Source organism: Streptomyces sp. NPDC091371 (assembly GCF_040684275.1).
Lineage (GTDB): Bacteria > Actinomycetota > Actinomycetes > Streptomycetales > Streptomycetaceae > Streptomyces.
Genome location: NZ_JBFBFP010000007.1, coordinates 147390 through 205060 on the forward strand (window position 1 = coordinate 147390; position 57671 = coordinate 205060).

The 57671-nt window shown below is 73.3% G+C and carries 45 protein-coding genes (1 of these 45 only partly in view); 27 read left to right on the forward strand and 18 right to left on the reverse strand.

Translation table 11 applies throughout. From position 1 onward, the window contains the following. Positions 1-213 precede the first annotated feature (213 nt). Both AB0O21_RS11355 and AB0O21_RS11360 read right to left on the reverse strand, forming a co-directional pair. Positions 214-1698: an adenylosuccinate lyase family protein gene (locus AB0O21_RS11355; protein ID WP_365169229.1), complete on the reverse strand. Its 1485-nt coding sequence runs from the start codon at positions 1696-1698 to the stop codon at positions 214-216. Beyond that, complete coding sequence (locus AB0O21_RS11360) at positions 1695-2915, reverse strand: Glu/Leu/Phe/Val dehydrogenase dimerization domain-containing protein (RefSeq protein WP_365169231.1); 1221 nt, start codon at positions 2913-2915, stop codon at positions 1695-1697. The genes AB0O21_RS11355 and AB0O21_RS11360 overlap by 4 nt, the downstream gene beginning before the upstream one ends. Positions 2916-3198: 283 nt before the next feature. On the opposite strand from AB0O21_RS11360, the gene proB reads away from it, so the two are divergent. The 5 genes from proB to AB0O21_RS11385 are packed head-to-tail and all read left to right on the forward strand — an operon-like array spanning position 3199 to position 12264. Next, positions 3199-4218: a glutamate 5-kinase gene (gene proB / locus AB0O21_RS11365; protein WP_365169465.1), complete on the forward strand. Its 1020-nt coding sequence runs from the start codon at positions 3199-3201 to the stop codon at positions 4216-4218. Continuing rightward, entirely contained in the window at positions 4208-5785 is a 1578-nt protein-coding gene (locus AB0O21_RS11370) for an AMP-binding protein (RefSeq protein WP_365169233.1), read from the forward strand. Before proB ends, AB0O21_RS11370 begins: the two co-directional genes overlap by 11 nt. Further along, the gene (locus AB0O21_RS11375; RefSeq protein WP_365169235.1) at positions 5782-10164 is read left to right on the forward strand and encodes an amino acid adenylation domain-containing protein; all 4383 of its coding nucleotides are present in this window, start codon (positions 5782-5784) and stop codon (positions 10162-10164) included. Before AB0O21_RS11370 ends, AB0O21_RS11375 begins: the two co-directional genes overlap by 4 nt. Positions 10165-10208: 44 nt before the next feature. Further along, entirely contained in the window at positions 10209-11885 is a 1677-nt protein-coding gene (gene ctaD, locus AB0O21_RS11380; protein WP_365169237.1) for a cytochrome c oxidase subunit I, read from the forward strand. Further along, entirely contained in the window at positions 11875-12264 is a 390-nt protein-coding gene (locus tag AB0O21_RS11385) for a cytochrome c oxidase subunit 4 (RefSeq protein WP_365169240.1), read from the forward strand. The genes ctaD and AB0O21_RS11385 overlap by 11 nt, the downstream gene beginning before the upstream one ends. Positions 12265-12279: 15 nt before the next feature. On the opposite strand, the gene AB0O21_RS11390 is transcribed toward AB0O21_RS11385, so the two are convergent. From AB0O21_RS11390 to AB0O21_RS11405, 4 genes are all read right to left on the reverse strand, one after another. Continuing rightward, positions 12280-13884, reverse strand: coding sequence for a ubiquinol-cytochrome c reductase cytochrome b subunit (locus AB0O21_RS11390; protein WP_365169467.1), 1605 nt, complete (start codon positions 13882-13884; stop codon positions 12280-12282). 165 nt (positions 13885-14049) lie between these two features. Further along, positions 14050-14478, reverse strand: a complete 429-nt coding sequence (locus AB0O21_RS11395) for a universal stress protein (protein WP_365169243.1) — start codon at positions 14476-14478, stop codon at positions 14050-14052. 9 nt (positions 14479-14487) lie between these two features. After that, entirely contained in the window at positions 14488-15999 is a 1512-nt protein-coding gene (locus AB0O21_RS11400) for an APC family permease (RefSeq protein WP_365169245.1), read from the reverse strand. A gap of 50 nt (positions 16000-16049) precedes the next feature. Then, complete coding sequence (locus tag AB0O21_RS11405) at positions 16050-16643, reverse strand: histidine phosphatase family protein (protein ID WP_365169248.1); 594 nt, start codon at positions 16641-16643, stop codon at positions 16050-16052. Between the two features lie 69 nt (positions 16644-16712). Between AB0O21_RS11405 and AB0O21_RS11410 the strand changes: the two genes are divergently transcribed. From AB0O21_RS11410 to AB0O21_RS11430, 5 genes are all read left to right on the forward strand, one after another. Then, the gene (locus AB0O21_RS11410) at positions 16713-17450 is read left to right on the forward strand and encodes a YoaK family protein (protein ID WP_365169251.1); all 738 of its coding nucleotides are present in this window, start codon (positions 16713-16715) and stop codon (positions 17448-17450) included. A 51-nt stretch (positions 17451-17501) separates the two neighbouring features. Further along, positions 17502-17981 carry an Lrp/AsnC family transcriptional regulator gene (locus AB0O21_RS11415; protein WP_365169254.1) on the forward strand — a complete coding sequence of 160 codons (480 nt, stop codon included), beginning with the start codon at positions 17502-17504 and terminating at the stop codon, positions 17979-17981. Positions 17982-18026: 45 nt separating this feature from the next. Continuing rightward, the gene (locus AB0O21_RS11420; RefSeq protein WP_365169257.1) at positions 18027-18704 is read left to right on the forward strand and encodes an HAD family phosphatase; all 678 of its coding nucleotides are present in this window, start codon (positions 18027-18029) and stop codon (positions 18702-18704) included. A gap of 85 nt (positions 18705-18789) precedes the next feature. After that, complete coding sequence (locus AB0O21_RS11425; RefSeq protein ID WP_365169260.1) at positions 18790-20160, forward strand: cytochrome P450; 1371 nt, start codon at positions 18790-18792, stop codon at positions 20158-20160. 43 nt (positions 20161-20203) lie between these two features. Continuing rightward, the gene (locus AB0O21_RS11430) at positions 20204-21298 is read left to right on the forward strand and encodes an FAD-dependent oxidoreductase (protein WP_365169263.1); all 1095 of its coding nucleotides are present in this window, start codon (positions 20204-20206) and stop codon (positions 21296-21298) included. A gap of 45 nt (positions 21299-21343) precedes the next feature. On the opposite strand, the gene mltG is transcribed toward AB0O21_RS11430, so the two are convergent. Together mltG and AB0O21_RS11440 are read right to left on the reverse strand one after the other, a co-directional pair. After that, positions 21344-22189: an endolytic transglycosylase MltG gene (gene mltG, locus AB0O21_RS11435; RefSeq protein WP_365169266.1), complete on the reverse strand. Its 846-nt coding sequence runs from the start codon at positions 22187-22189 to the stop codon at positions 21344-21346. 63 nt (positions 22190-22252) lie between these two features. Beyond that, the gene (locus AB0O21_RS11440; RefSeq protein ID WP_365169269.1) at positions 22253-24097 is read right to left on the reverse strand and encodes an ABC transporter ATP-binding protein; all 1845 of its coding nucleotides are present in this window, start codon (positions 24095-24097) and stop codon (positions 22253-22255) included. Positions 24098-24189: 92 nt separating this feature from the next. Between AB0O21_RS11440 and AB0O21_RS11445 the strand changes: the two genes are divergently transcribed. The 5 genes from AB0O21_RS11445 to helR all read left to right on the forward strand — a co-directional run bounded on the left by AB0O21_RS11445 (position 24190) and on the right by helR (position 33692). Continuing rightward, on the forward strand, positions 24190-24642 hold the full coding sequence (locus AB0O21_RS11445) for a MarR family transcriptional regulator (RefSeq protein WP_365169272.1): 453 nt from the start codon (positions 24190-24192) through the stop codon (positions 24640-24642). 19 nt (positions 24643-24661) lie between these two features. Further along, entirely contained in the window at positions 24662-27598 is a 2937-nt protein-coding gene (locus AB0O21_RS11450; protein WP_365169275.1) for an FAD-binding and (Fe-S)-binding domain-containing protein, read from the forward strand. A 160-nt stretch (positions 27599-27758) separates the two neighbouring features. Beyond that, positions 27759-29612: an ABC transporter ATP-binding protein gene (locus AB0O21_RS11455; protein ID WP_365169278.1), complete on the forward strand. Its 1854-nt coding sequence runs from the start codon at positions 27759-27761 to the stop codon at positions 29610-29612. Continuing rightward, the gene (locus AB0O21_RS11460; RefSeq protein ID WP_365169281.1) at positions 29609-31390 is read left to right on the forward strand and encodes an ABC transporter ATP-binding protein; all 1782 of its coding nucleotides are present in this window, start codon (positions 29609-29611) and stop codon (positions 31388-31390) included. Before AB0O21_RS11455 ends, AB0O21_RS11460 begins: the two co-directional genes overlap by 4 nt. Before the next feature lie 145 nt (positions 31391-31535). Beyond that, the gene (gene helR / locus AB0O21_RS11465) at positions 31536-33692 is read left to right on the forward strand and encodes an RNA polymerase recycling motor ATPase HelR (protein WP_365169284.1); all 2157 of its coding nucleotides are present in this window, start codon (positions 31536-31538) and stop codon (positions 33690-33692) included. Between the two features lie 30 nt (positions 33693-33722). Here the strand turns inward: helR and AB0O21_RS11470 are convergent, their stop codons facing one another. Further along, positions 33723-34511: a metal-dependent hydrolase gene (locus AB0O21_RS11470; protein WP_365169287.1), complete on the reverse strand. Its 789-nt coding sequence runs from the start codon at positions 34509-34511 to the stop codon at positions 33723-33725. Between the two features lie 146 nt (positions 34512-34657). On the opposite strand from AB0O21_RS11470, the gene AB0O21_RS11475 reads away from it, so the two are divergent. Genes AB0O21_RS11475 through AB0O21_RS11485 form a run of 3 tightly spaced genes read left to right on the forward strand, consistent with a single transcriptional unit; the run spans position 34658 to position 38530 of the window. Continuing rightward, the gene (locus AB0O21_RS11475) at positions 34658-37180 is read left to right on the forward strand and encodes a DUF3516 domain-containing protein (protein ID WP_365169290.1); all 2523 of its coding nucleotides are present in this window, start codon (positions 34658-34660) and stop codon (positions 37178-37180) included. 49 nt (positions 37181-37229) lie between these two features. Beyond that, complete coding sequence (locus AB0O21_RS11480; protein ID WP_365169293.1) at positions 37230-38120, forward strand: acyl-CoA thioesterase II; 891 nt, start codon at positions 37230-37232, stop codon at positions 38118-38120. A gap of 8 nt (positions 38121-38128) precedes the next feature. Next, positions 38129-38530, forward strand: coding sequence for a YchJ family metal-binding protein (locus tag AB0O21_RS11485; protein WP_365169296.1), 402 nt, complete (start codon positions 38129-38131; stop codon positions 38528-38530). On the opposite strand, the gene AB0O21_RS11490 is transcribed toward AB0O21_RS11485, so the two are convergent. After that, on the reverse strand, positions 38494-39321 hold the full coding sequence (locus tag AB0O21_RS11490; RefSeq protein ID WP_365169299.1) for a DUF6397 family protein: 828 nt from the start codon (positions 39319-39321) through the stop codon (positions 38494-38496). The two genes, AB0O21_RS11485 and AB0O21_RS11490, sit on opposite strands and share 37 nt — an antisense overlap. 92 nt (positions 39322-39413) lie before the next feature. Next, positions 39414-39812, reverse strand: coding sequence for a roadblock/LC7 domain-containing protein (locus AB0O21_RS11495; protein ID WP_365169302.1), 399 nt, complete (start codon positions 39810-39812; stop codon positions 39414-39416). A 106-nt stretch (positions 39813-39918) separates the two neighbouring features. On the opposite strand from AB0O21_RS11495, the gene AB0O21_RS11500 reads away from it, so the two are divergent. Further along, positions 39919-40347: a PPOX class F420-dependent oxidoreductase gene (locus tag AB0O21_RS11500; protein ID WP_365169305.1), complete on the forward strand. Its 429-nt coding sequence runs from the start codon at positions 39919-39921 to the stop codon at positions 40345-40347. A gap of 27 nt (positions 40348-40374) precedes the next feature. Here AB0O21_RS11500 and AB0O21_RS11505 read toward each other — a convergent pair whose 3' ends face one another. From AB0O21_RS11505 to AB0O21_RS11525, 5 genes are all read right to left on the reverse strand, one after another. Next, positions 40375-41034: an ATP/GTP-binding protein gene (locus tag AB0O21_RS11505; protein ID WP_365169308.1), complete on the reverse strand. Its 660-nt coding sequence runs from the start codon at positions 41032-41034 to the stop codon at positions 40375-40377. Next, positions 41034-41414 (reverse strand): DUF742 domain-containing protein, encoded by a 381-nt coding sequence (locus tag AB0O21_RS11510; RefSeq protein WP_365169311.1) that lies wholly within the window; start codon positions 41412-41414, stop codon positions 41034-41036. The genes AB0O21_RS11505 and AB0O21_RS11510 overlap by 1 nt, the downstream gene beginning before the upstream one ends. A gap of 17 nt (positions 41415-41431) precedes the next feature. Further along, positions 41432-41875: a roadblock/LC7 domain-containing protein gene (locus AB0O21_RS11515; RefSeq protein WP_365169314.1), complete on the reverse strand. Its 444-nt coding sequence runs from the start codon at positions 41873-41875 to the stop codon at positions 41432-41434. Beyond that, complete coding sequence (locus AB0O21_RS11520) at positions 41875-44517, reverse strand: ATP-binding protein (RefSeq protein WP_365169317.1); 2643 nt, start codon at positions 44515-44517, stop codon at positions 41875-41877. Before AB0O21_RS11520 ends, AB0O21_RS11515 begins: the two co-directional genes overlap by 1 nt. Before the next feature lie 71 nt (positions 44518-44588). Next, positions 44589-45368, reverse strand: coding sequence for an MHYT domain-containing protein (locus AB0O21_RS11525; protein WP_365169320.1), 780 nt, complete (start codon positions 45366-45368; stop codon positions 44589-44591). 170 nt (positions 45369-45538) lie between these two features. Between AB0O21_RS11525 and AB0O21_RS11530 the strand changes: the two genes are divergently transcribed. From AB0O21_RS11530 to AB0O21_RS11545, 4 genes are all read left to right on the forward strand, one after another. Next, positions 45539-46138 (forward strand): methyltransferase domain-containing protein, encoded by a 600-nt coding sequence (locus tag AB0O21_RS11530; RefSeq protein WP_365169323.1) that lies wholly within the window; start codon positions 45539-45541, stop codon positions 46136-46138. Between the two features lie 191 nt (positions 46139-46329). Continuing rightward, the gene (locus AB0O21_RS11535; protein ID WP_365169326.1) at positions 46330-47124 is read left to right on the forward strand and encodes a hypothetical protein; all 795 of its coding nucleotides are present in this window, start codon (positions 46330-46332) and stop codon (positions 47122-47124) included. A 14-nt stretch (positions 47125-47138) separates the two neighbouring features. After that, a complete protein-coding gene (locus AB0O21_RS11540; RefSeq protein WP_365169328.1) occupies positions 47139-47597 on the forward strand; it encodes an SAM-dependent methyltransferase in 459 nt (152 codons plus the stop codon). A gap of 119 nt (positions 47598-47716) precedes the next feature. Further along, positions 47717-48814 (forward strand): polyprenyl synthetase family protein, encoded by a 1098-nt coding sequence (locus tag AB0O21_RS11545; protein WP_365169331.1) that lies wholly within the window; start codon positions 47717-47719, stop codon positions 48812-48814. Positions 48815-48950: 136 nt separating this feature from the next. Here the strand turns inward: AB0O21_RS11545 and AB0O21_RS11550 are convergent, their stop codons facing one another. Further along, on the reverse strand, positions 48951-49133 hold the full coding sequence (locus tag AB0O21_RS11550) for a hypothetical protein (RefSeq protein WP_365169334.1): 183 nt from the start codon (positions 49131-49133) through the stop codon (positions 48951-48953). Positions 49134-49313: 180 nt separating this feature from the next. On the opposite strand from AB0O21_RS11550, the gene AB0O21_RS11555 reads away from it, so the two are divergent. The 4 genes from AB0O21_RS11555 to AB0O21_RS11570 all read left to right on the forward strand — a co-directional run bounded on the left by AB0O21_RS11555 (position 49314) and on the right by AB0O21_RS11570 (position 56552). After that, positions 49314-52244 (forward strand): DEAD/DEAH box helicase, encoded by a 2931-nt coding sequence (locus AB0O21_RS11555; protein ID WP_365169337.1) that lies wholly within the window; start codon positions 49314-49316, stop codon positions 52242-52244. Beyond that, positions 52241-53569 (forward strand): SWF or SNF family helicase, encoded by a 1329-nt coding sequence (locus tag AB0O21_RS11560; protein ID WP_365169340.1) that lies wholly within the window; start codon positions 52241-52243, stop codon positions 53567-53569. Before AB0O21_RS11555 ends, AB0O21_RS11560 begins: the two co-directional genes overlap by 4 nt. 82 nt (positions 53570-53651) lie before the next feature. After that, entirely contained in the window at positions 53652-54974 is a 1323-nt protein-coding gene (locus tag AB0O21_RS11565) for a GAF domain-containing protein (protein ID WP_365169343.1), read from the forward strand. A gap of 54 nt (positions 54975-55028) precedes the next feature. Further along, positions 55029-56552 (forward strand): aldehyde dehydrogenase family protein, encoded by a 1524-nt coding sequence (locus AB0O21_RS11570; protein ID WP_365169346.1) that lies wholly within the window; start codon positions 55029-55031, stop codon positions 56550-56552. 449 nt (positions 56553-57001) lie between these two features. On the opposite strand, the gene AB0O21_RS11575 is transcribed toward AB0O21_RS11570, so the two are convergent. After that, on the reverse strand, positions 57002-57671 hold the 3' portion of the coding sequence (locus AB0O21_RS11575; protein WP_365169349.1) for an NB-ARC domain-containing protein. It continues 3032 nt past the right edge of the window; only the last 670 of its 3702 coding nucleotides appear in the window; its start codon lies off the right edge, out of view; it ends in the stop codon at positions 57002-57004.

Below are 57671 nucleotides of genomic sequence, written 5' to 3' on the forward strand. Positions count from 1 at the left end.
GTGGCCAATGGCCGAAGGCCCGGTGTCGGAGGCCCGGTGCCGGAGGCCCGTGGCCGGGCAGTGCCTGACGAACCGTGCCCGGGGGCCTGGTCGCAGGGTGTCCCCTGGCCCGGAGGCCCGTTGCCGGTGGGCGGTGGGCGGTGGTGTGCCCTGGGGCGGAGGCCCATGGCCCCGTGCCCGGGGGCGGCGTGGTCCGGGGGCTGTGGGCGGGGGCTAGGCGACCGCGTCCGCCCGTTCGCGGAGCCAGGCGCGGGCCCGGTCGGTCACCCGGTGGGTCAGGCGGACGGACTCGCCCAGGTACTGCGCCGGATCGAAGAGCACGTCCAGCTCCGCCGCGGACAGCACCCGGCCCAGCTCCTCGTCGGCCTCGATCAGTTCGCGCAGCGAGCGCTGCTCGCTGATGCCCTGCTGGATCAGCTGGTAGATCCGCTCGTGGGCGCTCTGCTTGCCGACGTGCCCGGCGAAGGCGAGCATCAGGCTCTCGGTGGCGACCTGGTCGCGTACGGACAGCACGTTGGCCAGTGCCCGGTCGGACCGGACGGACAGTCCCTTGAGCACCCGGGTGGTGATCTCGCAGGCCGTCAGGGTGTAGTGGGAGACGTCCGGAACGCAGACCCACTCCATGCGCAGGGTCCGGCCGTCGCGTTCGTGGTCGCCGCCCATCGCGGTGAGCGCGGTGCCGACCTGGGCCGCGGCCAGCCGGGCCATGACCACGATCTGCTCGCAGCCCTCTGGGTTGCGCTTGTGCGGCATCGTGGAGCTGCCCACCTTGCCGAGGTACCAGGCCTCCTGCACCTCGCCGATCTCCGGCCGGCCGAGGGTGCGGATCTCGTCGGCGATCCGGCCCAGCGTGCCGGACACCATCGCGAGGGTGGAGACGTACTCGACCATCCGGTCGCGCGACGCGTGCCAGGCGGTGTCCGGCACGCTCAGGCCGAGCCGCTCGGCGAGCCGTTCCAGCAGCTCCGGGCCGCGGCCGTCGAAGCCCGCCATGGAGCCGGCGCCGCCGAACAGCTGGAGTGTCAGCACGCGCGGCCTCATGGCCTCGATGCGCTCGGCGTGGCGGAGCAGTTCGTCGATCCAGCCGGAGGCCTTCAGGCCGAAGCCGATCGGCAGGGCCGGCTGGGCGTGGGTACGGCCGAGCACCACCGTGGCGGCGTGCTCCTCGGAGATCTCCACCAGCCGTTCCACCAGCCCGGTGACCAGCTGCTGGAGGTTGTCCAGCACCCGCTTCATGGCCAGTACCTGACCGGTGTCCTGGATGTCCTGGGTGGTGGTCCCGAAGTGGATGAACTCGCCCGCCTCGGGGCCGCACACCGTCTGGAAGGCGCGCAGCACCCCGACCAGCGAGTGCGCGGTGCGGCGGATCTCGGCCCGGACGCCGTCCAGGTCGAGCAGGTCCACCCGGGCGCTGTCGGCGATGCGGTCGGCGGCCCACTGCGGGATCATGCCGAGTTCGGCCTGGGCGAGGGCGAGTTCGGCCTCGACGTCCAGCCAGCTCTGGAAGCGGCAGACGTCGCAGAAGATCTCCCGGCTGGTCTCGGTGGCGTAGATGTGGCCGTAGAAGCGGGAGTCGGTGATGTGGCCCCGCTCGTGGGCACAGGTCCGGCCGTCGGCTGTGGTGTGCATGGTTCCTGTCGTGTGCGGGGCGGGGTGGGTGGCCTGGGACGGGACCGCGGGCAGGGTCGGGGTGCTCAACGGTTCTCTCCGAAGGTGGCGCCGATGACGGTGCGGCGGGTGCGGGCGGCGTGGCGCAGTGCGCTCTGGGAGTAGGGCCCGGTGCCGTACGGGCGGTCGCCGCGCTTGTCGATGGCCACCGAGGCGAAGTCGAGGGCGGCCTGACGGGGCGTGGTGCGCAGGTTGCGCGCCCGGCTGAGGAGGTCGTCGAGCAGGTCGTCCATCATCGCGGCGACGCTGTCCAGGACCTGCTGGGGCGAGGGGGTGGCGGCCGGGCCGAACAGCGCGTCGATCGAGGCGGAGCCGCCGATCCCGCCGATGAAGTCCGGTACCACCAGCACCCCGTGGTCGGCGAGCTCCTGCTCGACGGGGGCGCTCAGCCCGTGGTTGGAGCCGACGACGACCACCGGGCACGGCAGCATCCGGGCCTGCTCCTCGCTGATGGCGTTCTCGCCGGCCGCCAGGATCAGGATGTCCGCCGGCAGGTCCAGCAGGCTCTCGCGGGGCAGCCGCAGCGCGCCGGGGGCGAGGGAGTCGACGGCGCTGGTCTGGTCGCTGTCCAGCATCCGGGCGATGTCGAGGCCGCGGGGGTCGACGACACAGGCGTGGGCGTCGGCGACCGCGGTGATGCGGACGCCGTGCTCCAGCAGCGAGTACGCGGCGGCCCGGCCCATGTTGCCGAAGCCCTGCAGGGAGCAGGTCAGGGCCGAGAGCTCGCGGCCCTGGCTGCGGGCGGTGGCGAGGGCGGCATGGGCCAGGGCGTGGCCGGCCCGGCGCTGCCCGAGGGTGAGCGCGCCGACCGGGGCGTCGAGGGCGCGCAGCCGGTCGAAGAAGTCCTGGTCGCCGATGCCCTGGGCCTTCTTCACCACGTACTTGATGGAGGGGATGCCCTCCAGGGCGGCCAGCTCCTCCAGCTCGTGCCAGCGGGTGCCCATGTCGCAGCCCATGCTGAAGCGCCCCGACAGCTCCTCGCGCAGGAAGTCCAGGAACCGGCGGACCGCGGCGGGCTTGCCCGGGGAGGCCGGGTCGTAGTCGATTCCGGCCTTCGCGCCGTCGACCCCGAGGCCGAGGACGCGCTGCTTGAGGGTCATCCGGGAGGCCAGGGAAGCGACGAGTTCCTCGGTGACGCCGGGCTGTACGCGGAATCCGCCGGCGGCGATGTCGGCGGTGTGGCCGTCGTAGACGAGCCAGCCGCTGAAGCCTTCGACGGGGTCGGTGTACTGAATGCTGGTGGACACGACTTACCTCTTTCCTCCGCACCGGATGTGGCGGCCGGTCGATCCGACGGAAGAAATCTCGCACCGGCAATTCGGCGGCGACAGATCCGGCCGGATCAGGAAGCTGCACCGGTCCCGGCAGTTTCCTGTCAGCCGCCGCCCGGACCTGGCTCCGGAGCGCTGGTAGAAAGAACCAGCCAGGCCGGTTCAGGCCAACTCCACTGAAAGAAACGCCTCTTGAGGGGGACCAGTCGTGCCAGTCGTGCAGACAGTCGTACGGACGCCGGAGCAGGAGACCGCGGACGTGGAGAGAGCGCGGACGCGCATCGTGGTCAAGGTGGGCTCGTCGTCCCTCACGAGCGCGGCCGGCGGCCTGGACGCCGAACGGCTGGACGCGCTGGTCGACGCGCTCGCCGCGGCCCGGGGCCGGGGCGAGCGGCTGGTGCTGGTGTCCTCCGGGGCCATCGCCGCGGGCCTGGCCCCGCTGGGCCTGACCGCCCGGCCGGCGGACCTCGCGCACCAGCAGGCCGCGGCCAGCGTCGGACAGGGCCTGCTGATCGCCCGTTACACCGCGTCCTTCGCCCGCTACGGCATCCGGGTCGGGCAGGTGCTGCTCACGAACGACGACGTCACGCGCGACGGGCAGTTCGGCAATGCCCGCCGCACCCTGGACGCGCTGCTGGCGATGGGGGTGCTGCCGGTCGTCAACGAGAACGACACCGTCGCCACGGAGGAGATCCGCTTCGGCGACAACGACCGGCTCGCCGGGCTGGTCGCCGGGCTGGTCCGGGCCGACCGGCTGGTGCTGCTGTCGGACGTGGACGGGGTCTACGACGCCGATCCGCGGCTGCCCGGCAGCCGGCGCATCGCCGAGGTGCGCTCGGGCGCCGAACTCGACGGCCTCGACCTCTCCTCCCCCGGTTCCGGGCTCGGCACGGGAGGCATGGCCAGCAAGCTCGCCGCCGCCCGGTCCGCCACGGAGGCCGGCATCACCGTCCTGCTGACGTCCGCTTCCCAGGCGGCCGAGGCGCTGGCCGGCCGGCCGTGCGGCACCCTCTTCCACGCACGCTCCGATTCGGGATGGGGCGTGGCCGACGGGCCCCTCGAGGGCCTCGTGGACATCGTCCGGGAGGTCACCGGACGGCCGGACATCACCCCCGACACGCAATTCCACGACATCGGCGGAACATCTCTCCAGGCCATGCGCATCTGCGCCCGCCTGCGCACCCTGACGGGAATTCCCTTTTACCCGCAGGACGTATTCGAAAGCCCTTCCCTGAGGGAATTCCTCGCCCCCGGCACGGAGATAAGCCATGCCGCCTGAGGCCACGCCGCACGAAAGCCCGCACGCCCGGACCGGCGGGAGCCGGCTCATCCACATGGCCGTCACCCGGCAGGCCCGGACCCGCCCCCGCGCCACCGCCCTCGTCGAGGGCTCCGCCCGGATCTCGTACCGGACCCTCGACCACGCGGCCGACACCTACGCGGCCGCCCTCCACGACCTCGGTGTCCGCCCCGGCGACCTGGTGCCCGTCGGCCTGCCGCGCGGTGCCCGGCTGATCGCGGTCCTGCTCGCGGTCCTCAAGTGCGGGGCCGGGTACGCCGTCCTCGACCCCGCCCAGCCGGCCTTCCGGCGCCGGGAGACCGTCAGCCGGCTCGGCTCCCCCGTGCTCGTCGCGGCCGCCGCGCGGTCGTCGGACGAGGAGCCGGCCGCGGGCCGGGGCACATGTGTCTGGACCCCGCCCGCCGAGAGCCTGGAGGAGGCCGCCGGCCGGCGAGGCAGGGCCGTCCACCACGAGGTCGACGCCACCTCCACGGCCGCGGTCTTCTTCACCTCCGGCACCAGCGGCCCGCCCAAGGCCGTGCTCTCCCCGCACGCCGCGACCACCCGGCTCTTCGCGGACCGGCCCGTCGCCGGACTCGGCCCCGGCCGCACCATGCTGCAAGCGGCTCCCGCGTCCTGGGACGCCTTCTCCCTGGAGGTGTGGGGCCCCCTCACCACCGGGGGCACCTGCGCCCTCGCCGCGACCGGCCAGCTGCTCCCCGACGACCTGCGCGGGCTGCGGGCGGAGGCCGGGGTGGACACCGTCTGGCTCACCTCGGCGGTCTTCAACCTGTTCGTGGACGAGGACATCGCGGCGTTCAGCGGTCTGCGGACCGTGCTGACCGGCGGCGAGACCCTCTCCCCGCCGCACGTCCGGTCCTTCCTGGCGCGGCACCCCGGCATCACCCTGGTCAACGGCTACGGCCCGGTCGAGAGCTGCGTCTTCGCCACCACGCACACCATCCGGCCCGAGGACTGCGACCTGCCGTCCGGCATCCCGATCGGCACGCCGGTGCCCGGCACGGACGTACACCTGGTGGGCGGCGAGATCTGGGTGACGGGCGAGGGCCTGGCCCGCGGCTACCTCTCCGACACGGCCGCCACCCGGGCCTCCTTCACGACGCTCACCCTCAACGGCCGGCCGCGGCGCGCCTACCGCACCGGCGACCGGGGCGAGTTCGACCGGCACGGCGTGCTGCGCTTCCTCGGCCGCGCCGACCGCCAGGTCAAGATCGCCGGCCACCGGCTGGAGCCCGCCGGCATCGAGTCGGTGGCCCGCACCGTGCCCGGCATCCGGCACTGCCACGTACTGCCGGTCCCCGCACGGGGGACGGCCCCGGACGCCGGCGGACCCGGTGCCGCCCCGGACCACCTGGCGCTGTTCTACACGTCCTGGTCGAACGACCTGACCGCCGCCGCCATCCGCCGCGCCCTCGCCGACCGGCTCCCCCGCTACAGCGTGCCCGCCGCCGTCTACCGGGTCCCCTATCTGCCCGTCACCGCCAACGGCAAGGTCGACCCCGCCGCCCTGCTGTCCACCCTCACCGCCGCACGGAGCACGTCATGACCACCGCCTCCTCGTCCGCCCCGTACCCCATGACGTACGAGCAGGAGTCGATCTGGCTCAACGACCAGCTCCACGACGGGGCCTCGCGCTACGTCGAGTCCTGGAACCACCGCCTCCGCGGCCCCCTCGACCACCGGGCCGTCGAGACCGCGCTCACCGGGATCGTCGAGCGGCACGCCACCCTCCGCTCCCGGCTCGCCCTGGAGGACGGGCGGGCCGTGCAGTACGAGGAGGCGCCCCGGCCGGTGAGCGTGGACAAGCGGACCGTGCTGCCGGGCGAGCTGGACCGGGCGCTGCGGGAGGCGGTCCGCGGCCCCCTCGACCTGACCCGGCCCCCGCTGCTGCGGGCCACGCTGCTGCACGTGGGCCCGCAGGACGCCGTCCTCGCCGTGGCCCTCCACCACGCCCTGGTCGACGGCTGGTGCTTCCGCCTGCTGGACCTGGAGTTCAGCGCCCGCTACCGGGCCGCGCTGGCCGGCGAGCAGCCCGAATTGCCGCCGCTGGAGAAGACCTTCGCCGACTACGCCCGGGAGCAGCGCTCCCGTCCCGCCGCGCACCACGGGGAACTGCTCGGCCACTGGCGGCGGGTGCTGGCCGGCGCGCCCGCGCAGTCCACCGTGCCCTCCGCGCGCCGCCGCCCGGACGTCCCCGACCACCGGGGCGGGCAGGTCCGCTTCCGGATCGGGTCCGACACCGGCCGCCGGATCCGCGAGCTGGCCCGCCTGCACCGCACCAGCACCTTCAGCGTCCTCGCCGCCTGCCTCACCGCGCTGGTGGCGCGCTCCAGCGACCAGGACGACGTCGTCATCGGCACCCCGGTCTCCCGCCGCGACGAGCCCGGCCTGGAACCGCTCCTCGCCTGCCTCACCGATGTCCTGCCGCTGCGTCAGACGGCCGATCCCTGTCGTTCGTTCAGCGAGCTCCTGCGCTCCACCAAGGCCGCCGTGTGGGAGGCCGTCGCCCATCGCGACATCCCGTTCGGGCACCTCGTCAAGGCCCTCGACACCGAGCGCAGCCCCGCCCGGTTCCCGTTCTTCCAGGTGGTCCTCACCGTCGACGACGCCGCCGCTCCCGGCCTCGACCTGCCGGGGATCACCTCCGAGCAGGTCCGTGTCGACCACGGCACCGCCAAGTTCGACCTCTTCTTCCACCTGGTGCCCGAGGACGGCGGCTACCTGGGCCTGCTGACCTTCACCGAGGCGCTGTACGACGCCGCGCACGCCCGGCGCATCGCCCAGTGGTTCACCACCCTCCTGGACAGCGCACTGGCCCGGCCGGATGCGGCCCTCGGAGAGCTCGCGATGCTCTCGGACGCCGAATACGCCAGAGTGGCCGAGGAGTTCCCCGAGGGACCGTCCGTCACGGCCGGACTATCGCTGGCGCACGAGGCGTTCAGCCTCCAGGCGCGGATCACCCCGGACCGGCCGGCCGTCGTCGACGGCTCCGTCGAGATCGGATACGCGGCCCTGGAGGCCGCCTCCGACCTGCTCGCCCGCAGGCTCACCGCCCTCGGCGCGGGCCCGGGCCGCCGCGTCGCGGTCCGGCTGGACCGGGGGCCCGACGTTCCGACGGCCGTGCTCGCGGTGCTCAAGAGCGGCGCGTGCTGCGTGCCGCTGGATCCCGCGCTGCCCGCCGAGCGGACCGGCCTGGTGCTCGGGGACAGCGGCGCCGGGATCCTGCTGACGCGTTCCGACACCACGGGGGCGCGCCCGGCGGCCGAGGGTCTGCGGGTGCTGCTCCTGGACGCCCCGAACGGCGGGCCCGAACCGGGGGCGACCGCACTGCCCGCCGCCGGCCCGGACGATCTCGCCTACGCCGTCTACACCTCCGGCTCCACCGGCGTTCCCAAGGGGGTCGCCATGCCGCACCGGAGCCTGGCCAACCTCGCGGACTGGCAGCGCCGGCGGTCCTCGCCGGCCCCCCGCACCCTCCAGTTCGCCCCCATCGGCTTCGACGTGTTCTTCCAGGAGCTGTTCGCGACTTGGGCCGGCGGCGGCACCCTGGTCCTCGCGGGTGACGAGGCGCGCAAGGACCCGGCCCTGCTGCTCGCCCTTGCCGAGGAGCAGCGCGTCGACCGGCTCTTCCTCCCGTTCGTCGCCCTCCAGCAGCTCGCCGACCACGCCGCGGCGGCCGGCCTCGGCTGCCCCGTCCCGGAGGTCGTCACCTCCGGCGAGCAGCTCCACGTCACCCCCGCCGTGCGGGCCTTCTTCGCCGGCACGGGGGCGTCGCTGGACAACCAGTACGGCCCCTCGGAGACGCATGTGGTCACCGCCCACCGGCTGGCCGGCGACCCCGCCGGCTGGCCCGCCCGGCCGCCCGTCGGCCGGCCCGTGCAGAACGCCCGCGTCGAGATCCTCGACCGGGCCGGCCGGCCCGTGCCGCAGGGCGCCCCGGGAGAGATCTGGGTCGGCGGCACCCCGGTGGCCGAGGGCTACCTGGGGCGCCCGGAGCAGACCGGGCTCCGTTTCCGGCCGGATCCCCGCGTCCCGGGCGGGCTGCGCTACCGGACGGGGGACCTGGCGCGGTTCGGCCCCGACGGGCTCATCGAGTTCCTCGGCCGGGACGACGACCAGATCAAGATCCGCGGTCACCGGGTGGAGCCGGGCGAGGTGGAGTCCGCGCTGCGCGCACTGCCCGGCGTGGCCCAGGGCGCGGTCACCGTCGTCCCCGGGCCCGCCGGGCCCCGGCTGCACGCCCACTTCGTACCGGGTCCCGGCCCGGCCGCCCCCACCCCGGGCGCGGTCCGCACCGCGCTCGCCGCCGTCCTGCCCGGCTACTGCGTGCCCTCCCGGGTCCTGGCCCACGGCGCCTTTCCCCGGACGGCGACCGGCAAGCTCGACCGGCCGGCCCTGGACCGCGCCCCTGCCCCCGCCCCCGCCCCGGCCCCCACCGGAGCGGCCGCCGCGGGCCCCGCCTCCGCCGCCGAGCCCATCGTCGCGCGGGCCTGGCAGGAGGTGCTCGGGCAGCCGCCCGCGGGCCCGGACGAGAACTTCTTCGACACCGGCGGGGACTCCCTGCTGGCCGTACGGCTCGTCCTCGCCCTGCGCGCCGCGACCGGCACGGCCCTGCCCGCCCACGCCGTCTTCGGCTCGCCCACCCCCGGCGCGCTCGCGGCCCGCCTCGACGGGGCCCAGGCGCCCGAGGAGGAGGCCCCCGGCCTGTCCGCCGACGCGGTGCTGCCCCCGGACGTCCGGCCCGCCGCCACCGTCGAGGCCTGGATCGCCGAGCCGCGGCACCTCCTCCTCACCGGAGCCACCGGCTTCCTCGGCGCCCACCTGCTGTACGAGCTGCTGACCCGGACCCCGGCCCGGGTGCACTGCCTGGTCCGCGCCGCCGACCCGGAAGCGGCCCGCGCCCGGGTCGTGGCCGCCCTGCGGGCCCGCCACCTGTGGCTGCCCGCCTTCGCCGACCGGGTCCACGCCGTCCCGGCCGATCTGGCCGCGCCGGGCCTGGGCCTGGCCCCGGGCGTCTTCGACGAGCTGGCCCGTACCGCCGACGCCGTCTACCACTGCGGGGCCGCAGTCAACCTCGCCCATTCCTACGCGCAGTTGAAGGCCGCGAACGTGGACGGCACGGCCGAGCTGCTCCGTCTCGCCGCCCGGCACCGGACCGTGGCCCTGCACCACGTGTCCACGGTCGGCGTCCTGGCCCCCGGGCCGGGCTGCGGCCCGGTGGTGCACCCCGGCGACCCGCTGCCCGGCCCCGGCCGGCTCCGGCACGGTTACGCGCAGAGCAAGTGGGCGGCCGAGAAGCTGGTCGCGCAGGCCGCCGAGCGGGGGCTGCCGGTGACCGTCCACCGCCCGACCCGGATCGCGGCGGACACGGCCACCGGCATCTGCCAGCCCTCCGACTACTTCTGGCTGCTCCTCAGGGCCTGCGTCGAGGCCGGGCTCGCCCCCACCGAGGACCCGGGCGGGGCGGTGTCCTTCGACCTGGTTCCCGTCGACCACGTCCGGTCCGCCGTGGTCGCCCTCACCCGCCGCCCGGACAGCGTCGGCCGCACCTTCCACATCGCCGCCGACGAGCGGCTGGACCTGGGGACCGCCGTCGGCTGGCTGCGCGGACTGGGCCACCGCATCACCGGCACCACCAGCGCCGCCTGGGCCGCCCACGTCGAGGCCCGCGGGCTGCCCACCGGCCTGGCCCTGCTGGCCACTGTCCGCGAGGGCGGCGCCGAGACCGCATTGCGCTACGACGTCACCCCGACCCGGGCCCTGCTGCCCGGCCACCTCCCGGCGGCGCTCACCGCCGACGGGTTCGCGGCGACCGTGGCCCACTTCACCGCGTCGGGCTACTTCCCCGCCCCCGCACATGGCACCCGGGGGTACCCGGCGGGGCTCGCGGCGCGCCGCCGGTCCGAGGGGGGCGGCAGCCTGTAGGGGAAGGGGGTGCAGGCGCGGCGGCGAGGCTCTCTGGAGGACGGATGACGTCGGTGGACCCTTCACCGCGAGCGGCACCACCCGACGACCGGACCGGGCAGCGGCGGACCGAGCGCCGTGCCGGCCAGGGCGCCACCGTCCTGCGGTGGCTGTCGACCACCGACCACAAGGTGATCGGCAACCTCTACCTGGTGACGGCCTTCTGCTTCTTCCTCTTCGCCGGCGCGCTGGCCATGGTCATGCGGGCGGAACTCGCCCGCCCCGGACTGCAGCTCGTCTCGAACCAGCAGTACAACGAGGCGTTCACCATCCACGCCACGATCATGATGCTGCTGTTCGCGACGCCGACCTTCACCGGTTTCGCCAATGCGATCATGCCGCTGCAGATCGGGGCGCCCGATGTCGCCTTCCCCCGGCTGAACGCCTTCACGTACTGGGTGTACCTGTTCGGGGGTCTGCTGGTCGTCTCCGGGTTCCTGACCGCCCACGGGGCGGCGGACTTCGGGTGGTTCGCGTACGCGCCGCTGAACGGCCTGCGCTACTCCCCCGGGACCGGCGCCGACCTGTGGGCCATGGGCCTGGCCGTGTCCGGGCTCAGCACGATCCTCGGCTCGGTCAACTTCATCACCACCATCGTCTGCATGCGCGCGCCGGGCATGACCCTGTTCCGCATGCCGATCTTCACGTGGAACGTCCTCTTCACCTCGATCCTGGCGCTGCTGGCCTTTCCGGTGCTCACCGCCGCGCTGCTGGTGCTGGAGGCGGACAGGAAGTTCGGTTCGCACGTCTTCGACCCGGCGAACGGGGGCGCGCTGCTGTGGCAGCACCTGTTCTGGTTCTTCGGGCATCCGGAGGTCTACATCGTGGCCCTGCCGTTCTTCGGCGTGGTGAGCGAGATCCTGCCGGTCTTCAGCCGGAAGCCCATGTTCGGCTACGTGTCCCTGATCGGTGCCACGATCGCGATCACCGGCCTGTCCGCGACCGTGTGGGCGCACCACATGTTCGCGACGGGTGCGGTGCTGCTGCCGTTCTTCTCCCTGCTGTCGTTCCTGATCGCCGTGCCGACGGGCGTGAAGTTCTTCAACTGGATCGGGACGATGTGGAAGGGGTCGCTCTCCTTCGAGACGCCGATGCTGTGGTGCATCGGCTTCCTCGTCACCTTCCTTCTGGGCGGCCTGACGGGCGTCCTGGTGGCCTCGCCGCCGCTCGACTTCCACCTGACGGACAGCTACTTCGTCGTCGCCCACCTGCATTACGTCCTGTTCGGCACCATCGTCTTCGCCACCTTCGGCGGGTTCTACTTCTGGTGGCCCAAGATCACCGGGCGGATGCTGGACGAACGGCTCGGCAGGATCCACTTCTGGACGGTGTTCGCCGGATTCCAGACCACCTTCCTGGTCCAGCACTGGCTGGGCGAGGCCGGCATGCCGCGCCGGTACGCGAACTACCTCGCGGGCGACGGCTTCACGCTCCTCAACACCGTCTCCACGCTCGGCTCGTTCCTGCTGGGCCTCTCCACGCTGCCCTTCCTCTACAACGTCTGGAAGACCCACCGCTACGGTGCGCGGGTCACCGTGGACGACCCCTGGGGCTGGGGCCGGTCCCTGGAGTGGGCGACGAGCTGCCCGCCGCCGAGGCACAACTTCCGTTCCCTGCCCCGGATCCGCTCGGAATCCCCCGCTTTCGACCTTCACCACCCGGAGGTGGCCGGTGAAAGGTGAGGCCTGGCTCTTCACCGGCACGGCACTGTTCTTCGGCGCGACCACCCTCCTCTACGGCTGGCTGTCCCGGGAGCCGGCGGGGACCGCGGCGCTCTGCGTGTCCTTCGTCATGTCGAGCCTCGTCGCCGCCTTCCTCTGGCGCCAGTACGGGCGGGGCGGCGAGCGGCCGGAGGACCGCGACGAGGCCGAGGTGCGCGATGCGGGCGGGCAGCGGCTGTACTTCCCCGCCCGCAGCTACTTTCCCGTACTGGCGGCCGCGGGGAGCGCGCTGATCGGGCTGGGCGTGGTCCAGGGGCTGTGGCTGTGCCTCATCGGCTTCGGCGTCCTGCTGCCCGGCATCCTGGGCTTCGCCTTCCAGAACCTCGGGCACCCGGAATAGCCCGCCCGGTACGGGTCAGCCGTCTTCGGAGTGCCGCTGCCGGTCCGGGCCCGCGATCGTCGCCGCGGTCTTGCGGCGCTGGGCGGCGGTCGCCGGGTAGGGGACCCGGTCCCGGTAGTACCAGGCGCTGAGGGCCGACCGGATACGGCCGAGCCGGCGTCCCCCGGCAGCGGGCCCGGCGCCTTCGGCGGGCTCCACCGGCCCGGGCCGCTCCCGGGCGAGCACGGCGTACCGCTCGGTGGGCGTGAGGGACCGGTGCTGCGGCCGGAAGCCGCCGTCGTCGTCCTGGAGTACGAGTCCGGACTCCTCACCGTCCGTCAGCAGCCGCTGCTCGCGCCACTGGAGGGCCAGGCACAGCCGTCTGGTCAGCCAGAAGACGGCCACCGGTACGACGAAGAACGCGATGCGCAGCGCCCAGGTCAGGCCGGCCACGGGCACGTCGAAGACGAAGGCCAGGATGTCCTGGGCGCCGGCCAGGAGGAGTACGGCGTAGCAGGAGACGGCCGCCGCGGCCAGGGCCGTGCGCACGGGCCGGTCACGCGGACGGTCGCAGAGGTGCCGTTCCCCCGTCGGGCCGGTGATCCAGCGTTCGAAGTAGGGGTAGGCGTACAGAGCCGTGAAGAGCAGGCCCGGCAGCAGTACGGCCGTCACGAGCGGGTTCCACGCGATGGTGTGCCCCCAGAGCCGGGTCTCCAGACCGGGCATCAGCCGGAGGGCGCCTTCGAGGAAGCCGACGTACCAGTCGGGCTGGGAGCCGATGGAGACGACGTCCGTGCGGTAGGGGCCGTAGTTCCAGATGGGGTTGATCTGCGCGAGGGCGCCGAGCCCGGCGAGCACCCCGAAGACGGCGAAGAACAGTCCGGCGGACTTGGCCGTGTACTGGGGGAAGAAGGGCAGGCCCACGACGTTGCGGCCGTTCCTGCCGGGGCCCGGCCACTGCGTGTGCTTCAGCGTGACGACGAGCAGGATGTGCAGGGTGATCAGGCCGGTCAGCAGGCCGGGGACCAGCAGGATGTGCACGGGGTAGAGCCGGGAGATGATGTCGTGCCCGGGGAACTCGCCGCCGAAGGCGAAGAAGCTCAGGTAGGTGCCGACGACCGGGACCGACAGCATGATCCCCTGGGCGATCCGCAGCCCGGTGCCGGACAGCAGGTCGTCGGGGAGCGAGTAGCCGGCGAATCCTTCCAGCAGCGCCAGCAGGAACAGGGTCACGCCCACGGTCCAGTTGAGCTCGCGGGGGCGGCGGAAGGCGCCGGTGAGGAACACCCGGAGCATGTGCACCCCGATGGCGGACACGAAGAGCAGGGCGGCCCAGTGGTGGATCTGGCGGATCAGCAGCCCGCCCCGGACGTCGAAGCTGATCCTCAGGGTGGAGAGGTAGGCCTGCGACATGGGCACGCCGTACAGCGGCTCGTAGGACCCCCGGTAGGGCGTCTCCCGCATGGACGGGTCGAAGAAGAACGTCAGGAACACGCCGGTCAGCAGCAGCACGACGAAGCTGTACAGCGCCAGCTCGCCCAGCAGGAACGACCAGTGGTCGGGGAAGACCTTGCGCACCCCCGTCCGCGCCACTTCCGACAGCGGCAGCCGTGCGTCGAGGGCTTCCGCCCCGCGCACCACCGTCCCGCGCGCCTTCCGCGCCTTCCGCGTCGAGTCCGGCACCGGCACGCACCTCCTGGCCGGGCCCTCGCTGCTGGTCGAGCAAGCCTCCCGGAATGCACGCAAAGCTACCTAAACTCACTCTGCGCCATCAATCCAGACACGACGATCGCCGCAACCGGGCCGTCAGCTCTCGGGGCTGTTCTCCGTGGGCACGCACAGGACCGGCACCGGTGACAGGTGCAGGAGCTTGTGCGGGGTGGAGCCGAGGAGGGCGCCGCGGATCGGGCTGTCGCCCCAGCTGCCGACGATGATGACGCGCGCGTGGTGGCGTTCGGCGGCGTCCAGCAGGGCCTGGGCCGGCTTCTCGTCGACCACCTCGACCGTGGAGGGGACCCCGGCCTCGTCGGCGGCCTCGACGGCGCGGGCGAGCGCGCTGCGGCCCGCCTGGCGGACGGCCTCCCGGTGGGCCCGGTACTCCTCGCCCGTCGACCCCGGGGCGGCCGCGCCGTAGACGAGCACGAGGGGCTCCCCGAAGGCGGTGGCGACCTCCAGCGCCACGCGCAGGGCCCGTTCCGCGCCGGGCGACTCGTCGTACCCCAGGACGACGGACATGTGCTCTCCTCAGTTCTTCCGGCCGTGGACGAGGTCCGGGTCGGCCACCCCGCGCCGCTCGCGCCAGAACCTGCCGTCGTGCAGCCGCCAGTAGCACATGACGAGCACGCCGACGACGGCGATGCCGATCCCGATGACGAGGGGCGGGCCGAGGCCGAACCAGGAGACCCCGCTGGCGGAGTTCTCCGGGTTCGACATGTCGTTGACCGACTCCACGAGCAGCCAGATCAGCAGGCCCGCGCCGATCACCGGGCCCGCGCCGATGAGCAGGAAGTTGCGCGGGGACTCCAGCAGGTGGCGGCGGTAGTAGATGGCGCAGGCCAGGCCGGTGAGCGCGTAGTAGAAGGCGATGAGCAGGGAGAGCGCGGTCAGCGAGTCCAGGAGGGCGTTCTCGCTGATCTGGTTGACCACGAGGTACCAGCCGATGGCGATGGCGGCCACCCACCAGGTGCTGACGCTCGGGGTCCGGAAACGCGGGTGGATGTGCGCGAGATGGTGCGGCAGCGCGTGCCGGCGGGCCATGGACAGGGCGGTGCGGGAGGCGGGGATGATCGTGGTCTGGGTGGAGGCCAGCGCGGAGGTGCAGACGGCGGCGAGCACCACCCAGTCCCAGCCGCCCATGACCTCGTGGGCGAGTACGGCGAACACGGCCTCCTCCTCGACCGCGTTCTCGGCGAGGAAGGCGGTGCCGGCGTAGGCGACGACGGCGAAGCCCACGGACAGGTACGTCACCAGCAGGATGACGGTCGACCAGATGCCGGCCTTGCCGGGGGCGGTGGCGGAGTTCTCGACCTCCTCGGTGAGGTTGACCGCCGACTCCCACCCCCAGTAGATGAAGACGCCCAGCAGCAGGCCGGCGGTGAGGGCGGCGCCGCCCGCGCCGAAGGGGTTGAGCCATTCGATGGACGGTTCGATCGAGTCGAGGGTGCTGGTGTCCGAGTAGACCCGGTAGATGGCCACGACCGCGAACACCAGGAGGAAGAAGACCTGGGCGAGGATGAGGACGTCCTGCAGGTGGGCGGACAGCTCGGTGCCGATGACACAGATGAGGGTCATCACCAGGATCACGGCGACGGCCAGCCCCTGCCGGATGGCCTCGTTGTCGGCCCAGCTGTCCAGGCCGACGGTGAGCAGACCGAACCGGACGGCCACGTCGGCCAGCGAGCCGATGACGAGCACGCCGGTCATCGCGATGGCCCAGCCGCCGAACCAGCCCGCCCAGGGGCCCATGGCCCGCGTGACCCACGAGAAGGTCGTGCCGCAGTCCTGGTCGACCTTGTTGAGGTAGTAGAAGGCTGCGGCGATCAGCAGCATCGGCACGAAGGACGCCAGCATCACGCCCGGCGCGTAGACCCCGACCAGGGCGACGATCGGCCCGAGGACCGCGGCCAGCGAGTAGGCGGGCGAGGTGGAGTTCAGGCCGATGACGAGCGCGTCGAGGAAGCCGATCGCGTTCGCCTTGAGCCCCGGTTCGGGGTTGCCGTTCCCCGCACCGCCACCGCCCGCACCGTCGTGGACCATGTACGCATCGTCACGCACCCGGCGGGGCCGCGCGAGGCGGGCGCCGCCGGTCAGGGGCGGGTGTTCCAGCCGGCGATCACCGGGAGGCCGTGTTCCGTGGAGAGCACGCTGACGGTGCCGGTGCGCAGCAGGAACAGCCGCCCTTCGGCGGGGTCCAGGCCCAGGTAGCGGGCGGTGAGCACGCGCAGGAAGTGCCCGTGGGCGACGACCACCACGTTGCCCTCGTCCGCGCCGAGGACGGGGGCGACGCGGGCCAGGACCCGGTCGGCGCGGGCGCCCACCTGGGTGGCGTTCTCCCCGGGGTGCGCGGCGTCGCCGGGCGGGACGCCGTGGGTCCACAGGGACCAGTCCGGGGTGGTCCGCCGGATCTCCGCGGTGGTGACGCCCTCGTAGCCCCCGTAGTCCCATTCGTGCAGGTCGGGATAGGGGATCCCGCCGGTGAGGCCGGCGAGCTCGGCCGTGGCGACGGCCCGGCGCAGCGGGCTGGTCAGCACGAGGGCGGGGTGGCTGACCCGGAAGAAGGGGGCCAGCGAGATGGCCTCCTCTACGCCGCGCGCGGTCAGCGGGACGTCGGTGAGTCCGGTGTGCCGCCCGTCGGCGCTCCAGGCCGTCTCTCCGTGCCTCACCAGCAACAGGTCGCTCATTCTCAGGACCCTATGCCGCGCGGCATGTCGGCGCGGTGGGGCCGGGCGGGCGTGTCACTGTCGGGCGTCATGGACGATGGCCTGGGGACCGGTCGGGCGGCGGGTGCGAAGGGTGCCGTGCGGCATCGGCTGCCCGCGCTGATGATCGTACTGACGGTGGCGACCGGGCTGGTGGAGGCGGTGAGCTTCCTCGCGCTCGGGCCGGTGTTCACGGCGATGCAGACCGGCAACGTGCTCTTCCTGGGCTTCGGGGCCGCGCGGATGGGCGGTCTGCCCGCGCTGCCGGCGGCGGTCTCGCTGGCGGCGTTCTCCGTGGGCGCGGTCTGCGGGGCCCGGCTGGAGTCCGCGTCGGAGGGCCGCGGGTGGCGGTGGTTCGTCATCGGCCTCTTCGTGGAGGCCGGGCTGATCCTGGTGGCCGCGGGCGTCGGATGGGGTCTGGCGCCGCGCTACGGTGCCCCGACCGCCCGGCACATGTGGGTGACGGCGGTCCTGGCCCTGGCGATGGGGATGCGCAACGCCACCATCCTGCGGGCGAACGTGCCGGGCGTGCCGACGACGCTGGTCACCCGGTCCATGACGGCCTTCCTCGGCGGTTCCGCCATGGGGCGGGGGAACGCCTTCCGGTTCGGGACGCCGGGCTGGGTGCTGCGCGGCCTGTCGGTGCCGGCGATGTTCGCCGGCGGGCTTTTCGGGGCGCTGATGGTGCGGGCCGGGTGGTCGGTGGGCTGGCTGCTGCTGCCCGTCTCGGTGATCGTGCTCGTGGCGGGCGCGGCCCAGCTGGGGCAGCCCCGGCTTTCGACCGGGTAGTGCGGCGGCCGGTGCAATCCGGTTGAACTGGGCCATTGGTACAGTCACGGCATGGCGGTGGACGAGCTCGACACCAGAATCCTGCGCCTGCTGATCGAGCAGCCGCGCACCAGCGTCCGTGAGTACGCCCGGATCCTCGGTGTCGCGCGCGGCACCCTCCAGGCCCGGCTGGACCGGCTGGAGCGCACCGGGGTGATCACGGGGACGGGTCCGGTGCTCTCCCCCGCCGCGCTGGGGCATCCGGTGCTGGCCTTCGTGCACATCGAGGTCACGCAGGGGCACCTGGACGAGGTCGGCGACGCGCTCGCGGCCGTGCCCGAGATCATCGAGGCCTTCTCGATCACCGGCGGCGGGGACCTGCTGACCCGGGTGGCGGCCCGGGACAACGCGCACCTGGAGGACGTGATCCAGCGGCTGATCCGGCTCCCCGGCGTGGTCCGCACCCGTACCGAGGTGGCCCTGCGCGAACGGGTCCCGCACCGGCTGCTGCCGCTGGTGGAGTCGGTGGGACGGGATGCCCGCAAAACCTGACAGGATGGGCGGGACAGGACACAACCGGCAGGACGGGCACAGCGGATGATTTCCGTCATATTCGATCTCGACGGCACCCTCGTGGACAGCGAGCCGAACTACTACGAGTCCGGGCGGCGCACCCTGGAGCGGCACGGGGTCCCCGATTTCACGTGGGAGGAGCACTCCCGCTTCATCGGCATCGGCACCCTGGAGACGCTGGAGATCCTCAAGGAGCACTACGGGATCCCGGCTCCGGTCGAGCAGCTGCTCGCCGAACAGAACGCCGCCTACCTGGAGCTGGCCCGCACCGAGACCGAGACCTACCCGGAGATGCGCAAGTTCGTGGAGCGGCTGCGCTCCGAGGGCGTGCCGATGGCGGTGGCCTCCGGTTCCTCCCGCGAGGCGATCGACGCCGTACTGGCGGGCACCGGGCTGGACGCGCTGCTGACCACGGTGGTCTCCGCCGAGGAGGTCGCGCACGGCAAGCCCGCCCCGGACGTGTTCCTGGAGGCGGCCCGGCGGCTGGGCGCGGAGCCCGCCGACTGCGTCGTCGTCGAGGACGCGGCGCCCGGGGCGCTGGCCGCCCGCGCCGCCGGCATGGGCTGCGTCGCGATCCCCTACGTGGCGGCGACCGCGGACGACCCGGCCTTCGCGGACGCCGGCCTCCTCTTCCCGGGCGGGCAGGGCGAGTTCAGTGCGGACGCGGCGCACGACTGGCTGACGGCGCTGCGGGCGGCCTGATCCCCGGACGGCCCGCCCGGACGGCCCGCCCTGACGACGCGTCCCCACTCTGGCGCTCTGCCCGGGCGCCTGCCACCATGCCCGCGTGACCTCGACCCGGACCCCAGGCACGCAGTCTCCCGGCACCTGCGGCGGCGGGCCGCGCGGCTGGCCCCTGCTCGGGAACCTGCCGGCCTTCGCCCGCGATCCGCTGGCCTTCTTCGAGTCCCTGCGCGACGAGCACGGGGACTGGGTTCCCTGGGCGCTCGGCCCGCAGCGCAACGTGCTGGTCTCCCGGCCGGAGCACGCCGACGAACTGCTCGGCGCCGTCGAATCCACCTTCGAGCCGATGGAACTGGGCTGGGCCTTCCAGCAGTTGCTCGGCAACGGGGTGGTCGTCGCCCGCGGGGACGACTGGCGGCGCAAGCGCGCCCTGGTCCAGCCCGCGGTACGGCCGCGCCAAGTGCGCTCGTACGCCGCCACGATGGTGGAGTGCGCGGACGCGCTGGCCACGGCCTGGCAGGAGGGCGACGTCGTCGACGTGCACCGGGAGATGGCCGGGCTCACCCAACGGATCGCGGTGCGCACCTTGTTCGGGAGCGATGCCGCGGGCCGGGAGGCGCCCATCAGCGCGGCCATGGCCACGGCGCAGCGGGAGCTGGGGGCCGAGTTCCGGGGGGTGACGCTGTTCCTGCCGCCCTGGGTGCGCACGCCCGGCCGGCGCCGGATGCGGCAGGCGGTGGCGGTCCTCGACCGGGAGATCGAGCACGTCATCCGGGAACACGAGGCGGCAGCGGGCGAGGGCGCGGAGCGGGACGACCTGCTGAGCCGGCTGCTCGCCGCCCGCGACGAACACGGCGCCCCGCTGTCCCGCAAGGAGCTGCGGGACGAGTCGATCACCCTCTACATCGGCGGCCACGAGACCACCTCGACCACGCTGACCTGGGCCTGGCAGCTGCTGTCGGGGGCGCCCGGGGCGCGGGCCCGGCTGACGGAGGAGCTGGACCGGGTCCTCGGCGGGCGGCTGCCCACGTACGAGGACTACGCGCGGCTCCCGTGGACCCAGCAGGTGGTCAAGGAGTCGCTGCGGATCTATCCGCCGATCTGGCTGATCTCGGCGGTGGCCACCGAGGGCGCGAGCATCGGCGGGCGGCCGGTGCCGACGGGGACCGCGGTGTGGACGAGCCCCTGGTCGGTGCACCGCGATCCGCGCTGGTTCCCGGATCCGGAGGCCTTCCGCCCGGAGCGGTGGGACGCGGACGCCCCGCACCCCGTTCCGGAGCACGCCTGGTTCCCCTTCGGCGGCGGCCCCCGGGCCTGCCTGGGGGCCAGGTTCGCGCTGGTGGAGGCCGCGCTCGTGCTGGCCGTACTGGCGCAGCGGTTCCACCTGGACAGCGGCACCGGGCGGGCCGGGGTGTTCCCCGGTCTCACGCTCCAGCCGAAGACCCCGGTGCTGGCGACCCTGGTGGCGCCCTGACGGGTGCGGGAAGATCCCGCGACCACCACGAGTTAGTAGAACCGTGAACGAAATCTCGCGGGACGTGGACGTGGACGTGGTCGTCATCGGCGCCGGACAGGCGGGCCTGTCCAGCGCCTACCACCTCGCCCGGACGGGGATCGAGCACGTGGTCCTGGACCACGCGCCCCGCCCGGGCGGGGCCTGGCAGTTCCGCTGGCCCTCCCTCACCTACGGCCGGGTCCACGGGATGCACGCCCTGCCCGGCATGGAGCTGACCGGTGCGGACGCGCTACGGCCCTCGTCGGAGGTGATCGGGGAGTACTTCGCCGCCTACGAGGACCGCTTCGGCCTGCGCGTACGGCGTCCCGTGGACGTCTCGGCGGTACGGGACGGGGGCGACGGGCGGCTGCGGGTGGAGTCCTCGGACGGCAACTGGTCGGCCCGGGCCCTGATCAACGCCACGGGAACCTGGGACCGGCCCTTCTGGCCGCGCTACCCGGGCCAGGAGACCTTCCGCGGCCGCCGGCTGCACACCGCGAACTACCCGGGACCGGGTGAGTTCGCCGGGGCGCGGGTGATCGTCGTGGGCGGCGGCACCTCCGCGGTGCAGCACCTGCTGGAGATCTCCGAGGTGGCGGCGGAGACCACCTGGGTGACCCGGCGGCCCCCGGTCTTCCGGGACGGGACGTTCGGCGAGGCGGAGGGCCGGGCGGCCGTGGCCCTGGTCGACGAGCGGGTCCGGCAGGGGCTGCCGCCGCAGAGCGTGGTCAGCGTGACGGGACTCCCGCTGACCGAGGCCGTCCGGGCCGGGCTGGCGTCCGGGGTGCTGGAGCGGCGGCCCGTGTTCGAACGCGTCACCGCCACGGGAGCCGCCTGGGCGGACGGGAGCCGGGTGGACGCGGACGTCATCCTGTGGGCCACCGGGTTCCGCGCGGCCGTCGACCACCTGGCGCCGCTGCGCCTGCGCGAGCCGGGCGGCGGCATCCGCGTCGAGGGGACCAGGGCGGTCCGCGACGAGCGGGTCCACCTGGTGGGCTACGGCCCCTCGGCTTCCACCATAGGCGCCAACCGCGCGGGCGGCGCCGCGGTCCGCGAGATCCGCCGCCTCCTGGCCCGCGAGCGGGTGGGCGCGCCGCGGGCGGCCTTGTCCGCGTAGACGGCCCGGGCGCTCCGGGTAGGCCGCCCCTCGGACGGCCGCCCCTCATTTCCCGGCTGCGGGGCCCGCGTTCGCGCGGACGCGGTTGAACTCCGCGACGTGCTTCTTGTGCTCCTCGTACGTCGCCGAGAAGCGGGTGTCCCCCGGCTTCACGGTGACGAAGAACAGCCAGTCGCCGGGTGTCGGGGCGACCGCGGCGGCCATGGCCTCCAGCCCGGGGCTGTCGATCGGGGTGGGCGGCAGTCCCTGGCGTTCGTAGGTGTTGAAGGGGCTGTCGATGCGGGTCTCGCTCAGCTTGGTGTCCACCGTGCTGCGGTTCAGCGCGTAGTTGATGGTGGAGTCCATCTGGAGCGGCATCGACTTCGCCAGCCGGTTGTGCACCACCCGGGCGACCTTGCCCATGTCGCCCCGGCCATCGGCTTCCGCCTCGATGATGCTGGCCAGGGTGGCCGTCTGGTACGGGGTCATGCCGTGGGCCTTGCCGCCGTCGGCGACGGCCCGGGTGGCGAGCTTCTCGTTCGCCGTGCGCACCATGTGCGCGAGGAGGGTGGCCGGGGTGCTCTTCGAGGTCACCGGATAGGTGGCCGGGAAGAGGTAGCCCTCCGGATTGCCCTTGGCCTCCGCCGGCAGGGGCAGGCCGGCCGTGGCCACCGCCGCCTTCGTGGAGCCCGCCGGGAGCCTCAGCTCGCGGTCGACGGCGGCGTAGACCTGCGGGGCCCGCCAGCCCTCGGGGATCACCAGCCGGCGCGGCGTCTCCGGCGCCGGTTCGCCCCGGAACACCGGGATCAGGACCACCGCCCCGACGGCGAGCAGTGCGGTGAGGAAGAGCGCCAGCCGGCCCCGGCGAGTGAGCCGGGAACGACGCTGTGGCGGCAGGTACTCATGACGCATGCGGGAACGCTAACGCGCGAAGCATGACATTCCCGGCATCAAGCCGGTGCGCCGGTCATACCATCACACATTCACCGGAGCCAGCTGCGTCGTGTGCGTGGCGTCCCGGTCCCGGCGGACCAGGGCCGCGTACCGGCCGTCCGCCTTGAGTAGTTCCTCGTGCGTGCCGCGCTCGGTGATCCGGCCCTTGTCCAGGACCACGATCTGGTCGGCGTCGCGCACGGTGGAGAGCCGGTGGGCGATGGTGATGGTGGTGCGGCCCGCGGACAGGTTGTCGATGGCCTGCTGGACGGCATGCTCCGTGCGGGTGTCCAGGGCGCTGGTCGCCTCGTCGAGGATCAGCACCGGCGGGTCCCGCAGGATGGTGCGGGCGATGGCGAGGCGCTGCTTCTCGCCGCCGGAGAACCGGTAGCCGCGCTCGCCGACCAGGGTCTCGTACCCGTCGGGCAGGGAGGAGATGTGGTCGTGGATCTGGGCCGCCCGGGCCGCCTCCTCGATCTCCTCGTCCGTGGCGTCCGGCTTCGCGAAGCGCAGGTTGTCCGCGACCGAGGCGTGGAAGAGGTACGTCTCCTGGGAGACCACGCCGATGGAACGGGCCAGCGAGTCGAAGTCGAGGTCGCGCACGTCCACCCCGTCGAGGGCGACCCGGCCGCCCGTGACGTCGTACAGCCGTGGCACGAGGTAGCTGAGCGTGCTCTTGCCGGAGCCGGTCGGGCCGACCACGGCCAGGGAGCCGCCGGCCGGGACCGTGATGTCGATGCCGGACAGGGTCGGCCCGCTCTTGGCGTCGTACTCGAAGTCCACGCCCTCCAGGGTGATCTCGCCCTTGGCCCGGTCGATGCGCACCGCGCCCTCGCGCTCGGTGATGTCCACCGGCAGGTCGAGGTACTCGAAGATGCGGGCGAACAGGGCGAGCGAGGTCTGTATCTGCACCCCGGTCGACAGGAGGCTCACGGCGGGCCGGAAGAGACCCTGCTGGAGGGTCACGAAGGCGACCAGGGTGCCGACGGAGAGCGCGGGGGCTCCTGTTTGGAGGGCGATGCCGGCGGCCCAGTAGATGAGCGCGGGCATGGCCGCCATCACGATGCCGATGGTCGACATGCGCCAGCGCCCGGCCATGCTGGAGCGCACTTCGAGGTCGACGAGCTTCTCGGACTCCTCGGCGAAGGCCGCCGTGAGGGACTCGGAGCGGCCCATGGTGCGGCCGAGCAGGATGCCGCTCACCGACAGCGACTCGGTGACGGTCGCGGCCATGGCGGCCATCTGCCGCTGGCGCTGCGTGGTGATCCTCTTGCGCTCGCGGCCGACGCGGCGGCTGATCCACACGAAGACGGGGAGCAGCAGCAGCGAGACGAGGGTGAGCCGCCAGTCGAGGGCGAGCATGGCGACGACGGTGGCGACGACGGCCGTCAGGTTCGAGACGAGCGAGGTCGCCGTGGAGGTGACGGTGGCCTGCATGCCGCCGATGTCATTGGCGATGCGGGACTGCACCTCGCCGGTGCGCGTCCGGGTGAAGAAGGCCAGCGGCATCCGCTGGAGCTGCTCGTAGACGGCGGTGCGCAGGTCGTGCATGACCCGCTGGCCGACGGTGGTGGAGATCAGGGTCTGGAGCACGCCGAAGACGCTGGTGACGACGGCGGTCAGGATCATGCCGAGCGCGAGCAGGCTGAGCAGCCCGGTGCGGCCCTGCGGGATCGCGACGTCGAGGATCGCCTTCAGCATGAACGGCGAGGCGACGCCGACCAGCGAGGAGGCGCCGACGAGCAGGCCGACGACGGCGAGCCGGCCGCGGTAGGGCCGGAAGAGGGACACGATGCGGCGCAGCTCCCGCGGCTGCTGCGCGGGGGCGGGTCGGCTCGGATCGAGGGGATCGTTCGATGGAGTCCACTTCGGTTCGTCGTGCGGCATGGGCACCCTCCCGGGGGTCGGCTTCTTTCATTGGAGCATAGGTCATTGTTACCTATACTCACAATGAACGGGGTCCTGATATTGTTCCCGGCATGAGCTCCGCCTCCGACACCGACCGCCTCCTCGCCGAGCAGCTCCTGCGCCTGACGCGCAGGCTCCACCGGATCCAGAAGCGACACATGGAACCGCTCGGGATCACTCCCGCCCAGAGTCGGCTGCTGCGCCTCGTCTCGCACTACGAGGGCGAGCAGCCGCCCCGCATGGCGGACCTCGCCGCCCGCCTCGAGGTGGTCCCCCGCGCGGTCACCACGCTCGTGGACGGCCTGGAGGCGGCCGAGTGCGTACGGCGCGCGCCCGACCCCGCGAACCGCCGCGTCGTCCGGATCGAGCTCACCGAGACCGGCCGCGCCACGCTGCGCCGTCTGCGCAACGCGCGAACCGACGCGGCAGAGGAGATCCTTGCTCCACTGACCGCCGACCAGCGCGAGGTCCTCGGCGGTCTGCTCGACGCGCTGTCGGACGCCCCGGCGGAGCGCCACTGCTGAGCCAGGCGAGGGGTCGCACATGCCGCTGCTGGAACCGAACCCGGGGACCATGCGCCCCCGCAGCATCAGCGGCCCCGCCCACGACCGGCTCCCCGAGCACCGGGCGGGCGGCACCCCGGAGCCGCTGCGGACCGAGCTGATCGAGCTGCTGGGCGCCGAGAAGGTGCTGTGGAAGGTCTCCGACCTGGTCCGCTACGCCTCCGACGCCTCCCCCTACCGGTTCGTGCCCCAGGTCGTGGTGATCGCCGAGGACATCGACGACGTCTCCGCCGTGCTCTCGTACGCCCACGGCCGGCAGCGCGAGGTGGTCTTCCGGGCCGCCGGGACCTCGCTCAACGGCCAGGCCCAGGGCGAGGACATCCTCGTGGACGTACGCCGCCACTGGGCCGGGATCGAGGTGCTCGACGGCGGCCGGCGGGCCCGGATCCAGCCCGGCACCACTGTCATGCGGGCCAACGCCGCCCTCGCCCGGCACGGCCGGATCCTCGGCCCCGACCCGGCCAGCGCCATCGCCTGCACCCTCGGCGGGGTCGTCGCGAACAACGCGTCCGGCATGACGGCGGGCACCACGAGGAACTCGTACCGCACGCTCTCCTCCCTGACCCTCGTCCTGCCCGGCGGCACCGTCGTGGACACGGCCGACCCGCTGGCCGACGAGGAACTGGCGCGCGCCGAACCGGCCCTGTGCCACGGGCTGCTGGAGATCAAGAAGGAGATCGAGGCCGACGCCGCCCTCGTCGCCCGGATCCGCGCCAAGTACGAGATCAAGAACACCACCGGCTACCGCCTCGACGCCTACCTCGACGGCAACACCCCCGTGGAGATCCTGCGCGGTCTGATGGTCGGGTCGGAGGGCACCCTGGGCTTCATCTCCGAGGTCGTCTTCGACACCCTGCCGCTCGACCGCGAACTCTGCTCCGGCCTGCTCTTCTTCCCCTCCCTGCCCGCCGCGGCCGCGGCCGTGCCGCTCTTCAACGAGGCCGGCGCCATCGCCGTCGAGCTGATGGACGGCAACACCCTGCGCGCCTCGGTCAGCGTCGACGGCGTACCCGCCGACTGGGCCGGACTGCCCAAGGACACGACCGCCCTGCTCGTGGAGTTCCGCGCCCCGGACGAGGAAGCCCGGGCGGCCTGCGAACGGCGAGCGGCCGAGGTCCTGGAGGGGCTCGACCTGGTGGCGCCGGTGCCCTCCGTCACCAACGCCTTCACCCGGGACGCGCACACCGTCAACGGCTACTGGAAGGCCCGCAAGGCCTTCGTCACCGCCGTCGGCGGGGCCCGCCCCTCCGGCACCACCCTGATCACCGAGGACTTCGCGGTGCCGCCCTCCCGGCTGGCCGAGGCCTGCGAGGCACTGCTCGCGCTCCAGGCGGAGCACGGCTTCGACGCGGCCGTCGCCGGTCACGCCGCCCACGGCAACCTGCACTTCCTGCTCGCCTTCGACGCCTCCGAGCCCGCCGACGTCGAGCGGTACGCGGCCTTCATGGACGCCTTCTGCCGGCTCACGGTGGAGCGGTTCGACGGATCCCTGAAGGCCGAGCACTCCACCGGACGCAACATGGCGCCCTTCCTGGAGCTGGAATGGGGACCCCGCGCCACCGAGCTGATGTGGCGCACCAAGCGGGTCGTCGACCCGGACGGGGTGCTCGCCCCGCGCATCCTCCTCGACCGCGACCCGGACGCCCATCTGCGGGGACTGAAGACGATCCCGCGGGTGGAGGCGGTGGCCGACCCGTGCATCGAGTGCGGGTTCTGCGAACCGACCTGCCCCAGCGAGGACCTGACGACCACCCCGCGCCAGCGGATCGTGCTGCGCCGCGAGATGACGCGCCAGCAGCCCGGCTCCCCCGTGCTGGAGGGACTGCTGGACTCCTACGGCTACGACGCGGTGGACACCTGCGCGGGCGACTCCACCTGCAAGCTCGCCTGCCCGGTCGGCATCGACACCGGCGCCCTGATGAAGGACTTCCGCCACCGCCGGCACAGCCCGCGCGAGGAGGCGGCCGCCGCGCTCGCCGCGCGCCGGTTCAAGGCCGTCGAGGCCGCCGCCCGGGTGGCGGTGGCCGCCGCCGACAAGCTCCCCGACCGGGTCGGGGACGGGCTGCTCGCAGGCGTGACGGCGGCCGCGCGCAAGGTCGTACGCCCGGACCTGGTCCCGCAGTGGCTGCCGCAGATCCCCGGGGCCGCCGCCCGCAAGCTGCCCCCGACCCGGCGGGTGGGCGCCCACGCGGTGTACTACCCGGCCTGCGTGAACCGGATCTTCGGCGGACCGGAGGGCCGGCCCGGCCCCTCCCTGCCGCAGGCCCTCGTGGCCGTCTCCGAGCGGGCCGGGAAGCCGGTGTGGATCCCCCGCGACGTCAACGGCACCTGCTGCGCGACCATCTGGCACTCCAAGGGGTACGAGTCCGGCAACCGGGTGATGGCCAACCGGATCGTCGAGGCCGCCTGGGGCTGGACGGCCGGGGGCCGGCTGCCGCTGGTCGTCGACGCCTCCTCCTGCACCCTGGGTATCGCGCACGAGGTGGTCCCCTACCTGACGGACGACAACCGGGAACTGCACGAGCGGCTGCGGATCGTCGACTCGATCGTGTGGGCGGCCGACGAGCTGCTGCCGCGCCTGGAGATCCGGCGCACGGTGGGCTCGGCGGTGCTCCACCCCACCTGCTCGATGCGGCACCTGGGCGACGAGGCGCAGCTGCGGGCGGTGGCCGAGGCGTGCGCGGACGAGGTGGTGGTCCCGGACGACGCGGGCTGCTGCGCCTTCGCGGGCGACCGGGGCATGCTGCACCCCGAGCTGACGGCCTCGGCCACGGCCCGGGAGGCGGCGGAGGTCACGGCCCGGGACTTCGACGCGCACCTGTCGGCGAACCGGATGTGCGAGGTGGGCATGGACCGGGCGACCGGCCGCGGCTACTACTCGGCCCTGCTCGAACTGGAGCGCGCCACCCGCCCGTGAGCGCCGGTGTGCGCGCCCCCTCCGACCAGCCGATACGCAGTCCCCCAGCTCCGCAAACCTCATCGCGGAAGGCCGCCGCCCACGGAAAATCGATTGCCCGGCCCGGATCCGGAAGGCGAACCTTGCACGGTTTGAGCCACTCGACCAGTCATGGGGCGTCATGCAGATCAGCGATCTTCCGTATCCGGATCCCGGGGTACCCGACGCTCGCTCCGGTCCCCGTTTCCTGCTGTGGCTGGGGCGCGGACAGCTCGGCGGCCAGCTCAAGAGCCTGGCCTGGGGAATGCTGCACTTCTCCGGCATTGCCGGGCTGCCGTACGCGGTGGGCCTGGGCGTCGACGCCGTCGTCGCGCGCGACTCCGGCCGGCTGCTGCTCGTCGGCGCGCTGCTCGTCCTGATCGGCATCGCCATCGCCCTGGGCGACGCCATGCTCCACCGCACCGCCGTCACCAACTGGATCACCGCCGCCGCCCGCGTGCAGCAGCTCCTCGCGCGCAAGACCGCCGAACTCGGCTCCGCCCTGACCCGGCGGGTCGCGGCGGGCGAGGTGGTCGCGGTGTCCACCGGCGACGTGGAGAAGATCGGCTGGTTCGTCGAGGCGGTCTCCCGCTTCCTCGCCGCCGTCTTCGCGATCGTCCTCGTCTGCGTCGGCCTGCTGTTCTACGCACCCGAGCTGGGCCTGGTCGTCGCGATCGGGGTACCCCTGATCGCCCTGGCCGCGCTCCCGTTGCTGCCGCGCGCCACCCAACGCGCGGACATCCAGCGGGAGAAGGCGGGCAAGGCCACCGAGCTGGCCTCCGACACCGTCGCCGGCCTGCGCGTCCTGCGCGGCATCGGCGGCGAGGAGCTCTTCCTCGGCCGCTACCGCGAGGCCTCGCAGGAGGTCCGCAAGGCCGCCGTGCGCAGCGCCCGCATGTGGGCGCTGATCTCCGCGATCCAGGTGCTGCTGCCGGGCGCGCTGCTGATCACGGTGGTCTGGTACGGCGCCGCGCTCGTCCTGGACGGGCGCATCGCGGTCGGTGAACTCGTCGCGGCGTTCAGCGCGGTGGCGACCATGCTGTACCCGCTGCGCCACTTCGAGGAGATCGCCATGGCGTACTCCTTCTCGCGTCCCTCAGCCAAGCGGGCCGCCCGGGTGCTGTCGCTGACCCGGCACGAGGCCGCCGAGCTCTCCACGGGCGCCGACGCGCCGGAGCCGCCAGAGCCGCCGGCTCCGGGCGGGGACCTGTACGACCCGCGGACCGGGCTGCTGGCCCCCGCGGGCCGGGTCACCGCCGTGGTCTGCGGGGACCCGGACCTGGCGGGCCGGCTCGCGGAACGCCTCGGCGGCCATCCCGCGGACGCGGAGTCGGCCGCCGACACCGACGCCGGGCCCTCGGTGCTGCTGGGCGGGGTCGCGCTGGACGAGCTCGCGCTGGACGACGCGCGCCGGCTGGTCCTCGTACAGGACAAGGATCCGGTGCTGCTGTCCGGGACCCTGCGGGACCTGTTCGACGTACCGGCCTCCGGGGCGGTGGACTCCGCTGACGCGCTGGCCGCCGCACAGTGCGCGGACGTCCTGGACGCGCTGCTGCAGTCCGCACCGGACGGGACCCGGGACCCGATGGACGCGCGGATCACCGAGCGCGGCCGGTCGCTGTCCGGCGGGCAGCGCCAGCGGCTCGCGCTGGCCCGGTCCCTGGTCACCGACCCTGAGGTGCTGGTCCTGGACGAGCCGACCTCGGCGGTCGACTCGCACACCGAGGCACGGATCGCGGACGGGATCGCCGCCCTGCGCGCCGGCCGGACCACGGTGGTGCTGGCGTCGTCCCCGCTGCTGCTGGACCGCGCCGACCGGGTGGTGCTGATCGACGGGGGCTCGGTGGCCGCGGTCGGTACCCATCGCGAACTGCTGGCCGCCGAACCGCTCTACCGGGCCGTCGTCACGCGCGAGACGGACGAGGAGCAGCGGCTCGCCGCGCTCCGGCTGACGGATCTGGAAGACCAACTCACAGAGATCGAGGAATCCGCATGATCGGCGTGGCGCCGCCGGGGTACGACCCGGCGGCCCCCGAGACGGCCGCGACCCTGCCCGTGGGCACGTCGGCGACCGTACGGGGCTATGTACGCGGCCTGTTCCGGCGCCACCGGCGTGCCTTCCTGGTGCTGGTGGGCGTCAACGCGGTCGCGGTGATCGCCTCCATGGTCGGCCCGTACCTGCTGGGCCGGGTCGTGGACGACCTCGCGGCGGGGGCGCGCGAGCTCCATCTGGGGCGCGTGGCACTGCTGTTCGCGCTGGCGCTCGCCGTCCAGACGTTCTTCGTCCGGCAGGTCCGGCTGCGCGGGGCGATGCTCGGCGAGGAGATGCTGGCCGATCTGCGCGAGGACTTCCTGGTGCGGTCGGTGGGCCTGCCGCCCGGCGTGCTGGAGCGGGCCGGTACCGGTGACCTGCTGTCGCGGATCACCACCGACATCGACCGGCTGGCCAACGCCATGCGCGAGGCCGTGCCCCAACTGGCCATCGGCGTGGTGTGGGTGTCGCTGCTGTTCGGCGCGCTCGCGGTGACCGCGCCGCCGCTGGCTCTGGCCGCGCTGCTGGCGGTGCCGGTGCTGGTGATCGGCTGCCGCTGGTACTTCCGGCGGGCACCTTCGGCGTACCGCTCGGAGGCGGCCGGGTACGCGGCGGTCGCGGCGGCGCTGACCGAGACGGTGGACGCGGGCCGCACGGTCGAGGCGCACCGCCTCGGTCCGGACCGGATCGCGCTGTCCGAGCGGCGGATCGCGCAGTGGGTCGCGTGGGAGCGGTACACGCTGTTCCTGCGGACGGTCCTCTTCCCCGTCATCAACGTCGCGTTCGTGACGATCCTCGGCTCGGTGCTGCTGATCGGCGGCTACTGCGTGCTGCGGGGCTGGATGTCGGTGGGCCAGCTGACCACGGGCGCGCTCCTGGCCCAGATGATGGTCGACCCGATCGGTCTGATCCTGCGCTGGTACGACGAACTACAGGTCGCCCAGGTCTCGCTGGGCCGCCTGGTGGGCGTGCGGGAGATCGCGCCGGACGCGGGAGACGCCGGGGTCTCGCCCGAGGGCCGGGACGTACGGGCGGACGAGGTCCGCTTCGGCTACCGGGAGGGCGTGGACGTCCTGCACCAGGTGTCGATGGCCGTGCCGCCGGGCACCCGGATGGCGCTCGTCGGCCCCTCGGGCGCGGGCAAGTCCACCCTGGGCCGGCTGCTCGCGGGCATCTACGCCCCCCGCACCGGCGAGGTCACGCTCGGCGGGGCGCGGCTGGCGCGGATGCCCGCGGAGCGGGTGCGCGAGCACGTGGCGCTGGTCAACCAGGAGCACCACGTGTTCGTCGGCTCGCTGCGGGACAACCTCCGCCTCGCGCGGACGGGCGCCGGGGACGCCGAATTGTGGGAGGCGCTGGGCGCGGTGGACGCGGAGGGCTGGGCGCGGGCCCTGGAGGCCGGCCTGGACACCGAAGTGGGCTCCGGCGGCACGGCGCTGACTCCGGCCCAGGCGCAGCAGGTCGCGCTGGCCCGGCTGGTGCTGGCGGACCCGCACACGCTGGTGCTGGACGAGGCGACCTCGCTGCTGGATCCGCGCGCGGCACGGCACTTGGAGCGTTCGCTGGCCCGGGTGCTGGACGGCCGTACGGTCATCGCCATCGCCCACCGGCTGCACACCGCGCACGACGCGGACGTGATCGCGGTGGTCGAGGGCGGGCGGATCAGTGAACTCGGCTCGCACGACGAGCTGGTCGCGGCCGACGGCGCGTACGCGGCGCTGTGGCGGTCCTGGCACGGGTGAGTGCGATCAGGGAGGCGGGCAAGGGGGAAAACCACTCCTTGCCACTCTCAACTTATAGCGCAGTGGGGGGCTTGCGGCAAGGCCCCGGTCCTGACGCAGAATCATCGGCCTAGGCCAGATTCTGCTGAACGAGGAGCCCCGCTAAGTGCACGCATCCACCCGTACCACCAGCGCCTTCGACCTTCCCGATCACCTCTCGCCCAAGGCCGACCCGACGCTGATCGAAGGGGACGAGCAGCATTTCGCGGCCATCGCCGAGAGCCTGGAGCAGTCCATCGCCGAGGTGTCCGACCGCCTCGACGCCGCGCGTCTGGCGCCCGGCGGCATCGGCCGGGAGGCGATGGACCGCGACACGGAGATCCACCGGCTCACCGGCCGGCTGCGCGCCCTGCGCCGCTTCGGCCTCGACCTCTGCCTCGGGCGCATCGTCGGCGCGGACAGCCCCGAGCCCGTGTACATCGGACGGCTCGGCCTGACCGACAGCACGGGGCGGCGGCTGCTGATCGACTGGCGCTCGCCCGCGGCGGAGCCGTTCTTCGCGGCGACCCACGCCAACCCGACGGGCCTGGCGAGCCGCCGCAGGTACCGCTGGACCCGCGGCCGGATCACCGACTACTGGGACGAGGTGTTCGACGCCGACGGGCTCGAGGGGCACGCCGCGCTCGACGACCAGTCCGCCTTCATCGCCAGCCTCGGCGGCAACCGCTCGTCCCGGATGCGCGACGTCCTCGGCACCATCCAGGCCGACCAGGACGCCATCATCCGGGCCGGATCCCGCGGCGCCCTCGTCGTCGACGGCGGCCCCGGTACCGGCAAGACCGTCGTCGCGCTGCACCGCACCGCCCACCTCCTCTACTCCGACCCCCGCCTCGGTCACCGTCTCGGCGGCGTGCTGTTCGTCGGTCCGCACCGGCCCTACCTGGACTACGTCGCCGACGTCCTGCCGAGCCTCGGCGAGGAGGGCGTGCAGACCTGCACCGTGCGGGACCTCGTCGACGAGGGAGCCCGGGCAGCGGTGGAGGCCGACCCGGAGGTGGCCCTCCTGAAGTCGTCCGCGGCCATGGTGCGGGCGATCGAGCCGGCCGTCGCCCTCTACGAGGAGCCGCCGGCCAAGGGGATGACGGTGGAGACCCACTGGGCCGACATCTGGCTGAGCCCCGACGACTGGGCCGCGGCGTTCGAGGCTCCGGAACCGGGTACCCCGCACAACGAGGCACGGGACGCGATCTGGGAGGAGCTCGTCACGATCCTGCTGGACAAGCACGACGGCGACGACGTCTCGCCCCAGCTGTTCCGCCGGTCCCTACGGCAGAACCGGGAGCTGGTCACGGCCCTGAACAACGCGTGGCCGATGCTCGAGGCGACCGATCTCGTCGGGGACCTGTGGTCCGTGCCCGCCTACCTGCGCAAGTGCGCTCCCTGGCTCGGCCCCGACGAGGTCGAGAAGCTGCAGCGCGCGGACGCCCAGGCCTGGACGGTGTCCGACCTGCCGCTCCTGGACGCGGCACGGCAGCGGCTCGGCGACCCGGAGTCCTCGAAGCGCAAGCGTCGCCACGAGGCCGCAGTCGCCGCCGAACGGGCGCGGATGGCCGATGTCATCGACCGCGTCCTCGAAGCGGACGCCGACGGTGAGGGCGCGGTGACGATGCTGCGCGGGAAGGACCTGCAGGACAGCCTGATCGACGAGACCGCGCTTCCCGGCGCCGACCGGGACCTGCTCGCCGGCCCGTTCGCGCACATCGTCGTGGACGAGGCGCAGGAACTGACCGACGCGGAGTGGCAGATGCTGCTGCTGCGCTGCCCGTCCCGGAGCTTCACCATCGTCGGGGACCGCGCGCAGGCCCGGCACGGGTTCACGGAGTCCTGGCAGGAGCGGCTGGAGCGGATCGGGCTGGACCGCGTCGAGCTGGCTTCCCTGAGCATCAACTACCGGACGCCTGAGGAGGTCATGGCGGAAGCCGAGCCGGTGATCCGCGCCGCGCTCCCGGACGCCAACGTGCCGGCCTCCGTCCGTAGCAGCGGCGTCCCCGTCGTCCGCGGATCCGTCGCGGAACTGGACTCGGTCCTCGACGCCTGGCTCGCCGCGCACGCCGACGGGATCGCCTGCGTCATCGGAGATCTCTCGTTCCGGGAGACGTCCCGCGTCCGGTCGCTCACCCCGACGCTGTCGAAGGGCCTCGAATTCGACCTGGTCGTGCTCGTCGACCCGGAGGCGTTCGGCGAGGGCGTCGCGGGCGCGGTCGACCGCTATGTCGCGATGACCCGTGCGACCCGGCAGCTCGTCATCCTCACGAGCTCCTGACGAGCTCCTGGCGCCGCCTTCGCCCCCGGGCTAGATGAATCCGAGGGCGGAGGCTCCGCCGAAGCCGCCGAGCAGGACGAAGACCGGCATCAGGACCTTGAGCTCCACCCAGCTGCCGGCCCGGAAGCGCATCGCCTTCGGCGGGCCGAGCGGGTACCAGCGCTTGCCCGCGATGGGGAGGGGCCACAGGACCGGGCAGCCGGAGACGGTCAGGGCGTCGCCGATGTCGTGGACGAGGGCTCCGAGCACGATCGGCAGGCCGAGCCACAGGTACTCCTGGCCCGTTCCGAACAGCCAGTCCGCTCCGTTGCCGGGCTGGTCGAGGACCCCGGCGAGGATCCACGCGCTGGTGGCGCCGAGCAGCCAGACCAGGACGTCGCTGGACATCCGGGCGGCCCGCCAGAGCAGGCCTTCGACGGCCAGGACCAGGTGGACGAAGAGCAGTGCGAGCACGCCCCAGCGGTCGGCGGTGACGGCCAGCACGGAGGCGCCGCCGCCGATGAGGACGGCCCACAGCCAGGTGTGCGTCAAGGTGCGGTGGCCGCCGGTGCGGCGGGCGTCCTTCTTGGAGCGGGTGGCCTTGTAGACCGCGTAGGAGATCTTGTCGACCACCTCGCACAGGCCTCGGGACAGCGGGCCGAAGGCGCGCGAGATCGTCGCCGACTTGTGGTCGAGGTCGGGGGCGAGTGCCGCTCCCGCGCAGATCAGTGCGCCGACGACGAGGACCGGCCAGGGCATGGGGTGCCCGGCTGCCGCGGTCGCGGCGCCCACCCCCAGCCAGGCCGCTGCCCCGGACAGTGAGTGCGCCGGACCCATCATGGTCGTTTCCCCGCCCCGGTGGTGTGCTGTTCGGGCCCCCTCGACTGGTTCGTTCGGGCCGCATCGACGGCACAGCGTACCGCCGGTGATCTTCATTCCGTCCGCCGGTTCCCTCATCCGGGGGGAAGCCAGGCAAGATGGGGGGTGTGACCCTCATTGATCAGCTCCCGCCGAACGCCGACCCCGACGCCCTCTTCGAGGCTTTCTCCTCGTGGGCCGAGGACCAGGGCATCACCCTGTACCCGGCTCAGGAGGAGGCGCTGATCGAGGTCGTCTCCGGGGCGAACGTGATCCTTTCCACCCCGACCGGCTCCGGCAAGAGCCTCGTCGCCGCCGGCGCGCACTTCACCGCCCTCGCCCAGGACAAGGTGACCTTCTACACCGCTCCGATCAAGGCGCTGGTGTCGGAGAAGTTCTTCGACCTGTGCAAGCTCTTCGGCACCGAGAACGTCGGCATGCTGACCGGTGACGCCTCGGTGAACGCGGACGCGCCGGTGATCTGCTGCACCGCAGAGGTGCTGGCCTCGATCGCCCTGCGCGACGGCAAGTACGCCGACATCGGCCAGGTCGTGATGGACGAGTTCCACTTCTACGCCGAGGCGGACCGCGGCTGGGCCTGGCAGATCCCGCTGCTGGAGCTGCCGCAGGCGCAGTTCATCCTGATGTCGGCGACGCTCGGCGACGTGAAGCGGTTCGAGGAGGACCTGACCCGGCGCACCGGCCGGCCCACCACCGTGGTCCGCTCCGCGACCCGGCCCGTCCCGCTGTCGTACGACTACGTCACCACGCCGATCACCGACACGATCACCGAGCTGCTGGAGACCCGGCAGTCCCCCGTCTACATCGTGCACTTCACCCAGGCGCAGGCGGTCGAGCGGGCGCAGTCGCTCATGAGCATCAACATGTGCACCCGCGAGGAGAAGGACAAGATCCAGGATCTGATCGGCAACTTCCGCTTCACCACGAAGTTCGGCCAGAACCTCTCCCGCTACGTCCGACACGGGATCGGCGTGCACCACGCAGGCATGCTGCCCAAGTACCGGCGCCTGGTGGAGAAGCTGGCCCAGGCCGGTCTGCTGAAGGTCATCTGCGGTACCGACACCCTCGGCGTCGGCGTCAACGTCCCGATCCGCACGGTGCTGTTCACCGCGCTCACCAAGTACGACGGCAACCGGGTCCGCACGCTGCGCGCCCGCGAGTTCCACCAGATCGCCGGCCGCGCCGGCCGGGCCGGCTTCGACACGGCGGGCTATGTGGTCGCCCAGGCGCCCGAGCACGTCATCGAGAACGAGAAGGCCCTCGCGAAGGCGGGCGACGACCCGAAGAAGCGCCGCAAGGTGGTTCGCAAGAAGGCCCCCGAGGGCTTCGTCGCCTGGTCGGACACCACCTTCGAGAAGCTGATCGCGGCCGACCCGGAGCCGCTGACCTCGCGCTTCAAGGTCACCAACATCATGCTCCTGTCGGTCATCGCCCGGCCTGGCGACGCCTTCAAGGCGATGCGCCACCTCCTGGAGGACAACCACGAGCCGCGCAAGGCCCAGCTGCGGCACATCCGCCGGGCCATCGCGATCTACCGCTCGCTGCTGGACGGCGGCGTGGTCGAGAAGCTCGACACCCCGGACGCGGAGGGCCGCACGATCCGGCTCACCGTCGACCTCCAGCAGGACTTCGCGCTCACCCAGCCGCTGTCCACCTTCGCGCTCGCCTCCTTCGACCTGCTGGATCCGGAGTCCCCCTCCTACGCGTTGGACATGGTGTCCGTGGTGGAGTCCACGCTGGACGACCCGCGCCAGATCCTGGCCGCGCAGCAGAACAAGGAGCGCGGCATGGCGGTCGGCCAGATGAAGGCCGACGGGATCGAGTACGAGGAGCGGATGGAGCGTCTCCAGGACGTCACCTATCCCAAGCCCCTCGAAGAACTCCTCTTCCACGCCCACGACGTGTACGCCAAGAGCCACCCGTGGGTGCGCGACCACCCGGTCTCCCCGAAGTCGATCATCCGCGACATGTACGAACGCGCGATGACCTTCACGGAGTTCACCTCCTACTACGAGCTGGCCCGCACCGAGGGCATCGTGCTGCGCTACCTCGCGAGCGCGTTCAAGGCGCTGGACCACACCATCCCGGACCACCTCAAGTCCGAGGACCTGCAGGACCTGATCGAGTGGCTCGGCGAGCTGGTCCGCCAGGTCGACTCCAGCCTGCTGGACGAGTGGGAGCAGCTGGCGAACCCGGAGGTGGAGACGGCGGAGCAGGCCCAGGAGAAGGCCGACCAGGTCAAGCCGGTCACCGCCAACGCACGCGCCTTCCGCGTCCTGGTCCGCAACGCCATGTTCCGCCGGGTGGAGCTGGCCGCCCTGGACCACGTCAACGTGCTGGGCGAACTGGACGCCGAGTCGGGCTGGGACGCCGACGCGTGGGGCGAGGCCATGGACGGCTACTGGGACGAGTACGACGACCTGGGCACCGGCCCCGACGCGCGCGGCCCGAAGCTGCTGCAGATCGAGGAGGACCCGGCGCACGGCCTGTGGCGCGTCCGGCAGACCTTCGCCGACCCCAACGGGGACCATGGCTGGGGCATCAGTGCCGAGGTCGACCTCGCGGCTTCCGACGAGGAGGGCCGGGCCGTCATCCGGGTCACCTCGGTGGGCGAGCTCGGCTCGCTCTGACCGGCACCCGCCTCCCGCCGTCCCGCCCGCCGACCGTGGAGATCCTCTGATGACGAACCCCGCCGAGAGACTGGTCGACCTGCTCGATCTGGAGCAGATCGAGGTCAACATCTTCCGAGGTGTCAGCCCGCAGGAGTCGCTCCAGCGCGTCTTCGGCGGGCAGGTCGCCGGCCAGGCGCTGGTGGCCGCCGGCCGCACCGTCGAGAGCGACCGGCCGGTCCACTCGCTGCACGCGTACTTCCTGCGCCCCGGCATCCCCGGGGTGCCGATCGTGTACCAGGTGGAGCGGGTGCGCGACGGGCGGTCCTTCACCACGCGCCGGGTCACCGCGGTCCAGCAGGGCAAGACGATCTTCAATCTCACCGCCTCCTTCCATCACCCGGAGGAGGGCAGCATCGAGCACCAGCTGCCTCCTCACCATTACCCGCATCCGGACACGCTCCCGAAGGTCGCGGACGAGATCCGCGAGCACCTCGGGGCGCTGCCGGAGGCGCTGGAGCGGATGGCCCGCCGCCAGCCCTTCGACATCCGGTACGTGAACCGGCTCCGCTGGACCCCCGAGGAGCTCAAGGGCGCCGATCCCCGCAGCGCGGTGTGGATGCGCGCGGTCGGCCCGCTGGGCGACGACCCGCTCGTGCACACCTGCGCCCTCACCTACGCCAGCGACATGACCCTCCTCGATGCCGTGCGCATCCCGGTGGAACCGCTGTGGGGGATGCGCGGGTTCGACATGGCGAGCCTGGACCACGCCATGTGGTTCCACCGCCCGTTCCGGACGGACGAGTGGTTCCTGTACGACCAGGAGTCACCCATCGCGCACGGCGGCCGGGGCCTGGCCCGTGGCCGCATCTACGACCTGGAGGGCAGGCTGCTGGTCTCCGTGGTCCAGGAAGGCCTCTTCCGCCCCTACCACTCCATGAATCCCTCCCCGAAGAACTGAGCACGCCCATGCCCACCCCGGCCCTCCCCTGCCCCTGCGGGCTGCCCGCCGCCTACCCGGAGTGCTGCGGCCGCTTCCACTCCGGTGCACAGCAGGCACCCACCGCGGAGCGGCTGATGCGCTCCCGCTTCAGCGCCTTCGCGGTCGGCGACACCGCCTACCTGATGCGCTCCTGGCACAGCTCGACCCGCCCGTCCGACCTCGACCTGGATCCCGGGCAGCGCTGGGAGCGCCTGGAGATCCTCGCGACCGAGCGCGGCGGGATGTTCGAGACGGAGGGCTCGGTGGAGTTCCGGGCCCACTACCGCGAGGGCCGGCACGCCGGATCGCTGCACGAGCACAGCGCGTTCACCCGCGAGGAGGGGGCCTGGGTCTACGTCGGCCCCCTCTCCCCCGTCGAGTTCGACTGACCGCGCGCTCCGGTGAGGGCGAAGTCCAGGCTGGTGCGGTACCAGTGGATCTCCTCCGGGACGTCGGCCTCGAGCAGCCGCCGTGCCACCGCCGCGGCCGCCGGGACCTGCGGGTGCCCGTACGGCGGTGGCGGGGCGAGGGCGGCGAGGACGACGCGCTCCGCCCGGTCGGGCACCGCCTCCCGCAGGTCGCCCTCCGGGAGCACGGAGGCCAGCACCGCGGCGCGCTCCCACGGGTCGGCGGTCCGTCTCAGCAGCAGCCCGACGTGCCGCCCCCGCCACCTGCGGGGACGCAGATCCGCCTTGGCCTCCATGAGCTCCCGGTCCCCCGGTGGCGCGGCCCCGCACAGCGCGGCGGGCTCCCTGGCCGCGAACTCCCGTAGCTCCGCGGCCAGATAGAGCCACACCACGGCCCGGTAGCGGTTGATCCGGTAGCCGACCGGGGTGAGGTGCCCGCAGCGGGCGAGCCGGGTGAACCGGCTCGGGCCCACTCCCAGCGCCCGCGCCGCGGCCGCCGCTCCGCCCACGGTCTCGACCCGCTCGCGCAGCGCCTCGGGCCAGGCGGCGCCCGGCCGTGACTCCGCCGACCGGACCCGGTCCAGCTCGGCCCGCGCGTAGCGCGCGGCCCCGCCCCGCGTCGCGGGCGGCCCGGCGCGCACGATCCCCAATTGGACGGCCCTGGCGAACTCGCTCCGGCTCAGCCCCAGTTCACCGGCGGCCCGCGCACTCCCCACGAGTACGTCCGCATCCACCCGCACGGTCTGCGGTCGCACGGTCTCCATCTGCATCATCACGGTCTCCCCCACACATCGCGATTACTCTGTGTGAAGACCGTAACTCAGCGCTACGACACCCCGCCGGGCCTGTGGACAACTCGGCGGCCTCAGCCGCCGGTCATGCGCCGTTCGGCGACTCCCAGGTGCTCCCCCACCCGGTTGACCAGCAGTGTCATCTCGTACGCGACCTGCCCGATGTCGGCCTCCGCGGCGCTCAGCACGCACAGGCAGCTGCCCGCGCCGGCCGCCATGACGAAGAGGACCCCCTCGTCGTACTCGACCATCGTCTGGCGGACCTCACCGGCCCGGAAGTGCCGCCCGGACCCCTTCGCCAGGCTCTGCAGCCCGGCGGCGACGGCCGCCAGGTGTTCCCCGTCCTCCCGCGCCAGCCCCGCGCTCGCACCCGTCACCAGGCCGTCGTTGGACAGCACCACCGCATGCCGCACCTGCTGGACCCGACGCGTCAGGTCGTCCAACAGCCAATCGAGCTGCTTGTCCAGTGCCATTCCCAGCCCCTCCCCGTTGACGCGGCCGACATGGCCGCGCCCCACCCCGCGTGGTCGTCCCGCAAGCCTTCCCCACCAGCTCCTTTCCGGCAAGGAGGATGTGCTCATGGCGAAGAAGATGACTCAAGAGGAATGGCGTGCGTTCGTCGGCCACTCCACCCGCACCGGAAAGCTCTCCACCGTCCGTGAGGACGGAAGCCCGCACATCGCTCCCATCTGGTTCGTACTCGACGGCGACTCCTTCGTCTTCACCACGGGGAAGGACACCGTCAAAGGGCGGAATCTGGCCCGTGACGGCCGGGTCGCACTGTGCGTGGACGACGACCGGCCGCCGTTCGCCTACGTCGTGCTCCAGGGCCGAGCGGAGATCAGCGAGGATCCCCAGGACATGCTCACCTGGGCGACCAGGATCGGCGCCCGGTACATGGGCGAGGAAGCCGCCGAGGCCTTCGGACGGCGCAACGCAGTCCCGGGCGAGCTCCTCGTCCGGGTTCCGGCCGACAAGGTGATCGCCCTCGCCGGCATCTCCGACTGATCCGACCACCCCGTGGGCCGGGCCGGTTCACACGGAACCGGCCTGCGGCTCCACCGACTCCAACAGCCGCGCGGTGTGCACCCGCCCGGCGTACTCGACCAGCCTGATCAGCACTTCCTTCCCCGAGTCCTTGTCCCGCGCGTCGCACAGCACCACCGGAGTCCCCTGGTCCAGGTCGAGTGCCCGCGAGACGTCGTGCGCCCCGTAACGCCGGGCTTCCGTGAAGCAGTTGACGGCGACCACGAACGGGATGCGCCGGTGCTCGAAGTAGTCGACCGCCGGGAAGCAGTCCTCCAGCCGCCGCGTGTCGGCGAGCACCACCGCGCCGAGCGCGCCCTGCGACAGCTCGTCCCACAGGAACCAGAACCGGTCCTGGCCCGGGGTGCCGAACAGGTACAGGGACAGCCCGGACCGGATGGTGATCCGCCCGAAGTCCATGGCCACGGTCGTGGTCGTCTTCTGGTCCACTCCGCCCGTGTCGTCGACCAGTTCGCCCGCCTCGCTGAGCAGTTCCTCCGTCCGCAGCGGCCGGATCTCGCTCACCGCGCCCACCAGCGTGGTCTTGCCCACCCCGAAACCTCCCGCGACGAGGATCTTCAGCGCGAGAGCGGCCAGTTCGGGGTCCTCCCCCGGATCCGAGCCCGGCGTCGGGCCCCCTCCGAGGGGCCCGTTGTCGTGTTGTCCCATCACAGCGCTCGCAATCCCTCGATGACTTCACGCAGAATCCGCTCGTCCGGCAGTTGCGCGGGCGGTACCGGCCGGCTGACCTTGACGTGGCCGCCCTCCAGCAGGTCCCCGAGGAGCACCCGCACCACCCCCACGGGCAGGTCGGCGTCGGCGGCGAGCTCCGCCACCGACTGGGTCTCGGACCGGCAGAGCCCGAGGAGCGCCCGGTGTTCGGGGCCCAGCAGCGACTCGGCCGCCTCGTCGGTGCCCGCCGGATCCACGACGACCAGCGCGATCAGGTCGAAGCGGACCCCGTGGGGTCCCGGCTTCGTACGCCCGCCGGTCATGGCGTACGGACGGACGAGCGGGCCCGCGTCGGCGTCGTACCACTGGCCGTTCATGTGCCGGACCGCCGCCCTCAGCCGGCGGCCGGCGGCCGCGCCGCGAACCGGGGCGGGGTGTACAGGTGCTCGCCGACCCGCTTCACCAGCCGGGCCATCTCGTACGCGATGAGCCCGATGTCGGCGCCGGCGCCGCTGAGCACCGCCAGGCAGGAGCCGTCGCCCGCGGCCGCGACGAAGAGGAAGCCCTCGTCCATCTCGACCATCGTCTGGCGCACGCCCCCGGCGTGGAAATGCCGGCCCGCGCCCTTGGCCAGGCTGTGGAAGCCGGAGGCGACGGCGGCCAGGTGCTCCGCGTCCTCCCGGCTCAGCGCGCTGGAGGAGCCCACGGCCAGCCCGTCGGTGGACAGGACCACGGCGTGCCGGACCTCGCGGACCCGGACCACCAGGTCGTCCAGCAGCCAGTCCAGTTCGCCTGATCTGCGGATGCCGCCGAGATCGATTCGCTGATGTTCGATCATCACACTTCTCCTTCGCTGCCTGCGTGAGGGGAGTCGTCCTGGGCGCCGCGGACCCAGCCGGCCCGGTAGGCCGCCATCCGGTCCCGGGCCTGCTCGGGGCTGCGGCCCGGCGGGTCCTCGGGGAGCCGGGAGCCCGCCGGGGCCTTCGGGGCCGGGGCCTCGCGCAGCTGCGGGACGAGGCTGGCCTGGCGCACCCGGCGCGGCAGTTCCGTCACCGAAGCCGGTGCCGGTCCCGGCCCGGCCGGCTGCGCGGGCGGGACCGCGCCCCCGGCGGCGCGCGGCCGCAGCGGGGCCACGGGGGCCGGGCGCGGCTCCGGCGGCGCCGGGGCCCGGTCCGGGGCCGGGATGCCGCGCGCGTCCTCCCGTACGACGGTCATGGCGGGCGGCGGCTCCGAACCGGCGGCCGCCTTCGGCGCGGGGGCCGGGGCCGCCTCGGACGGCTGGTTCGGGATCTGGGCCGGGGTCCGCGGCCGGGCCGCGGCGAGGGGCTGGGCCGGGGCCGGGTGCCGGGTCGGGGCCGGGTGCCGGGTCGGGGCCGGGGGTTCCAAGGCGGATTCCGGGGCGGGTTCCGGGGCGGGCTCGGGGGCGCCGGCCGTGATCGCGCCCTGGAGCACGGAGTTCGGCAGGAGGACCACCGCGGTGGTGCCGCCGTACGGTGAGGGGCGCAGGTGCACCTTGACACCGTGGCGGGCCGAGAGGCGGCTGACGACGAACAGTCCGAGCCGGTCGCTGTCGAAGAGGTCGAGGGCCTCGGACTGCTCGATGCGCCGGTTGGCCTCGCTCAGGGATTCGCGCCCCATGCCGAGCCCGCGGTCCTCGACCTCCAGGACGTACCCGGCCCCGACGGGCTCCCCGCTGACCCGCACCTTGGTGTGGGGCGGGGAGAACTGGGCGGCGTTCTCGATGAGTTCGGCGATCAGGTGGGTGAGGTCGGCGACGGCGCCCCCGACGACGGCGGCCTCCGCGAGCTGGCGGACCTCGATGCGCGGGTAGTCCTCGATCTCGGAGACGGCGGCGCGGACGACGTTCGTGAGGGGAACCGGCATCCGCCAGGCCCGGCCCGGGGCGGCGCCCGACAGGATGATCAGGCTTTCCGCGTGCCGCCGCATCCGGGTGGTCAGGTGGTCGAGGCGGAAGAGGTCGCCGAGTTCGTTCGGGTCGTCGGCGCGCCGCTCCATCGAGTCGAGCAGGGTGAGCTGCTTGTGCACGAGGACCTGGCTGCGGCGGGCGAGGTTGACGAAGACCCCGGAGACCCCGCTGGCGAGCTCGGCGCGTTCGACGGCGGCGCTCAGGGCGGCCCGGTGGACGGTGGTGAGGGCCTCGCCGACCTGGGTGATCTCGTCGTCGGCCGGGGGTCCGGCCTGGGCCTCGGCGGCGACGTCGATCTCCTCGCCGGCGCGCAGCCGTTCCATCGCCTGGGGGAGTTTGCGGCGGGCGATCTCCAGGGCGGTGTTGCGCAGCGAGACGAGTTCCACGACCAGGGCGCGGCCGATGCGGACGGAGATGACGAGCGAGGCGGCCACGGCGGCGAGGCCGAGGACGACGGCGGCTCCGGCGGGGCTGAACGCACTCTGGGCGACGGGGTCGGCGCGGTCGGCCGCGGCCGCGTGCGCGGCCTGCTCGATGTCGTGCATCGAGGCGCCGACGCCGGTCCAGGCGGCCTCCCAGCCGGCGGGCACCGCGCGGCTGTCGCGGGTGGTGCCGGCGGCCAGGGCCCGGTCCTCGGCGGCGGTGAGGTCGGCGTAGACGGCGCTCTTGGCGACGGACTGCCAGGCCGCCCGCTGTGCCGAGGGGAGGTCTTCGGCCGCGGCGGCGGTGAGGGTGCGGCGGGAATCGACGGTGCCGGTGAGGTGGCGAAGCGTTTCGGCGGTGCGCGGGCCCGGTACGGCGAGCAGCGCGTCCTCGCGGGAGAGGAGTTCTCCGGCGCGGGCGAATTCCAGCAGGACCCGGGCGTCGGGGCCGAGTTCGGCGTCCTGGCCGCCGGTCAGGGCGCCGCCCACGGCGAGGGCCTTGTCGACCACGGCGGTGTACGTCTCGTAGGCCGCTTCGGGGGTGGCCCTGCGGGCGGCGATGTCCTTGCGGGCCGTTCCCAGCGCTTCGGCGGCGGCCACGAAGGCGCCCAGCCGGATCGCGATGCCGGAGCGGTAGCCGCCCGAGTCGGCGACGGTGTGCCGGTCCCCGAGGCGCAGCCGCCGGATTGCGGCCTCGGTGCGGCGCACCTGCGGGTCCAGGGCGGCGCCCGGATCGGCGGCGGGGTCGGCGAGGAGGCGGACGGCGGCGCGCCGCTCGGCCTGGAGCTCGGTGACGGCGGCTGCGACGGGGGTGCGTATCTCGGTGTCGACGCGGTGGGCGAGGCTGAGGCGGGCCATGTCCTGGGCGGTGCTGACGGTGGCGAACGCCCAGAGGGCGAGGAGCGAGACGACCGGGACCATCAGCAGCGAGACGATCTTCGCGCGGACGGTCGCGGGCCGCAGCCGTATCCGGGAGCCGCCGGCGCGCGGGGCGGCGGGGAGGAGGAGCTGGTGGGTCTCCTGCGCCGCCGGTTCCTCGGCCGGCGGCCCGGCGTGGGCCCGGCGGCCGCGCGCCGGCGGCGCGGGCGGCCGCTGCGCCGCTGCTTCCGGTTTTCTGCGGGGTGTGCGCATGGGCTCCTCGTTCCGGGGCGGTGCCTACGGGTGCGGACGTGCGGGGGGCTGGGTGCGGGTGCGCGGCGCGCTCAGGGAGCGGCCGGCACGGGTTCCGGGACCTGCTGCGCGGAAGCGGAGGCGGCGCGCTCGTCGGCGGTCGGGGACAGTGCGACGAAGGCGGCGGTGATGAAGAGGTAGGAGCCCAGTCCGACGGCGAGCGGGAAGATGAACTGCATGGCGGTGGCGCCGGGCAGGGCCGCGTCCGAGGGGCTGACGTCGACGCCGACCGCCATCATTCCCGTGTAGTGCATGCTGCTGACCGCGGCGCCCATGACGAGCGAGGCGACGGCGACTGCAAGGGGTGACTTGATGTTGAGCGCGGCCCAGAGGGCAGCGGTGGCCGCGACCACGGCGATGGCGACGGAGAGGCCGACGGTGAGCGGCTCGTAGGAGATGCGGCCGTGCAGGCGCAGGGCCGCCATGCCCAGGTAGTGCATGCTGGCGACGCCGAGGCCTGTGGTGAGGCCGCCGAGCACGAGGGCGCGGCCGCGGTCCTTGCCGTAGCCGACGGCGAACACCCCGGCGCCGACGACCAGCATGGCGACGAGCAGGCTGAGGATGGTGAGCGGCACGTTGTAGTGGATCTCGGTGCCGGTGACGTCGAAACCGAGCATCGCGACGAAGTGCATCGTCCAGATGCCGGTGCCGATGGCGGAGGCCGCGGTGAGGAGCCAGTTGCGGCGGGAGGATCCGGTCGCGGCGAGCGCGCGGACGGTGCAGCGCAGTCCGAGGGCGGCGCCGATCGAGGCCATCACGTATGACAGCGCGGGTGTCAGCCAGCCATAGGCGGCGTGGTCCAGGTGTCCCATGGCCACCGGACGCTAGTCCGGGTGAGGCCGCGAACAAGGGGCGCATTTCGAAAGCCGCTGGAACTGCTGGAATATGACAGAGATACGTTCATCTTCGATCACGCCGCGTGCCACCTTGCACACGCACCGCAGGGCGGCCGGCGGGGCGGCCCGTGGGGGATCATGGGCTCATGAGCGAAGACCACACGCACGTGCAGGAGTTCTTCGGGGCGCGCGCCGACGGCTGGGACCGGAAGTTCCCCGAGGACGGCCCCGCGTTCGGCACCGCCGTCGCCGAATTCGGACTGCGGCCCGGGGACCGCGTGCTCGACGCGGGCTGTGGCACCGGTCGGGCACTGACGGCGCTGCGGGCCGCGGTCGGGCCCTCCGGGAAGGTGCTCGGCGCGGACCTCACCCCGCAGATGCTGGCCGCTGCGCAGCGGGCGGGGCGGGCTGCCGAGGGCGTGCTGCTGCTCGCCGACGTGGCCCGGCTGCCGCTGCGCGACGGGGTGCTCGACGCCGTGTTCGCCGCCGGGCTCATCGCCCACCTGCCCGACCCGGAGGCGAACCTGCGCGAGCTGGCCCGCGTGGTCCGTCCCGGCGGCCGGCTCGCGATCTTCCACCCGATCGGGCGCGCGGCCCTCGCCGCGCGCCACGGGCGCGAACTCACCCCGGACGACCTGCGGGCCGAGCCCAACCTGCGCCCGCTGCTGGCCCGGTCGGGCTGGGACGTGATCTCGTACGCCGACGAGGACGCCCGCTTCCTGGTGCTGGCCGTACGCGGCTCGTAGGCGGCTCGTAGGCGGCGAGCCAGAGGATCTCCCTCAGCCGGCCGCAAACGCTGCACCGCGCGTCCCTTTCCGTGGCGGGCTCCCAACTCTACGTGCAGGTGGCGGGCTTGGAATTCATCGCCCGCAGGCTCTCGACGCACGGGTTACCCGCTGGTTAAGGTGCGCCCGACGAGAGAGCTACAGGAGGCCAGGTGTCCGACGACGAGGGTGGCGGCTCCCTGTACGTGCTGACCGCCGTGCTGCTGACCCCGGCGCAGTTCCCGGGCATCCTGGGCGACGACTTCCCCGAGGCATGCTCGCTGCTGGGCGTGGCGCCGACCGGGGAGGGCTACGGGCTGGTGCTGGGCCAGGACGAGGAGGGCGCGCGCTGGACGGTCGTCGTGGACGACGTCTCGCTCGTGGCCACCGCCATCGCCTCCTGGGACTGCGGGATGGACTACGACCTGTCCCCCGACGAGCGGAGCATCGTCATCTCCCTGGCGGGCTGGCCGCTGGAGCTGTCGGTGGCCGCGGCGGGCATACCGGAGCCGCACGATCCGGAGCAGGGCGCGGACGGGACGGGGCGGGTGCCGCTGGCGCCTCCCTCGGCCGAGGCGTGGGGTCCGGTCCAGCGGCGGATGGGCGCCGACCAGATCGCACGGGAGTGGGCCGACTGGCGCGAGCGGGTGGCGACGGACGGAGGGGCCGCGGCCGCCGCGCACCCGGGGCTCGCACGGGCGCTGGAGGAGGCGCTAGGGTACACGCGGACCCCGCCGCCGCCAGGACGGGTGCGGTCCTCCTTCGCCGGCGAGGGCGCCCGGACGCTGCGCGTGGACGGGCCCGGCTGGTCGCTGGTGGCCCGTACGGGAGGAACAGGGGGTCCCGACGCGGCCTTCGTCCTGCTCGACGAGGAGCCGAGCGAGGTGCTCGCGGTCCCGCGGGACGGGGATCACGATCTGCCGCGGTTGCTGGCGGCGCTGGATCGCGTCGCGGTGCGCCCGGCCTGACGAGGGGAGAGGCCATGCCGGAGTTCGAGCCGGTGGGTGTGGTGGTGGGCGGTCGCGCGGAGGTGCGCGATGACGACTGGGGGCGCGAGACGGCGGTGATCCGCCTGGACGGCCTCCGGTTCGGCCCGGAGGCGCTGTACGGGCTGGAGGACTTCTCGCACGTCGAGGTGGTCTACCACTTCGACCGGGTGCCCGTGGAGAAGATCGAGACGGGCGCGCGGCACCCGCGCGGCAACACGGACTGGCCGCTGGTCGGCATCTTCGCGCAGCGCGGCAAGAACCGGCCGAACCGGCTGGGGCTCTCGCGGTGCCGGGTGGTCAAGGTGGACGGCCTGGACGTGCACGTGGAGGGCCTCGACGCGGTGGACGGCACGCCCGTACTCGATCTCAAGCCGTACATGGCCGAGTTCGGACCGCGCGGCGAGCTGCGGCAGCCGGAGTGGGCGACGGCCCTGATGCGCGACTACTACTAGGAGCCCGGTCGGCGCCCGGCCTCCGGGCGCCGACGGTGCCGCCACCGGCAGCGACCGCCCTCAAGGTCAAGATCCAGACACCTGCGGCCGAAAATCGCTCTGGATCCCCTCCCTCCGGAATGATCGAATCAGCCACGTCACTGACTCAACTGACTCAAAGGGCGCACACCGCCGCCCTTCGGTCCATTCTTTCGACGGAGGCCGCTCTCTTGATTTGCACGTCGTACATTGACCTGCACCGACAAGTCGCGCAGGACATCGACACGGAAATCGAAACCGCTCTGGAGCGACTCGGACCAATCGCGGCGATTACGAGGACCTCAGTTGCCAAGCTCTTGGAGCACCGCAAACTCAGACATCCCCTTTCGGTGCTGCCGCTCCTCACGCACGCCATAGAGACCGGGAATCCCCGGCCGGCCATGCCGCTGTCCGCCGTGCACCTGCTGTGGTGGACTTCGGCCTGCTACCTGGACGATCTCGCCGACGCGAACGGCGCCCGGATCTCCGGTGAGCTCACCGAGAACGAGGCCCTGCTCGCTTCCGTCATCACCGGTAACGCGCTGCCCATTCAGATCGTTTTGGACCAGAACCTCCCGGAATCGGTGCGCAGCGCCCTGGTCACCGAGATCCTGAACGGCTGGATCATCGGTGTCGACGGCCAGATAGACGACATGCGCGGCGACATCAGCCGAGCCACGCGCGCGTCGGTCATCGAGACGTACCGCGGCAAGTCCGGGGCACCGTTCGGGATGATCACGGCCATGGCCGCGATATTCTCCGGAGCCTCCAAGGAAAAGGTCGAGCTCTGGCGTGAATTCGGCTACATATTCGGCATCCTGTGGCAGATTTTCAACGACCAGGAAGACATCCTGTCCGGCCGTGACGAGGACCTGCTCAACGGCACCGTGACCTATCTCCTGGCCTCCGTCCTCGACGACGCCCCCGCCGATTCCAGGGACCGCATCCTGGGCCTGTGTGCCGCCGCCGGCCGCTCGGCCGCTGCCAGGGAGGAGCTCGCCGGCCTGCTGCGGACGCCCGTCGCCCTCGACCGGTACCGGGCCGAGATCGACGGATTCCGCGCCGAGGCGTACCGCATCCTGGACGAAGTGGGCGGCGACGAGACCTACTTGCCGGTGCTGCGCCACCTCGTGGACCACGCGTCCCAGATGCTCCTCGAAGCGGAGCTCGGTGTGGTCGGCGCGGTCAGCGCGGCCTGATCCGGCGGGGTGGGCCGGGCTCGGCGGGCAAGCCGGAACCCGGCCCCCTCGACGGGCCGGGGCAGTGGGGGCGGCGACGGGCGCGGCCCGGGCCGCCCCGGCGGCTTCAGCTGCTTCGCAGGCGGCTTCGCCGGCTTCAGCGGCCGATCTGCTTGCGGGATATACCCCGCACCCGACGCCGCTGGGAGGGGTCCAGCAAGAGGTAGGCCGCGGCAGGAACACCGATCAGCACCAGCAGCCCCGCCCAGAACCCGACGCTCCAGAACAACACGATCGCTGCCACGACTCCGGCAACCGCGACCTTTCCGCGATTGGACATGTGCGGACACCTCCTCCTTGCCGTCGACCACTACCCACATCAACGCGCGGCCTCGACCGGGCGTTCCCGGACCGCCGTGACGCAGCGAACAGGACCACCCGGCCCGGCGGCCGCTCCCCGACGCCTCCGGTCGGGTACTCTCGGCGGCCCTGTGCCCCGGTAGTCAACCTTGAGGGATGCGTGCTGCCCAAGATCCCCGACCTCATCCACTGCTCCGCCGTGTTCCTGCCCGCCGACCCGGGTGAACCGGCCCGCCGCGGCCGGATAGGCCTGTGGCGGCCCGACGGTCAGACCCTCGGCTCCGGCTCCGGAGCGGCCGGGTGCGAGGAGCTCACCCTCGTCTCCCCCGAGCTGCGCCGCACCACCGTGACCGCGCTCGTGCTGCCCGTCGACGAAGCCCTGCCCCTGCTCACCCGCGCCCGGGCCGCCGACGCCGCTTCCGGCGCCGCTGCCGACTCCGGCCCCGGCCCCGGCCCCGACTCGGCCTCCGCCCCGGCCACCGCGTTCTGGGGCGCCGCCGCCCTGCTGGCCCTCGGCTTCGTCTCGCGCGGTCGGCTGCTGCCCGGCCTGAGCCCCGCCGGCCACGACGCCTGGCGGATCGGGCCGCTGGACGCCGCCGACCTCGACGCCGTGCGGGAGCTGGCCGCCGCCATGCCGCCCACCGCGCACTGCGTACCCCTCAACGCCGACGGACCGCCCCGGCTCCCCACCCCGGAGCCGCTGCTGCGCGCATTCCTCGACGCCGTCGCCGACTCCCTGCCGCGCTCCCCCGCCGCGCCCTCGGCCGCCGGCGGGCCCGCTTACGCCGCCCGTCCGCCGATGCTCCACCCCGGACTGCGCGGCTGGGCCGCCGAGGTGGCCGCGGGCCACGACGCGGGGGTGCGCATCTCGCTGAGGATCGAGCTCGACGGGCCGCTCGACGAGGCGCCCGCCTTCCGGGCGGTCCTCCAGATGCACGGCGTGGCCGACTCCACGCTGGCCGCCGACGCCGTCGACGTCTGGGCAGGATCGGGGGCCGCCGCCGCGGCCTTCCCGCCCGGCGCCCGGATGGACGCCCTGCGGGCCCTGCGCCGCGCCGCCCTGCTGTGGCCGCCGCTGGCCCAGTTGCTGAGCGCGGCCGTGCCGAACGCCGTCGAGCTGGCCGACGAGGAGGTCACGGAGCTGCTCGGCGAAGCCGCCGCCGCGCTCGCCGCCGACGGGGTGCAGGTGCACTGGCCGCGTGAACTCGCCCGGGAGCTCGGCGCCGCCGCCGTCCACTCCCGCGCCGTCGTCACCTCCCCCGCAGGCTCCGGGTCCGCCCTCCCCTCCGGCCTGCTCTCCCCCGGCGCGCTGCTCTCCTTCACCTGGCGCCACTCCCTCGGCGGCCACGGCGACCTGACCCCCGCCGAACTCGACCGGCTCGCCGAGGCGAAGCGCCCCCTGGTGCGGCTGCGCGACCAGTGGGTCCTGATCGACCCGGCGGAAGCCCGCCGGGCCCGCGCCCGGCAGGGCCGCGAGCTCGCGGGCCCGGACGCGCTGGCCGCCGTACTCACCGGGTCGGCCGAAATCGACGGCAAGCGGGTCGACGTGGAGAGCGCCGGGCCCCTGGAGCGGCTGCGCGCACGCCTCACCGCCGAACCGGGAGAGCCCGAGGGACCCGACGCGCCCCCCGAACTGCGGGCCACCCTGCGCGACTACCAGCTGCGCGGGCTGCGCTGGCTGGCCCGGATGACCTCGCTCGGCCTGGGCGCCTGCCTCGCCGACGACATGGGCCTCGGCAAGACCGTCACCCTCATCGCGCTCCACCTGCACCGCAGCCGGCAGGATCCCGCCACCGGCCCGACCCTCGTGGTGTGCCCGGCATCCCTGCTGGGCAACTGGCAGCGGGAGATCGAGAAGTTCGCGCCCGGCACTCCCGTGCGCCGCTTCCACGGCCCGGGCCGCGAGCTCTCGGGCCTCACCGGCGGCTTCGTGCTCACCACGTACGGCACGATGCGCGTGGACGCCCCCGAACTCGCGGCCGTCCCCTGGGGGATGGTGGTCGCCGACGAGGCCCAGCACGTCAAGAACCCGCACTCCTCCACCGCCAAGGCCCTGCGCACCATCCCGGCCGCGGCCCGGGTGGCCCTCACCGGCACCCCCGTCGAGAACGACCTCTCCGAGCTGTGGGCCGTCCTCGACTGGACCACCCCCGGGCTCCTCGGCCGCCTCGCCACCTTCCGCGCCCGCTACGCCGAGCCCGTCGAGAGCGGCCGCGACCCGCGCGCGGCGGCCCGACTGGGGGCGCTCGTACGGCCGTTCCTGCTGCGCCGGAAGAAGTCCGACCCGGGTATCGCACCCGAGCTGCCGCCCAAGACCGAGACCGACCACACCGTCACGCTGACCCGCGAACAGGCCGTGCTCTACGAGGCCGTCGTACGCGAGACCCTCGCCGCGATCTCCGAGGCCGACGGGATGGAGCGGCGCGGCCTGGTGGTCAAGCTGCTGACCTCCCTCAAGCAGATCTGCAACCACCCCGCCCAGTACTTGAAGGAGCACGGCCTGAAGGAGCACGGACCGGGCGAGCTCGGCGCCAAGGACACCGCCGCCGTCCGCTCCGGCAAGCTGGAGCTCCTCGACGAACTCCTCGACACGATCCTCGCCGAGGGCGGTTCGGTGCTGGTCTTCACCCAGTACGTGGCGATGGCCCGGATCCTGGAGAAGCACCTGGCCGGCCGCGGGATCGCCTCGCAGCTGCTGCACGGCGGCACTCCGGTGCCGCGCCGCGAGGAGCTCGTGGACCGGTTCCAGGCGGGCGAGGTCCCGGTCTTCCTGCTCTCCCTCAAGGCGGCGGGCACCGGCCTGAACCTGACCCGGGCCGGGCACGTCATCCACTTCGACCGCTGGTGGAACCCGGCCGTCGAGGAGCAGGCCACCGACCGGGCCTACCGCATCGGCCAGACCCAGCCCGTGCAGGTCCACCGGATCATCGCCGAGGGCACCGTCGAGGACCGGATCGCGCGGCTCCTGGAGCGCAAGCGGGAGCTCGCCGATGCCGTCCTCGCGGGCGGCGAGGCCGCGTTGACCGAGCTGACCGATGCCGAACTGGCCGAACTCGTGGCGCTGCGCCCGGCCCCGGGGAGTGAGCTGTGAGCGAGGACGACGAGAAGACCTTCCCGGCGCTGCCGCCCGCCCCCGGCCGAGGCTTCGCCCGCACCTGGTGGGGCCATGCCTGGCTGCGCGCCCTGGAGGACAGCGCGCTCGACGGGCAGCAGGTCAAGGCCGGCCGCCGGTACGCGCGTTCGGGCGCGGTGGGCGCGGTCTCGGTGCGCCCGGGCGGGCTCACCGCGGTGGTGCGCGACCTGGACGGGTCGGCGCACCGCACGGACGTGCTCGTACAGGAGTTCACCGAGCCGGAATGGGACCGGCTGCTGGAGCTGGCGGCCGCCGAGTCCGGGTACATCGCGGCGCTGCTGGACCGGGAGGTACCGCCGGAGCTGGCCGAGGACGCGGCGGCGGCCGGGGTGGAGCTGCTGCCGGGCATCGGCGACCTCGACCCGCGCTGCGACTGCGGCGAGTGGGACCACTGCCCGCACACGGCGGCGCTCTGCTACCAGGTGGCCCGGCTGCTGGACCAGGACCCCTTCGTGCTGCTGCTCCTGCGCGGCCGGGGCGAACGGGAGCTGGTGGCGGACCTGGCGGCCCGCAGTGCCCCCGAGGCCCGGGAGGTCCGGGAGTCGCCCGCCGACGAAGGGATCCCCGCGGCGGACGCGTACGCGGCAGCGCGGGCGGGCACCCTGCCGCCGCTGCCCCCGCCGCCGGAGCTGCCGGAGGCGCCGGGCCAGCCGCCGACGCTGGATACCGAGACGGAACCGGAACTCGACGTGGACGCCGTGGAGTTCCTCGCACAGGCGGCCGCGAACGAGGCGCACCGGCTGCTCTCCCTGGCCCTGGCTCCGGGCCACGCCGACCGGTCCCCGACGGCCCCGTTGACCACGGACGAAGACGCCGTACGACTCACCGCCGAGGCATCCGATTTCCGGGTCCGCTCCCGCCTGGCGGTGGCTACCGGGAGGAGCCGGGCCGCCATGGACCTGGCCGTCCGGGCCTGGGGCTTCGGCGGGCCGTCCGCGCTCGCGGCGCTGGAGGACGACTGGGCGCCGGACCGGGCGGCGCTGGCCCGGGCGCGTGCCGCGCTCGCGGCGGCCTGGGCGGACGAGCGGGCCCCGCTGCTGCGCCGGGTGCGTGCCCGCTGGACCGGCACGCCGGAGCCCGGGGCGCCCGAGCCCGGGGCACCCGAGCCCGGGGCGGGCGCCGACCGCCAGCTGCGGCTGGGCCGCGAGGGCCGCTGGTGGCCGTACTTCCGCGAGGGGGACCGCTGGGTCCCGGCGGGCCCGTCGGCCCCGGACCCGGCCTCGGCCTGGGCGGCCCTGGAGGCTCCCGGGCAGCAGGGTTTCGGACCGGCCCGGCCCGCGTAGTGGCCGACGTACCGCTTGCCGGGTCCGGGTACCGGGACGACGATGGGGGCGCTCCGGGTACCCGGCACCACGGGAGGGTGACATGGACGATCCGTCGGTGGCGCTGCCGGGCGGGGCCGATCCCGCCGAGCGCACGCGCGAACTGCGCCGGGCGCACGCCGCGTTCACCCGGGACGGGCGCGTCGAGGCGCCGGTGCGGGCGGTCATCGCGCGGTCCTGGCGGCGGTGCGCGCGGGCCCGGGTCAGCCCGGAGTGCGCGCCGCGGGTGGAGTGGACGGAGCCGCAGCTGCGCGCGTACCGGACGGAGCATCCCCTCGCCCGGGTGATGCCCCTGTTCCGGGAGCTCGTCGGGGAGTTCGCGGCGCACGGGGCGCACCTGCTCGCCGTGTGCGACGCGCGGGGCAGCCTGCTGTGGGTGGAGGGCGAGCCGGACACCCTGCGGCGCGCGGAGCGGCTCGGGTTCGTGCCGGGGGCGCGCTGGGCGGAGACGGCGATGGGCACCAACGCCCCCGGCACGGCGGTCGCGGTCGGCGAGCCGGTGCAGGTCTTCGGGGCCGAGCACTTCAGCCGCCGGGTGCACCCGTGGACCTGCGCGGCAGCCCCGGTGCGCGACCCGCGCACGGGCGGGCTGCTGGGCGCGGTCGACATCACCGGCGGCGACGGGCTGGCCCACCCGCATTCCCTGGCCTTCGTGCGTGCGGTGGCACGGGCGGCGGAGGCCCAGCTGGCCCTGCTCGAACCGGGGCCGCCGACCGCCGGGGACACCCTGACCGCCCTCGGCCAGGACGAGGCGCTGCTGGTCACGGGCGGGCGCCGGATACGGCTCGGCCGGCGGCACAGCGAGATCATGGCGCTGCTCGCGCACCACCCCGAGGGCCTGTCGGGTGAGGAGCTGGCGATCGCCCTGTACGAGGACGAGTCGGTGTCACCGGTCACGCTGCGCGCGGAGATGTCCCGGCTGCGCGCCCTGCTGGGCCCGGCGGCCCCGCTCTCGCGCCCCTACCGCCCGGCCGCCCCGCTGGACGCGGACTTCACCACGCTGACCCGGCACCTGGCGGCGGGCGCCGTCTCCGCGGCCCTCCACCGCTATCCCGGCCCCCTGCTGCCCGCTTCCACGGCGCCCGGCATCGTCCGGCTGCGCCGCCGGATCGAGGACCAGGCGCGGGCGGCCGTCATCGCGCGGGCGGACGCGGGGCTGCTGGCCGACTGGGTGTGCAGTGCGTGGGGCGCGGACGACCGCGAGGCGTGGCGGGCCCTCGCCGCGGCGCTGCCGCCGCGGGACCGGTCGGCCGCGCTGGCCCGCGTACACGCCCTGGACCGCGAACTGGGCGCGCACGTGGACCACGTACCCGTGCACCGGCACACGTCACGCCGTGCAACGTATCCGCAACCTGCCCGCTCCTAGCCTCCCCCCGAGCGCCGGCCGACGGCGGCAGGCGCCCGGCAAGGGGAGGACACCATGGCCCGTTACGCTGCGCCCGGTACCGAGGGGGCGCTCATGTCGTACGCGTCCCGCTACGGCCACTTCATCGGCGGCGAGTACGTCGAGCCCGTCCTCGGCCGGTACTTCGCCAACCCCTCGCCCGTGACCGGCGAGACCTTCACCGAGGTCGCGCGCGGCACGGCCGAGGACGTCGAGCGGGCGCTGGACGCCGCGCACGCCGCCGCGCCGGCATGGGGACGTACCTCGATCACCGAGCGGTCCACGATCCTGCTGCGGATCGCGGACCGGATGGAGCAGAACCTGGAGGCCCTCGCGGTCGCGGAGACCTGGGAGAACGGCAAGCCGATCCGCGAGACCCTCGCCGCCGACATGCCGCTCGCCATCGACCAGTTCCGCTACTTCGCGGGCGCGCTGCGCGCCCAGGAGGGCGCGCTCAGCCAGATCGACGACGACACGGTCGCCTACCACTTCCACGAGCCGCTGGGCGTCGTCGCGCAGATCATCCCGTGGAACTTCCCGATCCTGATGGCGGTGTGGAAGCTGGCGCCGGCCCTCGCCGCGGGCAACACGGTGGTGCTGAAGCCGGCCGAGCAGACCCCGGTCTCGGTGCACTACTGGCTGAGCCTGATCGCGGACCTGCTGCCGCCGGGCGTGGTCAACATCGTCAACGGCTTCGGCGAGGAGGCCGGCAAACCGCTCGCCTCCAGCCCGCGCGTGGCGAAGGTGGCCTTCACCGGCGAGACCTCCACCGGACGGCTGATCATGCAGTACGCGGCGGAGCACCTCAAGCCGGTCACCCTTGAGTTGGGCGGCAAGAGCCCGAACCTCTTCTTCGACGACATCTGGACCACGGACGACGACCTGCGCGACAAGGCCCTCGAAGGCTTCACCATGTTCGCCCTCAACCAGGGCGAGGTGTGCACCAGCCCCTCGCGCGCCCTGATCGAGCGCGGCCGCTACGGCGACTTCCTCGACGCGGCCGTGGCCCGTACCGAACTGATCGTGCCCGGACACCCGTTGGACACGGACACGATGATCGGTGCCCAGGCGTCGGAGGAGCAGCTGAAGAAGGTCCTGTCGTACGTGGAGATCGGACAGCAGGAAGGCGCGAAGATCCTCACCGGCGGCGGGCGCATCGACCACGGAGGGGAGCTGGCGGGCGGCTTCTACGTCCAGCCGACCATCTTCGAGGGCGACAACCGCATGCGGATCTTCCAGGAGGAGATCTTCGGCCCGGTCGTGTCAGTGACCTCGTTCCAGGACTTCGACGACGCCGTCCGCATCGCCAACGACACGGCGTACGGCCTCGGCGCGGGCGTCTGGACCCGCGACATCAACACGGCCTACCGCGCTGGCCGCGCGATCCAGGCCGGCCGCGTCTGGACGAACTGTTACCACGCCTACCCCGCCCACGCGGCCTTCGGCGGCTACAAGCAGTCGGGCATCGGACGCGAAACCCACAAGATGATGCTGGAGCACTACCAGCAGACCAAGAACCTTCTTTGTAGCTATTCCCCTAAGAAGCTCGGCTTCTTCTAGAGAAGCGAAGTCCGCTGCCCGGGGCAGGCGTTACGTCCCTTGCAACACTCGTGACAGTCACTCCGGGCGATCGGATCGACGCCCAGGGTGCCCACCGCTTCGCCTGAGGCAGCCCTTCCGGACCAGTCACGGACCAACGGCATATCCTCCGCAGACCCGGGAGACAAGATCCTGGGCTTCGACCAGCGTTCTCCGGATTCCAAGACATCCGCTCTCGTCGCGCTTGTGCATGGTCAGGCAGAGGGGCCAGACATCGGGGTAGGTGTCGGGGCAGGAGGGCAATCCTCCTGCCCCGGACGTTGGCCTTCCTGCAGGCCTCCCAAGCCAGCGCATCCGCCCCTGCCCCGGCACGGGCAGCGACGATGCCTTGGTCGATACTTTCGAAGGCACGACAGCGGCACGGCCAGGCCAGCGGCCACGGCGGGGAGGCCTCTGAGGGAGGCCGGAATCTACCTGCGGCGCCCTTTCCGCCGGGCACGGGTAGTCCGCGATGGCTGTCGGCGGGCCGCCGTTGCGGCTGGTTCCGGAACGGTCTGACCGGGCTGGATGCGCACAGAGACAAGAGCGGCGGCAAGCATCCCAATGTCGCTCGCCTCGGCGAACCGGCGGTGTACTTCTGCAGGGGCCGTCATGAGTTGCCGATGCGTGGGCGGGTCGCTGAGGGAAAGACCGTAGCCGTACAGCACGAGCGCGCTGCCACGGTCGCGGGCTGCCAGCCGCCACCGGCCTGATGCCGTCGCATCGGCGCGGGCGATCACGGTGCCGTCGTCGTGCTCGAGGGTCAGGCTTCGGCCCGCGACGGTGAGCGTGAGGTGCTGCGGTGAGGGGATGGTCGGCTGCGGCCCCGTCAGACGACGCAGACCCTTGTCGCAGGCCCGGTGGATCTGCAGCTCGACTGACTCACCGTTCTCGAGCGAAGTTGCGCCGAGCATCTGGCGAGGCTCCAGGATAATCAAAGCTCTCGACGCCGGTAGCAGCTTCTTGATTTCGGGCAGGAGAATGTCCACGGTGGAGCGGCCGGCGAGGAAGCCGTAACCCGGGTCCGTGGACAGCGACAACACCGAATGGCAGCGAGCCTCCTCATACACGGCGCGCAGGTCCTCATTGGCCTGCAGCATC

Coding starts and splice junctions, on each gene's coding strand:
- AB0O21_RS11550 (WP_365169334.1), bottom strand. CDS start 49,133: ATGTCCAATCGCGGAAAGGTCGCGGTTGCCGGAGTCGTGGCAGCGATC.
- AB0O21_RS11400 (WP_365169245.1), bottom strand. CDS start 15,999: ATGGTCCACGACGGTGCGGGCGGTGGCGGTGCGGGGAACGGCAACCCC.
- AB0O21_RS11470 (WP_365169287.1), bottom strand. CDS start 34,511: ATGATGGGTCCGGCGCACTCACTGTCCGGGGCAGCGGCCTGGCTGGGG.
- AB0O21_RS11485 (WP_365169296.1), top strand. CDS start 38,129: ATGCCCACCCCGGCCCTCCCCTGCCCCTGCGGGCTGCCCGCCGCCTAC.
- AB0O21_RS11395 (WP_365169243.1), bottom strand. CDS start 14,478: ATGTCCGTCGTCCTGGGGTACGACGAGTCGCCCGGCGCGGAACGGGCC.
- AB0O21_RS11370 (WP_365169233.1), top strand. CDS start 4,208: ATGCCGCCTGAGGCCACGCCGCACGAAAGCCCGCACGCCCGGACCGGC.
- AB0O21_RS11495 (WP_365169302.1), bottom strand. CDS start 39,812: ATGGCACTGGACAAGCAGCTCGATTGGCTGTTGGACGACCTGACGCGT.
- AB0O21_RS11490 (WP_365169299.1), bottom strand. CDS start 39,321: ATGATGCAGATGGAGACCGTGCGACCGCAGACCGTGCGGGTGGATGCG.
- AB0O21_RS11460 (WP_365169281.1), top strand. CDS start 29,609: ATGATCGGCGTGGCGCCGCCGGGGTACGACCCGGCGGCCCCCGAGACG.
- AB0O21_RS11410 (WP_365169251.1), top strand. CDS start 16,713: ATGGACGATGGCCTGGGGACCGGTCGGGCGGCGGGTGCGAAGGGTGCC.
- AB0O21_RS11565 (WP_365169343.1), top strand. CDS start 53,652: ATGGACGATCCGTCGGTGGCGCTGCCGGGCGGGGCCGATCCCGCCGAG.
- AB0O21_RS11525 (WP_365169320.1), bottom strand. CDS start 45,368: ATGGGACACCTGGACCACGCCGCCTATGGCTGGCTGACACCCGCGCTG.
- AB0O21_RS11570 (WP_365169346.1), top strand. CDS start 55,029: ATGGCCCGTTACGCTGCGCCCGGTACCGAGGGGGCGCTCATGTCGTAC.
- AB0O21_RS11545 (WP_365169331.1), top strand. CDS start 47,717: ATGATCGAATCAGCCACGTCACTGACTCAACTGACTCAAAGGGCGCAC.
- AB0O21_RS11445 (WP_365169272.1), top strand. CDS start 24,190: ATGAGCTCCGCCTCCGACACCGACCGCCTCCTCGCCGAGCAGCTCCTG.
- AB0O21_RS11480 (WP_365169293.1), top strand. CDS start 37,230: ATGACGAACCCCGCCGAGAGACTGGTCGACCTGCTCGATCTGGAGCAG.
- AB0O21_RS11440 (WP_365169269.1), bottom strand. CDS start 24,097: ATGCCGCACGACGAACCGAAGTGGACTCCATCGAACGATCCCCTCGAT.
- AB0O21_RS11405 (WP_365169248.1), bottom strand. CDS start 16,643: ATGAGCGACCTGTTGCTGGTGAGGCACGGAGAGACGGCCTGGAGCGCC.
- AB0O21_RS11520 (WP_365169317.1), bottom strand. CDS start 44,517: ATGCGCACACCCCGCAGAAAACCGGAAGCAGCGGCGCAGCGGCCGCCC.
- AB0O21_RS11375 (WP_365169235.1), top strand. CDS start 5,782: ATGACCACCGCCTCCTCGTCCGCCCCGTACCCCATGACGTACGAGCAG.
- AB0O21_RS11450 (WP_365169275.1), top strand. CDS start 24,662: ATGCCGCTGCTGGAACCGAACCCGGGGACCATGCGCCCCCGCAGCATC.
- AB0O21_RS11420 (WP_365169257.1), top strand. CDS start 18,027: ATGATTTCCGTCATATTCGATCTCGACGGCACCCTCGTGGACAGCGAG.
- AB0O21_RS11510 (WP_365169311.1), bottom strand. CDS start 41,414: ATGAACGGCCAGTGGTACGACGCCGACGCGGGCCCGCTCGTCCGTCCG.
- AB0O21_RS11515 (WP_365169314.1), bottom strand. CDS start 41,875: ATGATCGAACATCAGCGAATCGATCTCGGCGGCATCCGCAGATCAGGC.
- mltG (WP_365169266.1), bottom strand. CDS start 22,189: ATGCGTCATGAGTACCTGCCGCCACAGCGTCGTTCCCGGCTCACTCGC.
- AB0O21_RS11455 (WP_365169278.1), top strand. CDS start 27,759: ATGCAGATCAGCGATCTTCCGTATCCGGATCCCGGGGTACCCGACGCT.
- AB0O21_RS11530 (WP_365169323.1), top strand. CDS start 45,539: ATGAGCGAAGACCACACGCACGTGCAGGAGTTCTTCGGGGCGCGCGCC.
- AB0O21_RS11540 (WP_365169328.1), top strand. CDS start 47,139: ATGCCGGAGTTCGAGCCGGTGGGTGTGGTGGTGGGCGGTCGCGCGGAG.
- AB0O21_RS11505 (WP_365169308.1), bottom strand. CDS start 41,034: ATGGGACAACACGACAACGGGCCCCTCGGAGGGGGCCCGACGCCGGGC.
- AB0O21_RS11500 (WP_365169305.1), top strand. CDS start 39,919: ATGGCGAAGAAGATGACTCAAGAGGAATGGCGTGCGTTCGTCGGCCAC.
- AB0O21_RS11415 (WP_365169254.1), top strand. CDS start 17,502: ATGGCGGTGGACGAGCTCGACACCAGAATCCTGCGCCTGCTGATCGAG.
- ctaD (WP_365169237.1), top strand. CDS start 10,209: ATGACGTCGGTGGACCCTTCACCGCGAGCGGCACCACCCGACGACCGG.